We start from the raw sequence: 57,671 nt of genomic DNA on the forward strand, positions 1-57,671 counted from the left end.
GAAGCCCCCGAAACAGACCTCAATGCCAGCCGCACCCAGGGCAAGATGGTCCTCAAGGCCGAAAAGAAAGAGAAAGACGAGGATGAGGAGGAGGATGAGTAATCGGGCTCATCTCCCGGTTCTCACGTTCACCTAGAGTGAGTTTTCATCTCGCCTTACGCCGTTGTTCCCAATTGAAACGACTGGGAACAGCGGTAGCTGCGTGCCAGGTTACTTCTCCAGAGGAAACGAACCCACGCCACCTGCTTTCACACGTCACGCCACCGGATGATTTCGTGCCTGGCTTGCATCGCGCGGGACGAAAACACGACGTAGGTCTTTAGATTAACAAGCGAAAATATAAAGAATGCTGCGCCATTTCCCCCAGGCTAATGCCACCTATTCTCACGGAATACGTGATTATTTTATAGCCGCCTTAACTTTTTTTTGCGTGGCCGTCAGTTTGGTGATGGACGCCAGCGGGAGCCTGGAGCAACAAAATTTCATGGGACTCATCGCCTGGACATTCTTGCTCGGTCTGTTGTTCGGCGAAAATAAAGAAGTACGGATGCAGGTCATCATTGCGGTTGCTTTTGCCACGCTTGGTGAGCATTTTGCATCCATCTACATGCAGGGATATACCTATCGTTTTGGGAACGTACCCGCCTATGTGCCGCCCGGCCATGGAATGGTTTATTTAACGGCTGTCGCGCTCGCGCGTTCGGGTTTCTTTTTGAAGTATGCCAGAAAAATCGCTACGTTTGTCGTGGTGGTCTGCGGCGCGTGGTCAATCTGGGGGATCAGCGGTTATCCTGAACAGGGCGATCAGGTGGGTGCGTTACTGTTTTGTGTTTTTCTCATTTACCTGTTTAAAGGGCGTTCACCGATGGTTTATCTCGCCGCCTTCTTTATTACCACATGGCTGGAGCTGATCGGTACGGCGGCTGGAACCTGGAAATGGGCAACAATAGAACCTGTTCTTGGCTTGTCTCAGGGAAATCCTCCCAGCGGCGTTGCAGCCTGGTACTGCCTGGTCGATGCGGTAGCCATTGGCGGGGCTGCGCCATTGCTAAAGGCTTTGAAAAAAAGCACCGAATGGTTTAAAGCCGAGAAGCCATCAAAAAATATCCATCAGGGCGCGAGAAATGACTAGGTGTATTTCCCAAGTTGGCACAAGCTGCTGTTCTGGCAACATTTCCTAATGTCCTGTATCATGCCGATTCATGGTCGTCTGGCATAACTGTCCGGTCACAGCCGCGACCAGCCGCATATTCCTTTTGTTTACACAATCCTCGTTATTAATTGTTCTGCCTAGACCGGTCCCAACAGGCGTTGGTAGGCGGTTTGGGAGTCACAGATATGTCGTTCGACCAACTCAATCTATCAGCTGAAATTCTGCATGCTATTGCAGATCAAGGCTATACAGAACCCACCCCGATTCAGGCACAGGCGATCCCGCCAATACTTGAAGGCAAGGATATCATGGGGGGTGCGCAAACCGGTACCGGCAAGACCGCCGGTTTTACCTTGCCCATGCTTCACCGCTTGCAGTCCCATGCAAACACCAGCGTCTCTCCTGCCAGACATCCCATTCGTGCGCTAATTCTGGTCCCCACGCGGGAACTCGCGGCCCAGGTTTATGAGAGCGTCAAAACCTATGGCAAATATCTGCCGTTAAAATGTGCTGTGGTCTACGGGGGTATCAATATGGACCCCCAGGTCAAGGAATTGCGGGCTGGCGTAGAGATCCTGGTCGCGACGCCGGGACGCCTGCTGGATCACATCGAGCAGAAAACCATGAGTCTTTCCAAAGTCGAAATCCTGATACTGGATGAAGCTGACCGCATGCTGGACATGGGCTTCATGCCTGATATAAAGCGCATTCTCGCGCTGATACCGCAACACCGCCAAAGTCTGATGTTCTCCGCCACGTTTTCCGATGAAATCAAGAGACTGGCGGACAAGTTGCTGAAACAACCGGTGTTGATTGAAGTGGCGCGGCGCAACTCCATCACCGAGCTGGTAACCCACGTGGTATATCCGGTGGAGCGTGACCGCAAGCGCGAGTTACTGGCGCATCTGATCAAGTCACATGACCTGCAACAGGTGCTGGTATTTGTCCGTACCAAGCACGGTGCCAGCCGACTGGCTCAGCAGTTGGAACGTGACGGGATCACCGCAACAGCGATTCACGGCGACAAGAGCCAACCCCAACGCACCCAGGCGCTGGCGGAATTCAAACAGGGCGTGGTACGCGTACTGGTCGCAACCGACGTGGCCGCGCGCGGACTGGACATCGAAGACCTGCCGCACGTGGTCAATTTCGAATTGCCTACGACGCCGGAAGATTATATCCACCGGATTGGCCGCACTGGCCGGGCCGGAACCAAGGGGGATGCGATTTCTCTAGTATGCGAAGACGAGAACGAATTGCTTGGAGGTATCGAGAAGCTTCTGAAATTCAAGTTGAATGTCAGGACAATCGCCGGGTTCGAGCCGGAAATGCGGAATCGCACCGCGGACCAGGAAAGTAGTCGTGGGAGGCGCAACCGAGACGAACGTGCCAAGCCTGAGCAGAAGAAACCTTCCGAATCTCGTGCGGCGCAGTTCGATGAAACGCCGCAGGCCTCCCAATCCCAGGTCAAGCGTCCGAGGCAACGTGGAGAGCATGGCCGCTCGCAAGGGGGGCGCAAAACGCCGGAGGACCCTTTGTTCAGTCAGCCGTATACGCCTTCGGCCCCGTCCTCTAATAACAAGTCGGCCTCTTCCGTCAATCCCGCAACATCCTCATCTGCGATAGAGAGGAGCCATGGGCACGCCCGGCCGGGGCAGCAAAAAAAGCCGCTCGCCGCGCTATTCATGCCGCGCTCGCCAAGAAAACCCCAGCAGGAGGAGTAGCAGTATGGATGGGCGGAGACGCTGGCAGTATCCACTGCCACATCCCCGCGTCAGATATGCCTAAACGCCTTACAAAAATCTATACCCGCACCGGCGATGACGGCACCACGGGGTTGGGCGACGGCACGCGATCCGTCAAGGAAAGCCTGCGTATTGAAGCTATTGGTACCGTGGACGAGCTCAATAGTTGTATCGGCGTTCTGCTTGCAGAAAATCTAGAGGACGGAGTGCGCCTCAAACTGGAAAATATCCAGCATGATTTGTTTGACCTGGGTGGCGACTTAAGTATTCCCGGCCGCGTCAGCATGAGTGAAGCACAAGTCAGCCGTTTGGAAAAAGAACTCGATGAATACAACACCAGGCTTACCCCGCTCAGGGAATTCATACTCCCCGGCGGCGCTCGTGCCGCTGCACTCTGTCATGTGGCGCGCGCAGTATGCCGGCGCGCGGAAAGGTGCGTCGTCAAACTATCTCGAACCGAAACAATGATACCGTTTCACCTCCAATATCTTAACCGCCTGTCCGACCTCTTGTTTGTGCTGTGCCGGATCCTGAATCGTCAGCAAGGTATGGAGGATGTGCTCTGGCAGCCTGGAAAGAACCGTGATTTCGATTCCGCCTAGAAGCTAACCAGCAAATTTCGCTGGACAGACCCTAACACTACTGAATTGCGCGCGATAGCAGCATTGATCAACAGAGCGGAAACCAATTTATATTCCGTCAAATATCCTGCCTAGCCATTCTTTCTTTTTGCCAGATTCTCTGTGTCAGATCCTTTTTGGCGGAAGCTATCGAGTATCAGTAACATGGCTCCGAGGAAAATCGCGGAATCCGCCACATTAAAAGCAGGCCAGTGGTAGCCGCCCGCATGGAAATCCAGAAAATCGACGACATGGCCCAAGGTGATGCGATCCCACAAATTGCCCAGCGCACCGCCCAATATCAGCCCCAGTGCAATACAAAACAGCCGTTCGGCTGCGTGTTTGCGTAGCAGATAAACGATCAGTATTGATGCTCCGGCCGCGATCGCACTAAAAAACCAGCGTTGCCAACCGGCAGCGTCGCTCAAGAAGCTGAATGCAGCGCCCGCATTATATGCCAGCACCAAATTGAAAAAACTTGTCAATGCAATCTGCTGCCCGTGAAACAGCGCGGACTCGACCCAGCGCTTGGTAATAAAATCCAGCACCAGCACGAACAATGCCAAGCCCAGGCTGACTGGAAGCTTCATCGTATCCAATCCTCCGCCGCGCACACCGCCATCTCAGGCATACCGCCGGGGCTCGCCGGAGCCAAAAAGATTGGAGATGCATCGACCACATATCGTCGGATGACCGGGATTGATTCCAACATCCTGGCGATAATGCCAGCAGCGCTCGCATTTGGGATGCGCGCATGGCGTTACAGAAATCTTTTCTTCCCCGGAGTTCTCTGGTCGCGCCACGCGTGCTTCGGAGGTGACGAGTATCAACCGAAGTTCGTTACCCAATGAATCGAGCAGCAGGAAATCTTCTCCGCTGGCGCGAATCTCCACTGCGGCAGCAAGCGAAGAACCGATTTGCCCAAGGGCGCGGGAATCTTCCAGACGCCTTTGCACCTGCGAGCGCAGTTCGCGAAGTCTGGTCCAGCGCCTTACCAATATTTCTTCGTCCAGCTGTGGTGGAAATTTATGCCAGGTGTGCAACAAAACGCTATCACCGGTATCGCCCGCCAGATGCTCCCATACTTCTTCCGCGGTGAAACTGAGTATTGGAGCAAACAAGCGGACCAGGCTATGCGCGACGTGATGCAGCGCGCTTTGTGCCGAGCGTCGGGGGAGACCTTTGGCGGCGGCGGTATAAAGCCGGTCCTTGAGAACATCCAGATAGAATCCGCCCAGATCTTCGGAACAAAAATTATGCAGCTTGTGCACAATCAGGTGAAAATCATAGCGTTCGTAATTTTGCGTAAGATCATCCTGGAGTATTCTTATGAACGCCACCATGTAGCGGTCGATTTCCAGCCATTGATCTACTGCCACCATATCCGCGGCGGGATCGAAGTCGGCCAGGTTGGCGAGAAGAAAACGCAGCGTATTTCGTATGCGTCGGTAGCTCTCCACCACGCGTTTCAGGATTTCGTCCGAAATGGAAAGTTCGCCGGAATAATCGGTGGAAGCCACCCATAGCCGCAAAATATCCGCTCCCGACGTATCCATCACCTTTTGTGGTGCAATCACATTCCCCTTGGACTTACTCATCTTGTGACCATGACCATCCACCACGAAACCGTGGGTGAGCAAGGCGCCATAAGGTGCACGGCCGTTAATGGCGCAACCGGTGAGGAGCGAGGACTGGAACCATCCGCGGTGCTGGTCGGAGCCCTCCAGATAAAGGTCCGCTGGATACTTGAGCCGAGCGTCGAATTTTAGAACCGTATCATGAGTGGTTCCGGAATCGAACCAAACATCCAGGGTATCCGGAAGCTTCCTGTAGTCTTTCGCTTCTTCATTCAGCAGCTCCCCGGCATCCAGGTTAAACCATGCTTCGATTCCCTGCTGTTCCACGCGCCGTGCCACCTGTTCCAGCAACTCATCCGTACGGGGATGCAAGGCGCCTGTCTCCTTATGCACAAAGAATGCCATCGGCACTCCCCAGTCTCGTTGGCGCGAGACGCACCAGTCGGGCCGGTTCCTGATCATTGCTTCGAGGCGGGCCTTACCCCATACCGGGTAGAAAAGAGTGGTATCAACGGCATCCGCGGCGGATTCACGAAGTGTTTTCCCCTGCTGAGAACCCGCTGTCCAATTGCCCTTGCTCATACCGATGAACCACTGCGGCGTGGACCGGAAAATGATCGGGGTTCTATGCCGCCAGCAGTGCGGGTAGCTATGTTGAATCTTTTCCATATGCAGCAGGTGCTCGCTACGCCGCAGCGTGTCGATCACCACATCGTTGGCTTTCCATACAAACAAGCCGCCGACAACGGGCGCAGCCGCGATGAACTTGCCGTCGTCATCTACCGGGCTGTCATTGGGAAGGCCGTATTTCTGACCGATGAAATAGTCGTCCAGCCCGTGCGCTGGTGCGGTGTGCACCAGGCCTGTCCCAGCCTCCAGGGTCACATGCTCTCCGCAGATAACAGGAACCTGCTGTCCATTGAAGGGGTGATCCAACCGGATTCCCTCCAATGCCGAACCTTTACACATGGCAAGGGTTTCACCATGTAATCCATAACGCTCAAGACACGCTTGCTTGAGCTCGTCAGCCAGTATGAGCAATCCGCGAGACGTCTCCACCAGCGCGTAATCAAAACCGGGATGTACGGATACCGCCTGATTAGCAGGTAGCGTCCACGGCGTGGTGGTCCATATTACCGCATACGCCTTGACGTCTTTCGGCATGGTTATACCAAAAGGCTTCGCTAGCGGATGATGGACTGGATTACTCTCGCCTTGGGAGCGGGGACGGTTTACCTCGAAGCCGACATCAATCGCGGATGAAGTCTTGTCTTCATATTCGACTTCCGCTTCCGCCAGCGCGGAGCCACAATCGATACACCAGTTGACCGGTTTCTGTCCCTGGTAAAGATAGCCGCTTTGGTGCACCTTTCCGAGCGCGCGAATGATACCCGCCTCGGTCCGATAATTCATGGTGAGATAGGGATTATCCCAATCGCCTAGTACGCCGAGACGAATGAAATCGGCTTTTTGCCGTACCACCTGTTGCTGCGCAAAAGCGCGGCACAGCTCGCGCACTTTATCCGCCGCCAGATTCTTGCCGTATTTTTTTTCGATCTGATGTTCGATCGGCAGGCCGTGGCAATCCCAGCCCGGTACATAAGGGGCGTCAAAACCTGCCAGCGTTTTGGCCTTGATGATAATATCCTTTAGGATTTTATTGACTGCATGGCCGATGTGGATATCGCCGTTGGCATACGGCGGGCCGTCATGCAGTACAAATTTAGGACGACCTTTGCAAGCCTCACGGATAGCCCGGTAAAGATTTTTTTCCTGCCAGGCTTTGAGCATGAGAGGCTCGCGCTTGGCGAGATCGCCGCGCATGGGAAAAGGCGTATCGGGCAGGTTGAGCGTTTTTTTATAATCGGTCATGGAATATAAGTAACATCAGATCGATCTGGGCAGACGGTTTTTTCCAATATCGGCAGAAAATGCGGAGGAGTGCGAGGAAAAAAAATTCTTTGCATTCTCTACGTCTCGCCCAATTTGCCTGGTGAGCGTTTCCAAGTCAGGATATTTTTCTTCGTTCCGGAGCTTATGCAAAAAAAACACGCGCAAGTGGCAGCCGTAGATTTCGCGATCAAAATCAAATAAGTGCACTTCCAGAACAGGTTTCCCATTCTCATGTATGGTCGGGCGCACTCCCAGGCTGGCTACGCCCCGCGCCGAGCTGGGCGAGGACAACTTTGCAATACCATGCGCTTCCACCGCGAAGATTCCCGACAGCGGAGGCCGATTGTGTTTCAACTGAATATTGGCGGTTGGAAAGCCGATCTTCTTCCCGAGCTTGTCACCATTCACTACCCGCCCGCTGATACTATAGGAGCGCCCCAGCAAGCACTTGACAAGGCCAAGATCGGCCCTGGCCAAGGCTTCCCGAACCGCCGTACTCGAAACTCGCAACCCGTTCACGATGTAGCCCGGCATTTCCTCCACTTCGAAACCATGCCCTGCGGAATATTTCTTTAGCATGGAAAAATCGCCAGCGCGGCGCGCGCCAAAACGGAAATCATCGCCCACCAGCAGCCACCTGACGGCAAGCCCATGCTGCAGAACGCGGACAATGAAATCTTCCGCGCTGATTCTGGCGAAATCGAAATTGAAACGGCATATTTGCACGCGTTCCACGCCTGCCGCCGCCAGTAGCTCCAGTTTTTCCCGCAAGCTGGTAAGCCGCGTCGGCGCCTGATCCGGCGCGAAAAACTCGCGTGGATGCGGCTCGAAAATCATGACGCAAGTACTAAGGCCGAGCCGGGCGGCAGCTTCCTTTAGCCGGGCGAGCATCGCCTGATGACCCAGATGCACTCCGTCGAAATTGCCTATGGTGAGCGCAACGGGAGCTTCGGGTTGAACGGGGATGCCGCGAGAAACACGCATGCGCATAACTGCTAAAATGCTGAATTGTAGCTTGTTTCGGGCGAAAGGGTCTAGACTGTACTGTTTTAAGTTACATGCCCGTACGGTTTCAACAGGATGCACAGGGTAAAAACACACCGTCTGTAATATTTAGTCAAGGCAATAAATGTGGTCGATATGACGCCTCAATCTCACTCGCCGTGCAATCCATGTTCTGTTCCCTTCCAACCCTACAGCGCGAACTGTCGCGTGTTCCCATGGGTTTTGCGCTGTGCTAGAATTGCGCACGGCAAAAAACAGGATTGATCGCTTGGCGGAGTCGGCGCAGACCGGCCCGCCCTAAACCTAAAATCCTTATATACCGAAAAAGTACGTGAATCTGTTTCAGATGGCCAAGTAGCTCAGTCGGTAGAGCAGAGGACTGAAAATCCTTGTGTCGGTGGTTCGATTCCGCCCTTGGCCACCATAATCAAATCCTCACCACCCGTAGGCAACTCCGTGAACGGTGTGTGTGATGGCGGTGTGACGAAGTGTGTGAAACATGACTTCATCGGGGTCCAGTCCGGTAGTAGCTGAAACTACGCGGCAGAACGCCATACATCCTTCCAGAAATTTCACTAGTTGTCCCGGAATGGGTTGCTAACGCGAGCCGCCCTTTGCATTCGGAATATATATCGTTCGACGCTCCGCATAGCCAATTTTCATTCCGCTCCCTCTACAAAGTAGTTTTCTCCTGAAACTCATCGGTATCCTGACTTATCGGGATATTTCAAGGAGTTTTGGGAGGCATAAACACGCCAAAAATGGGTATTTTTCCTTCCCGTTACGCATCTCCGATAAACGACGTTTTCGAGAATAATTAAGCGGGAGTGAGCCATACCATCAGAAGAGAGATCGCGCGTTGTTCCGTGGCGAAAGAGAGTAGTTTTGCAAACCATATTAGCCCAAGCGTTATGTTTATGGGTACCACGAGTAGAATAAGGCCTTCACTAATACTCATCCTATAGGACTGCCAATGTCAATCACCCTTACAGTGGAGTTTGATCAAGAAGATGAAGAAAACTTTGGGAATGATGACAAAGTAATTGCTGGATGCAGCTGAAGCGGTTCTATATGCCTCAGACTGGACGATTTAAACGATGCGAATCATTGAAACGACAATTTATTTTCTTGAACCCGGATTTCAGCGTCGAGACGCTTGGGTTATTCGAAAAAGAAGCGCTTTCATAGAATCCATTCTCCTCAACTTACCAGTGCCCCAGATCGTTCTTGCCCAAAACCGACGTTTTTTGCACCGGCACATGCCCAGGTTTTGATTTACAGTTATTCCTGGTTCAAAATCGTATTAAATGCCAGCCGGCACGATTTCAAATGCAGGTTGCTACAGCTTATATGGGTGATACTAAGCACCATATTTCCGGGCATATGGCCATAAAGCGTACGGGCTATTCAAAGTTTCCCTTCATGAGAACACGTAGAATTGTTTTCAATATTCACCTTTATATTGGTCTCGCTGTCGGCCTGTTTCTGGTTCTGATCGGGCTAACCGGAAGCATGGTCGTTTTTCGGGAAGAGATCGAGAAACTCATGCACCCGGAATTGCTGGAAACGGCGGTACGCGGTGAGCGGGTTCCTGTGCAGACAGTATTGAATGCCGTCAAGCGGTCGTATCCAGAAGACAAGATAGTTTTTATCCGGATGCCGCGTATGCCGCAGGAAACCTATTTGCTCAAGATGAATAGCGCTCATGATTTGTTCGTGTATGCGGATCCTTACAGTGGCGAAGTCCTCGGCGCGCATAGACAGGAAGATACTTTTATAGGATGGGTTGCCCTTGTCCATACCGAACTTCTGATGGGTGAGTACGGAAAAACTGTCCTTGGCGTCACTGCATTACTTCTGATCTGCATGAGCATCACAGGTCCCTTCCTGTGGTGGCCACCTAATGGCAAGATTTCCCGAGGCCTTAAAATCGATTGGCGGGGTCCTCGGAAAAAGCTTGTTTTTGATATGCACCGCGCATTTGGAATCTATTCCGTACTTTTTCTTCTAATCGTTGCACTCACTGGTGTCTCGCTGGTGTTCAATAAAACCGTAGCCGAAATTACAAATTTTTTGACAGCCAGTGCGCCAAGACCTCCACCTCCTCCCTCCAGTTCTCCTGGAGAAACCGGAGCAATGCCTTCAATCGATGACTTGCGGCATAGGGCAGATCGCATTCTATCTGGTCCCACCACTTGGATCACTTTCCCTCAGACATCGGAGGCATCGCTTGTGATCCGGAAAAAGATGCCCGGGGAATTCAATCCAAATGGAAAAAGTTTTATCTATTTCGATCAGTATACGGGTGAAGTGTTACTAGTCGAAGACGCCTCGTCTGCCCCTGTGGGCACGCGCATCTACAATACTTTTTACCCCCTCCATATAGGTACTTTAGGCGGATTGCCCACCCGTATCTTTCAGGTGATCGTTGGTTTCTTACCGCTCCTCCTGTTTGTCACAGGCTATGTCATGTGGAGAAATCGGCGCAAGGCGAGAGCGTATAAAAACACTTCCAAAAATTGGACGAGAAATACTAGTCCGTTACGCAAGGAGAAGTAACTTGGAGCGAGAATAATGGATTCAGGAGATTACACGGCGGAACTTGGCCTACCTGCACGATCCCGGGTGAATCTGCCATTCATCCGGACTCTATGGAGAAGGTGCAGTTTCGTTACCCGTTGTCTGCCTTTTCATGAGAATGATTATGATTTACAATAACGCTCGCATCAGCCAGCCATTGCCAGCCAGTTCTCTTTCAGAGAAAACAGAAAAAGGGAGACATTGTGCTGTTCAAGATTACTTCTGCTCTCCGCTCTTTGCGGGCCCCTGTACCAATACGCTTCAAGCCGCTGGCTTTTACCATATGCATGGCAGCCTTCGCCGGCCTATTGACCGCCGGATTTATCGATCATGTTCATGCCCAAACTCCGGCACAGGCAAAACCAAAGGAAAAACCACAGGAAAAACAAGAGGCCGCCGAAAACGTGACGACACTCCCTGAGGTGAAAGTCAGTGCGGAACGCCCTGATGCGCTTCCGCAACCCTATGCCGGCGGACACGTTGCGCGCGGTGGACGGCTCGGATTGCTCGGCAATACGGATCTCATGAAGGCGCCTTTCAGCATCAGCAGCTATACGTCCCAGATGGTACGGGACCAGCACGCAATCACGGCGGCCGACGTCTTGTCCAGAGATTCTTCAGTCCGCTCTACGGGCCAGAGGGGCGGTGTCGTCGATTCTTTCTATATTCGTGGCTTTCCGATTGGCGAAGGCAATGTGGGAGAACTCGCCTTCGACGGACAGTACGGAGTAGCGCCCAACTACCGGGTATTTACCGATTACGCCGAGCGCGTCGAGGTGATCAAGGGACCTGCCGCCCTGCTGTACGGCATGTCCCCGAACAGCGGGGTAGGCGGCGTCATCAATATCGTTCCAAAGCGCGCGTCTCCAACCGACCTGACCCGGCTCACGGGCAACTACCTGTCGAACGCGCAAGGAGGCGGCCACCTCGATGTCAGCAGACGGTTTGGTGCGGATCGCCAGTTCGGCATTCGGCTCAACGGCAGCCATCATCAGGGTAATACGATGCTGGACAACCAGTTCCGCCAGGCAGATGTCGGTGCCGTGGCGCTCGACTATCAGGGCGAAAGGTTTCGGGCGACGTTTGACGCCCTTGGGCAGTATGAGCGGTTCAAGGCTCCATCGCGCCCGTTCCTGGTTGCCCCGGGCCTCGACGTGCCCTCCGCACCCGATGGCAGGCGTAACGTAACCCAGCCTTGGGGCCGGTCGACGATCGAGGACGTGTCGCTCCTGGCCAAGGCGGAATACGACATCTCGAACTCGCTGACACTGTTCGGCAGTGTCGGCGGCTCCCAATCGTGGGTGGATCGGCTCTCGGATCAGACGCCTACGATCCAGAATGCCGCCGGCGATACCAATTCAACGCCGATGCACTTCAGGTTCGGCGTCAATCGTTCCAGCGCAGACGGTGGGTTGCGTGCCCGCTTCAATACCGGCCCCATTCGCCACACCATGACACTTCAGGGCAGCGGTTATCGGGATCGTCTGGATCGAGGTTCCACTACTGGTACGGCAGTGTTGTCGAACATGTATTCCCCAATCGATCGCCCCGCTCAAGACTTGGCCAAGCCTGGCCTGTTGAAAGCCTCGGAGACAGAATTCTACGGAGGCGCATTAACCGATGTCCTGTCTATCGCCGACGAACGCGTGCTGCTTACGCTCGGCGTGCGCTTGCAGCAGATCAGCTCGGACAACTTCGGTCCAACGGGTGCCGTCACTTCTTCCTATGACAAGGGCGCCGTCACCCCGCTGGCCGGTCTGGTCGTCAGGCCCTGGAAAAACGTCTCGGTCTACGCCAACCGCATGGAAGGGCTAAGCAAGGGCGACATTGCGCCACAGATCGCGGCCAATGCCGGCCAGATCTTCGCACCCTACAAAACCGAACAAGTCGAAGTCGGCGTCAAGATTGATCATGGCCGCCTGATCACTACACTTAGTCTCTTCGAGATCAAAAGGCCTAGCGGCCAGCTCACGGGTAATATCTTTGCCGTGGATAGTGAGCAGCGCAACCGCGGCCTGGAACTCTCCCTATTCGGCGAACCCCTATCAGGTCTTCGGCTGCTGGGCGGCGCGACGCTGTTCGATGCCGAATTGACGAAGACCAGCAGCGCGGCCACGGTGGGCAACAAGCCGGTCGGTGTGCCGACATTGCAAGCCAATCTGAGCACCGAATGGGATGTGCGGTGGCTGCCCGGATTCACCCTGACCGGACATCTTATCCATACCGGCAAACGATATATCGACCAGGCGAATACGCAAAGCGTGCCTTCCTGGACGACATTTGACTTTGGCGCGCGCTACAGTACCAAGGTGGCTGGAAAATCGACCACCGTCCGGGCCAATCTACTTAATGCATTCGATACCAACCACTGGTCAGGCGTGGCCTCTTTCGGCACTTTATCGCTAGGCCTTCCGCGTACCGTACTAGTATCGGCCACGGTCGACTTTTGAAGTTTTGAATAGGTACATGCATGCACGACAATCACCTATCAGAGAATGAAGCCGAGCACATACGTGGCGCGATTCCCATCGGGCTACCGCCCATTCTCAACCAAAGCATAGCGGACATCGTCTATCATAATTTTTGAAAGAAAGCCTTAAGCGAACTACAGTTTTATCACTTTCTGAGAGGATCTTGCTTGTGCTAAGCATTCTTCTTAGAACTGCGCGGTATCCAGACTCCACCGATGAGTTGCATGCTCTAATTTTTCGTCCTGACCATAAAAATAGTCTCCTGAGCACTGATTTTTCAACGTGCCATGAAAATGACTTTCCGACCAAGATTGTAAAGATTAATCGCTGCGTTGGCCCCAAAACGTATCTCGATGATTGTCTGACTGAGCCCTTGCCACCAATTCATTGCTTTATCTCGTCTAAAAAATCTCACAAAGCCCGCTAGAATCATAACGACTAGCAGGTTTTTGTTTTACCCCATTCATTCCCGTCCATTGCAATCAACTTACTATTTTACGTATATTTCAGCTGCTGATACCAGCATCATATCGTTCCGGTTTAGAGCGTCCCTTTTCGTTATTGCTTGGATAACTGGTTTTGGCCCAGCAGCGCAATACCTCAGCCACGCTCCATGCCTGGGAAATACAACCCCTTGGCATAAACGGCTCTCTTGCATCGCAAATTTCGCTTATCGAGCCTATGCAAGCTTCATTGAGATGAGGAATAAATCCTTCCAGGAATTTTCGTGCGGTTTCCTTGCTATCCGGATTTAGGGCGAGGTAAGCATCGATAAAAGGTCCGATCAGCCATGGCCAAACGGTACCTTGATGGTACGCTGCGTCCCTCGCGCGCAAATCGCCGAAATATTTGGGTTTATAGTCGGGATGATCCGGGGATAAGGATCGCAAGCCTACGGGAGTTAAAAGCATTTGCTGCACAATCTCTATAACTGGCTGCCAGTATTTTTTATCAAGAACGGGATATTTAAGGGAAAAGGAAATGAGCTGATTTGGACGGCAAGCGCTGTCATCACCGTTTTCGCCATCTATGACATCATAAAGATAATTGCCGCCTCCAAACCAGAACCGTTCGTTGAATGATTTGCGCAACTTCTCGGCATGCTCTTTATATTTTCTCGCCGTGCTGGTCTCTCTTTCCGCCTCCAGCCACTCGGCAAGAAGACAAAGAGCATTGTAAAAAAGGCCATTGATTTCAACTGCTTTCCCACGTCGAGGTGTTACCACCCAATCATCAACCTTAGCGTCCATCCAGGTAAGTTGATAACCTTCTTCCCCCTGAATGATGAGGCCATCGCTGGCATCGACGTGGATACCGAACCAGGTACCTTGAATATGATGTTCGATAATGCTAATAAGCGATGGTAGCAAAAACCGCAGGGTTATACGGTCATCCGTATAGGCAAGATAACGGTCCAGCGCATGGAAGTACCACAAGGTCGCGTCGGCTGTATGGTAAACGCCCTCATCCGCCCCTTCAGGTATAAAGTTTGGTATAAGGCCATTGCGGACGTAACGGTTGAAGGTGCGCAAGATTCCCCGCGCATCAGAATAGCGTCCCGTTGTCAAGGTCAGCCCTTCAAGGGCGATCATGGTGTCACGGCCCCAATCCGTAAACCAGTGATAACCGGCAATCACTGCCCGTACCTTATCGTCCATGGCGTGCGCCTGTACTTTGTCTCGCAAGCGTCCTCTTGGTTCGAAAAGAAACTGGTCCGCCGCCAGTACGAGTTCCGCGACTATGCCGCTCTGCACCGAGGATTCGGCGTGCTCGATCAGGCCGGATCTGCGCTGGCGCTCAAAAGCCAGGGCTTCGGAAGGACTCATTGCCTCGATGTTGGCCCAGCTCTCAGTCGATAATATAAGCGTAATTTCCTGGCCTGGCGTTATCGGCATTTGGAAAAACCCGGGCGTCCATGATACATGCCGCGCTTCATAACCGCGCTCGGCATCCTTTCTAAAAAAAGTATCACGGTTCATGCCGCCTTCGGTCACAAAATAAGCCCGCTCATATCGCAATGACATGCGCAGCCGGGGAAGGTTTTCACCGGCCGAGACTTCATACCGGTCATTCTGCATATGTAAGGCAAAAGGCAAGGCTTGCGGATTGTAATCCGATTCCTGTGGAGGCCTGAACGAAACAAAAGGCCTTAACTCAAGCTGCACTGCCTTAGGAGCGGATAAAATCCTATAGTTAACATAAACAGTGTTCTGCCGGTGAAGCATGAAGATAGTCCGTTCGATTTCGACGTCTTCGACCTTGTAATGCCAAATGGGAATTCCATATTCCAGACGAAATTCGTGCAGCTGCCCTTCTCCCGGAACATCGATGGTTCCCGGTTCCGTTTCCTCACCGGTAATTGAAATAATCTTGCCAGACGAAAACCGGAGTTGTTCGGACAGATTCTTGACGATCATAATGCGTCCAAGAGGCTCAGCTTCCGCCGAAACCAGGATTCCATGATAGCGCCAGGTATTGACGTTCCCTATCGTGCCGGACGCATAGCCGCTAAGCCCATTGGTAACCAGCCATTCCCGACTTAAAAGAAGGTCGGTGATACTGGTTTTCTCATCTACATTGGAAAGCTTGAAAACGCATTGAGGGACTTCATTCATTTGGTCTCTTCCGATTTTTTAATGTCAGGTTTGACTTCACTAGAATCGGTAGGTCTCATCCATATGGCTGCATGACCCGGTATATACCAGTTTCGCGTACTGTCCGGACAGGCGGCTCCTGTGCCGCCATATTTAGGATGCTCGCTGGACCAGGCAATCGTCCATAATTTACCTGCCATTGGTCCAAGTAAAGGTTCTGGCGCGGGGCGCAGGCTTAGGTCACGTCCGAAATTAACCAAAAGCAACCGGTCTTCATCTTTGCCAAAATAACGTAGGACAAAACATTCCGGTCCCAGCACCGCGCCGTCTATTCGTTCTGGATGGATAACTAAATGGTCTTCACGGCGTAGAGCGAGCAAATCTTTATAAAGTTGATAAATTTCATGGTATTGATGGCGTTCTTTTAAATCCAGTTTTGAATTTATGAAGGTTTGTGGATCACCAGGATCGGGCAGCCGGGCAAGCATTTCCTCGGTTCTCAGGCTGGGAAACTGCTGCAAAAATTCAGCGCGCCCTTTTGCAACTGTTTGCGCCAGTTCACTATCATGATCCGCAAAATAAAAGAAAGGCTTTGAGGAACCGAATTCCTGCCCTTGGAACAACATCGGTGTTTGCGGCAGCAACAAAAGAAGGGCGGACATTGCGCGGTAATGTGCTGGGCCGGTTACGTTATTAATGCGGTAGCCGCGCCCTGAATTTGCCACCTGATCATGGTTTTCAATGAAGTGAACGAAGCGGAAGCGAGCTATATCAAATGCCGGGGTTCCGCGTCTTTGCTCCTGCCATTCATATCTTTGGCCTTGGTAAAGAAATCCATATTTGGCGGCTGAAATAAATTCCTGCGGGGATCCCTTGTAGTCCGTATAGTAGGCCTCGCTCCTCCCGGTTAATGTAACAACAGCGGTATGGTGGAAATCGTCATTCCACACTGATGTAACGCCATAGCCGCCGGGTTCAAAAAAAATGGAATTCTGCGGCTCATTTTCCGCCACGAAATACAGATTCCGGTTCGGATTACGCGATTTGGCCTGCTCAATCATTTCTTGAATGATATATTTTTCTGATGAATCTTTGATGTTCTGGGTGGCGTCGAAGCGCAGACCGTCAAAGTGAAACTTTTCGATCCAGTACAGGATGTTCTGGATAAAATATTCCCGCACCGGCCCCGAATGTTCACCGTCGAAATTAATACCAGCACCCCAGTCGGTTTTATAACCTTTGGAAAAATAATTTTCGGAGAATAGGTGCAGAAAATTTCCGCTGGGGCCGAGATGGTTGCAAACCACGTCCAGTATTACGGCCAGCCCTGCTTCATGCGCCTTATTGATAAAAGATTTTAAATCGTCTGGCGTCCCATAAAGATGACAAGGCGCGAATAGATTGACGCCATCATATCCCCAGCCGAAGCGCCCGGCAAAATCGGCAATCGGCATCACTTCGATCGTCGTTATGCCAAGATCCTTTAATTCCCATAGTTCTTCAGCTGCGGCAAGCCAGGTACCATCTTCGACAAAAGTTCCAATGTGAAGCTCATAAATGACATGCTCATCTTCAGGTATGCCTGTCCAGTTCTGATCAGTCCATGGGAAAGATTTATGGTCGATTATCTGCGATGGACCAAAAGGCCCTTGCGGCTGGAAATAAGATGCAGGATCGGGATACAAATTGCCGTCATTATCTAATTGGTATCGGTAAAGGCTGCCGGCTTTGGAGGCTGGGACAATACCGGAGAAGAAACCATCTTCGTCTTTTTTCAAGGCATAGGAAGAAGTTTTAATGCCTTTGCCGTTTTCCAACACCAGAGTTACCGCATGTCTCTCCGGCGCCCAGACACGAAAATGAACATTTCCACCAATTAAGTTTGTTCCAATCATTGTAATTGCCTATTAGGGAACATTGAATTCAGTTTGTGAAATTAAAATAACCCCATGATCTTGATTTTTATTGGTTCCCTTAATCCAGGCCGGCTGTGCGCATTGATAAATTTCCAGCCTTGATTTTACGGCTTGAAACTAAGTAGTCGTCCCTGAAATACCTGTTAAACCAATACCGGCAAACCCGCATAGATATTAGCATTTAGGGGTATACAACAGCTGAGGAAATTGCCGGAATTTGGATATTTATCCCTGGTTTCTGGTGCTTTGACGATGCCGAAGAAGCAAGAATTGAGTGCTTTATGAAGACCTGTTCCGCATACGTCGTTGGCGCAGACACAGCACTCACAGCCATGCTACCCAAAGAAGCGTACGTGGATCGGGGTTACCGGGTCACCGCATCTATCAAGATGCATTCAAAGTATGGATCGCCGGCCCCAAACGGAATGTCACTGCCATAGGCAAGAAACTCAAGCGCGCAATGCCGTAGAGCCGGTGATTTGACAAATGAAAACTGATGGGCGGCTGAAGGTCCTCACCTAGATAGGTTTCTCCAGCAGATTCGCAACTCGGGAATGCTTTTGCTCGGCCAGAGTTTATTTGTTCATGACCTAAGCGCCGTAGCTTTTTATATAGAAACAGAGATGCTTCCCTCAAGACCTTGCGCTCGCAATCCCTGATTTCGCCTATCTCTTCGTCAGTCAGGATATAAAGCGGCATAGATGAGCCAGGACCTGTAATACTGCTCGTATAAAGCCTTGGCTGGATAAACCAACTTTCCGTCCTATCTCAAGAAACTCCCCGAAAAGCCCGCGTCCTGCGGATTCTTTCCTTAGATAGTTCCCTCCTTGCCAAGGTTACCGCATCTGAATGCACAAACGTCCCTAACGGGCCGATCGAGGCCGGCAGTAGGATAATCTATGTTTCTCAACCCATCCTCCAGGCCATAGAGAAACTGCTTCCCTAACAGGCACAGCGGCGCCACATGGATAGACGAATATATTGCTTAAATTATAGAGTTGAGATGCCAATCAAGCATTGATCTGCAGGAGTGTATCAGCGGTTAAACGGTTTATTGCGAAGCGGTGACGGATAGTGCAATGGTGCTATAAGCCATAGGACTATTACAAATTTGTTTTTTCTGGGGGATGATGAATCAATCGGTTTTAGAGAGCATTTCAGTGTGCGCCAAAGGAAGCATTGCTCGACATACCGATTAATTTCGAGATGTACATTTAACCCATGGAGGAAACAAATGAACATGCGATTAAAATCACTCATCGTTGCTTTAGCGTTCGGAGGATCGATTACTACTGCATCCGCCGCCGGCGTTATTACCGATATAACGGCTAGCGGGGAAGGCTTGGGATCGTTTAGCGTGCTGGCTAACACCACTGATCCCAATGTCCTGGATCTTACCAAAACCTTTGATAGCGTTAATCCGATTGTCCTGACTTTTACGGTTGAGCATATAGACGGGGGTCCAGGCAACCCTTATACCGTGACTGAGGCGGTCACCAACAACACTGGCCAGCCTTGGATCGACTTTCACTACAGTATTCAAGAACCAGCCCAAGGCCAAGGGGTCGTATTTACCGACTTTAACAATTCGACACTTACCGGCTTCACGCTTGATTCACCTCCGTCGAGTGGTCCGCGCAACCTCAACTTTACCGGAAATCTAGCGGATGGCGATACGGCCAATGCAACCTTTAATCTAAGCCCATTTGATCCAGGTGCGGGGAATACAGCCACTTTTACTCTGACACAGATTCCGACCATTCCCGAACCGGAAACTTATGCCATGCTATTGGCAGGACTCGGTTTGATGGGGGCCGTGGCAAGACGCAGAAATAGCAAAGGAAACGCTTAACTCGATTCGCGTTAATCCGGCAGTCGACAATCCCGTCTTGGCGGCGGGATTGTCGGACGGGGAACGCCCGCGGAGTTTCAGTGATCTTGTTTACGGCCCTGCGCGACTTTTGACGCGGCTTGCATGCGATTGGAAACATCAAGTGTTTTGAAGATATGCTGCAAGTGATTTTTCACGGTAAAGACACTGATATCTAAAATGCTGGCAATCTCGGGATTTGTTTTGCCCATCTTGACCCAATTCATGATTTCTATTTCACGCTTGCTCAAGTCCCAGCACGCCGGTGGGCTTGTTAATGGAGTCGCATTAGATGCGGGATGGGTAAGGGGTGTAACCCGGCACAATGCCGTGTCCAGATAAGGCAGCAGAATTTGCATTGCGCCGAGCGACTCATGCAGCTTTCTTTCCGAGCTGAAGATCACGTAGAGGCAGTCATGGCTTGACCGCTCATCGGTAAGTCCGTGTACCAGCAAAGACCGCATGTTTTGCAATGCCTTGCCGAGAGGACACTGGAGGCCCCCCTCTTCCAGCAGGAAACCGGACTCACCGACCCCTAGCGTATAGGGTGATTTTCCAAGATCCATCCAGCGATTAAACAGTCCCTGCAATAGCGGCGAGAGCGTCTGCGGGTTGGAGAATTCGGTTCTGACTCCGGCTAGTGGTGACACAATGTCGTAACAAATCAGGTTTGCCGTGAAATCGCCCCACGCGGCAATCAGGATCTCGTGCGGCAAAAAGTGCTGTATCTCTCCCTGCAACCACGCCAGCAGTTCGTTATGACGGCGTATCCCTATTCCTTCCGTGATTACGCGATAGTAACGGTGGAGATGTTCGGCAGGTAAGGTGGAGAGCTGATCCATTTTATCAGTCATGCTTAACGTCTGTATTCAGGCAATATCCAACACAGGCTGTAGCAATTTTCATTCCAGAATTACTACTGTCTTATAAACAGCAGCTTAGTCATGACTGGAAAATGGACTTGAAAAATGTGTCAATAATTGCGACAGCGGTGGCGCATGTTTCGCGCCACAGGTTCCGCTTAAAAGTTCTCCAGTCTTTGAGATGGGAATGGCGATACAACTCGCGGCAAGCTATCCTGGTGCTACTAAAAAACCCGTAATGATTTCTCAAGTAGCGGCAAGCGACGAAAATCACCCTTGCTATTCCTGTAGAGCTCCTCATATTTTTCTGTAAACCTGAAACTCTTCTACGTAGAAACCATTCTAATTTATGGTATTCAAACGCTTGTAATACTATAATCAGCAAATTTTCAGATTCTTCACCTGTGCTTACATTGTCGTCCATGCAGTTATTTGCCTTTGGCATTAACCACCAGACCGCGCCACTGGACGTGCGCGAGCAGGTTGCGTTTCCGGAAGATGCAATGGAACACGCATTGCACGATCTCGTGGGCCACCGTCCGGTAAGGGAGGCGGCGATCGTTTCGACCTGCAATCGCACCGAGGTTTATTGCAGTACCGAGAAGCCGGAGGCGGCAATGCACTGGCTGGCGGATTTCCATCACTTGCAGGCGCGTGAGCTGGAACCGTATCTCTACCAGTTGCCTCGCGAAAAAGCGGTGAAGCATGCCTTCCGGGTGGCCAGCGGGCTGGATTCCATGGTATTGGGTGAGCCGCAGATACTCGGGCAATTAAAGAGCGCGGTGAAGTCCGCAGAACACGCCGGCACGCTCGGCATGCTATTGCATAAATTATTCCAGCGTACTTTCTTTGTGGCCAAGGAAGTCCGCAGCTCCACGGAGATCGGGGCGAATTCGGTTTCCATGGCTGCGGCCGCTACGCGGCTGGCTGAACGGATTTTCGGGGACATCGGCGAGCAGCGCGTATTGTTCATCGGAGCGGGCGAGATGATCGAATTATGCGCCAGCCATTTCTCCGCCCGCCATCCGAAGCGTATTACCGTCGCGAATCGCACTAGCGAGCGTGCACAGATTCTGGCGCATCGTTTCAATGCGCAGGCCATCACCTTGAACGAGCTTCCCGAGCAATTGGCATTGCACGATATTGTGGTAACTTGCACGTCGAGCACGTTGCCCATACTTGGCAAAGGCATGGTAGAGCGTGCGATCAAGGCGCGCAAGCATCGCCCGATTTTTATGGTGGATCTGGCTGTGCCGAGAGATGTGGAGCCGGAAGTGGCGGAGCTGGATGATGTATTTCTCTATTCCGTCGACGATCTTGCCGATATTGTCAAAGAAGGGCTCGATTCTCGCCACGGCGCGGTAGCGCAGGCCGAAGCGATCATCGACTCGAACGTGGTGAATTTCATGCACTGGCTTGAGTCGCGCGAACTGGTCCCAACCATACGGGCATTGCGCGACCAGGCCGAACGGTATCGGCGCCATGAGCTGGAGCGAGCCAAGAAACTCCTGGCCAAGGGCGAGGACCCGCAAAAGATCATAGAATCCTTGAGTAATGGCCTGACCAATAAATTTCTCCATATTCCCTCCTACGCCCTCAATCATGCCGCAGCGGATGAACGTGACGATCTGGTCGATCTGATCAACCGGCTGTACCACCTCCACCGCCCAGAATGAACAAAAGTATCGCTGCCAAGCTCACGCAACTTAGCGTGCGCCTGGAGGAATTGAATCATCTATTGAGTAGCGAAACCATCACCGCTAATCTGGATAACTACCGCAAGCTTTCGCGCGAACGTGCAGAGATCGCGCCAGTGGTGGAGCTTTACGGCGCGTATTTGCAAAGCGAGCGCGACATCCATACGGCGCAGGAAATGTGTGCCGACGCCGAGATGCGCGAGTTTGCCGACGCTGAAATACGCGATGGCAAAGAGAAGCTCACGCAAATCGGCGCGGAACTGCAAAAACAGTTGCTGCCCAGGGACCCCAATGACGAGCGCAATATTTTTCTGGAAATCCGCGCTGGAACAGGCGGAGATGAGTCTACGTTATTTGCGGGCGACTTGTTTCGCATGTATGCCCGTTTCGCAGAGCGCCAACACTGGCAGGTGGAAATAATCTCTCAAAGCCCATCCGAAGCTGGTGGTTACAAGGAAATCATCGCCAAGATCATTGGCAACGGCGCCTACTCCAAGCTAAAGTTTGAATCAGGCGGCCACCGGGTGCAGCGCGTGCCTGCAACCGAAACCCAGGGGCGTATTCACACTTCCGCCTGTACCGTTGCAGTGATGCCTGAGGCGGACGAGATCATGGACGTGGTGCTGAATCCGGCAGAGTTAAGGATCGACACTTACCGCGCCTCCGGCGCCGGCGGTCAACATATCAACAAGACCGATTCCGCGGTGCGCATCACCCATCTGCCTACCAATATCGTGGTCGAGTGCCAGGACGGGCGCTCGCAGCACAAAAACAAGGCCCAGGCGATGAGTGTGCTGGCTGCGCGAATTCGCGATAAGCAAACGCAAGAGCAACAGAGCAAGCAGGCTGCTACCCGCAAGTCATTGATCGGCAGCGGCGATCGCTCTGGACGCATTCGCACCTATAATTTTCCTCAGGGCAGAATAACCGATCACCGCATCAACCTGACGCTTTACAAGATAGAGCAGATCATGGATGGAGACCTGAACGAATTGTGTTCCGCCCTGGTATCCGAGCATCAGGCGGAGCAGTTGGCGGCGATGGCGGAGTAAGAAACATGCTTTATTCCAGTGCATGCGTAGCAATGCTTACTCGTGTCTGAGCTGTAGTTTCAGGTTGAAGCACCGATATCCCATAATGCAGCAAATCACGATATTGCAAGCGCTAAGTCAAGCCCGTGGGGACATTGGCGATACCGATGCGCGGTTGTTATTACAGACCGTACTTAATGTGAACCATGCCCATCTTATTGCTCATTCCGATCAGGAACTGGTTCCGGCAGAAGCGCAATACTTGCATCAGTTGATTGCACGGCGCGCACAAGGCGAGCCGGTTGCCTATCTTATGGGGAAACGCGAGTTTTACGGTTTGAGTTTTAAGGTAACACCCGCGGTACTCATTCCTCGCCCGGAAACCGAGCTCCTGGTGGATCTGGCGTTGGAGAGAATGCCACTGGATCATTCCAGCAAAATTCTTGACCTCGGGACCGGTAGCGGCGCCATCGCAATATCCATCGCCAACCATCGTCCACTCGCGAATATCACTGCGGTGGACGCGTCCGCCGATGCTGTGGCTGTGGCCAAAATAAACGCCAGGCAGCTTAATGTAAATAATATCCGCATTATCGAGGGCGACTGGTTCGGCGGACTTGCAGGCAAAAGATTCGATCTCATCGTTTCCAATCCACCCTATATTGCCGGTAGCGATCCTCATCTTGCTCAAGGCGACTTGCGTTTCGAGCCACAGACGGCGTTGACAACGGGCGGCGATAGTCTCGACTGTATTCGCTGCATTATCGCTTCCGCCGCCGCGCATCTCGTTGCAGGCGGCACGTTGTTGCTGGAACATGGCTATGATCAGGCGGAAGCATGTAGGCAATTGCTGGATAAAGCGGGTTTTTGCGAGGTGTTTTCCCGCCCCGATCTGGCAGGCATCATGAGAGCCAGCGGCGGGGTTTGGGAGTTTCCTCGGGAAACTGCTAGAATATAAAGTCGGATGTATATTGAAAGGACGAATCAATCTCTTGAAAGCGGCTTAATTTTTCCACAAGCTGATTTTTTGGGTTGGTCAAATGACGAGGAGCCAGACATGAATACGCAAGAAACCATCAAGCAGCAAGTAACCGCTCATCCCGTGGTACTTTATATGAAAGGCACGCCGCAAGCCCCCCAGTGCGGTTTCTCCGCCCATGCGGTCAAAGTGCTCAATGCGTGTGGGGTAAGTGATATTTTCGCGGTGGATGTCCTCTCCGAACCGGAAATCCGGCAAGGCATCAAGGAGTACTCAAACTGGCCGACTATCCCCCAGCTCTACGTCAACGGCGAGTTTGTGGGCGGTTCTGACATCGTTACGGAAATGTACCAGAGCGGTGAGCTACAAAAGTTGCTTCAGAAGTGAATGGAAGAGGTAAAGAGATAGATTATCTGATGTTTGGTTGATGGAGAACCGATAAGCCGGCCGATAAAGTAATAGCCGGCTTCTTTATTGGAAGAACGAACCGTGCAAGGGGACTAAGGGGTGATAGCAGTCGCGATTGCCCAATAACGAATAAATTTTCCCGCACCCATGAATACCATCGCCGATATCCAGTTGATTCGAAGCCATCCCGCCGCAACACACAGCAAATCGCCGATCAGCGGCACCCATGCCAGCAGTAGTATCGGACTTCCATAATTCCGCACCCACTCCAGGCCGCGCATATTGCCCCCGGCTTTTTTCAGAAGCGTTTTTTCATCGGGCAAAAAGCGCCCGATAACGTACGAACTCATGCCGCCCAGTACATTTCCTACTGAGGCGACTCCCAGGGCGGACCAATAAAGTTGGGGATAAGCTGTCAAAACGCCAAATAGTACTGCTTCCGAGCCGCCGGGGAGTAAGGTGGCGGCAAGAAAACTACTGGTAAAGAGCGCCAGCAGGCTCGCCTGCTCATCCATAAAAGCTTCTAAAAAACAAATGAGAGTCCCAGTGTAGCCGCGAACCTGCCGCAAGTGGAGGCGTTAACGGATTGTTGTTTTTACGAGCGCGGTCATTAATCGTATGACCAGCATTTAATCATCAAAATTTGACTTAACGATATTATTTCGCGATGATATGCTGACCGATTACCCATCTCTGTTCAAGAGGAAAATCATGACAACCACCGATGTATCACTGAAGCAAAAGGTCAACGCCATCATTGACGCGAAGCACCTGCTCAAGCATCCTTTTTATGTTGCCTGGACGGAAGGCAAGCTATCCAAAGACCAGTTACGGCATTATGCCGAACAATACTTTCATAATGTACTGGCCGAGCCGACATATTTAAGTGCGGTGCACTTCAATACGCCGCACCTTCATACGGAGACCAATAGCGGCGACATCAGCGTGCGCCAGGAAGTATTGAAGAATCTGATCAGCGAAGAGCATGGCGAAAAGAACCATCCTGCCTTGTGGAAGACGTTTGCCCTGGCGCTGGGAGCAAGCGACAAAAGCCTGGCCGGCGCGACAGCTTTGCCTGCCACCGCCAGGCTGGTATCGACGTTTCGGGACATCTGCCTGAACCAGCCATTCTATGCGGGTCTTGCGGCAATGCACGCATTTGAATCGCAAGTACCGGCGGTTGCTGCCGTAAAGATTGACGGTCTGGCCAGGTTCTATGGAATGAACGACCCGGACAGTTACGAATTCTTTACCGTGCACCAGGAAGCCGACGTGCATCACTCGCAGGCGGAATGGGCATTGATTGCGCGTTTTGCCGATACTCCGGAGAAGCAGGCTGAAGTACTGGCGGCAACGACGCGGGCATGTGAAGCGCTGTGGGGGTTTCTCGATGGCATCTACGAGAATTATTGCTCAGACCTCGCCCGCGAGGATCAGGCCGCTGTTACTATGCACTAACCGGTGTGTGTGTTCTGATGAGCAAACGATGCGTCGCTTGCTCATCAGATGATCTTTCAAGCTGGTATTTCCCCGTTTCTTTTTCTTCTCTCCTCTTTGCCGGAAGCTTTCATTCCAATGGCACAATTCCATCAAGCGTAGCAAAACAGGTATTTCTTGCAGTCGTCAAAAAATCGCGCAGATAAGGACGAGATGCCGTTTCCTTGAGCGTCGAGGCATACAGGTCGCTCCATAGTCCATTGGAGCCGATGCGGCGGGCAATTACATAGTCGTGATCAACGTAGTTTTTGATCCCCCAGCTAGGGAGCGCTGCAACACCGCGGCGGCTGGCTACCAGTTGCAGAATGGCAACAGTCAGTTCCGCCGTACGTCGCTGTGGATGAATGCCGGCGGGCTTCAGCACGTTAAGAATCAGATCAATACGATCTTCCGGCACCGGATAGGTAATAAGCGTCGTGTCGGCGAAGTCCGCAGCATGCAATATACGTTTTGTGCGCAAGGGATCCTCCGGTGCCAGCACTGCGAGAATCTCAAAACGAAATAACGGATGGTGGATAATATCGCGCTGCCGTTTATGCTCCGATCCGATCACCACGTCCGCGCCTCCTTCCTCTAGAAGTTTGACGGGATCGCTATGGAACCCGGAAACCAGATCCAGTTCCACGTCCGGCCAATGCAACCGGAACTCATCCATGAGTGGCATTAGCCAATCAAAACAAGTGTGGCATTCCAACGCGATGCGCAAACTCCCCGATGCTTGCTGCGAGACTTTAGCCAGATCCCGTTCGGTTGCCTGAATTTCCTGCAGCACTTTTTCGGCAAGTGACACCAAGTGTTTCCCGGCATCGGTGAGTTCGATGGATTGCCCCCTTCGTTGAATGACCGACAAACCATAATGGCTTTGCAAGCTCTTGATCTGGTGTGACAATGCGGACTGGGTAAGATGCACGCGCTTTGCAGCACGCGAGACGCTGCCGGTTTCGTGCAATGCTGCAAGGGTGCGGAGATGGCGCAGTTCAAGCATATTTATGAATTTAATTCATTGGTTTTTTATAAAATTTCATTTGATTCATAGTGTAGTCTGCCACACAATCTTTCCTTTTAGCAACTGAATCAGCAACTGAGAATAGCGGAGGACACATGGCATTGACACACAACCTGGGCTTCCCGCGCATCGGCGCGCGAAGAGAGCTGAAACTGGCGCTTGAGGCGTACTGGCGTGGCGATATCAACGAAGAGCGACTGCAAACTACGGCGGCGGAATTGCGGAAGCAACATTGGATTTTGCAACGCGAAGCAGGCATTGACCTGATCCCGGTTGGCGATTTCGCGCTTTACGATCAAATGCTGAACATGACGGCACTGCTCGGTGCAGGGCCCGCAAGGTTTAACGCAGACAGTGGTGAAGTTGACCTGGATTTGTATTTTGCCATGGCGCGTGGAACTCCAGGTCAGCCGGCGATGGAGATGACCAAATGGTTCGATACCAACTATCACTACATCGTCCCGGAATTCGACGCGCGCACCGAATTCCGTATCGCTTCGTCGCAGCTCTTCCGGGAAGTAGCCGAAGCCAAGGCGCTTGGTATTTCACCCAAGGTTGTACTGATCGGGCCGCTTACCTATTTATATCTCGGTAAAGAGACGGAGCCGGGTTTCAATCGTCTTGACTTGTTAACGCGCCTGTTGCCCGTTTATCGCGAGATTTTGGCCCGGCTCGCATCCCTTGGCGTGGAATGGGTACAAATCGACGAACCATTGCTGGCGCTTGATCTGGATAACGACTGGCTCAGCAGGCTGGATCACGCCTATGCTGCCCTGGATGCAACTGGAACGAAACGGCCGAAATTGCTGCTGGCGACGTATTTTGAAGCGGTGGATAACCATGCCGCACGATTGAAAAAACTGCCGGTGGACGGTTTGCATATTGATTTATGCCGCGCACCGCATCAGCTCGATATTTTTCTCGACAATTATCCGGCTGGCAAAGTGCTGTCATTGGGTGTCATTGATGGGCGCAACGTATGGCGCGCAGACCTGGCGCAGGCGTTCTCCATTCTGTCGCGAGCACAGGCAATCGTGGGTGAAAGATTGTGGATTGCGCCAAGCTGTTCGCTTTTGCATTGTCCGGTGGATCTTGAACTGGAAACCCGGCTGGATGGCGAGATTAAAAACTGGCTCGCATTTTCCGCACAGAAATTGAAGGAAGTATCGACCCTCGGACGCGGCCTGGACCAGGGGGAAAATGCGATACGGGAAAGTCTGGATGCCGCTGCCGAGGCACGACAAGAGCGCCGCGACTCACCACGCATACACAGCCCTGTGATGCAGGAGCGCTTGCAAAGCCTGACGCATAACGATAGCGGGCGTGCCAGTCCATTCCCGGTGCGGCAGTTACTGCAACGGCGGCGGTTTCAACTTCCCCTTTTGCCGACTACGACCATCGGCTCGTTTCCTCAGACGCCGGAGATTCGCCAAGCGCGCGCCGCGTTCAGGAAAGGAGAGCTCGGTAACCTGCAGTATCTGGAAGCGATGCGCAACGAAATCCGGTTTGCGATAAAAAAACAGGAGGAGATCGGGTTGGACGTACTCGTGCATGGAGAACCCGAGCGCAACGACATGGTGGAATATTTCGGCGAGCAATTGTGGGGCTATGCCTTTACCGAGAATGGATGGGTACAAAGCTATGGTTCCCGTTGCGTAAAGCCGCCGATTCTCTATGGCGATATCTATCGTCCCGAACCCATGACTGTCGACTGGATTCAATATGCGCAAAGTCAGACCGAGAAGCCGGTGAAGGGGATGTTGACCGGACCTATAACCATGCTGATGTGGTCATTTGTGCGTGACGATCAAGCGCGTTCCCTCACGGCGTTGCAACTTGCGCTTGCTATCCGCGATGAAGTCGCCGATCTGGAGCGGGCCGGCATTGGTATTATTCAGATAGATGAGCCGGCGTTTCGGGAAGGACTGCCGCTCAAAAAGGCCGACTGGAACGGATATTTCCAGTGGGCGGTGGAAGCCTTCCGGGTAGCCAGCTCCGGGGTAAAAGACGATACGCAGATACATACCCACATGTGTTACTCTGAATTTAACGATATCCTGCCAGCGATCGCCGATATGGGAGCGGATGTCATTACGATTGAAACTTCGCGCTCACGGATGGAGTTGCTGGACGGATTCGGTCATTTCAAATATCCCAATGAAATCGGACCGGGGGTATACGATATTCATTCGCCACGGATTCCGGATACCGCGGAAATGCTCGAATTACTGGAGAAAGCCTGCCTGGTGATCAATCCAAAACAGCTATGGGTTAACCCCGATTGTGGCTTGAAGACGCGGGGCTGGACAGAAACTGTCACGGCGTTGGAGCGCATGGTGGAAGCTGCGCGACTGTTGCGTGCCCGCCTGGATATTTCGCAAGCTGAAACCTGCTGACCGATTACCCATCTCTGTTCAAGAGGAAAATCATGACAACCACCGATGTATCACTGAAGCAAAAGGTCAACGCCATCATTGACGCGAAGCACCTGCTCAAGCATCCTTTTTATGTTGCCTGGACGGAAGGCAAGCTATCCAAAGACCAGTTACGGCATTATGCCGAACAATACTTTCATAATGTACTGGCCGAGCCGACATATTTAAGTGCGGTGCACTTCAATACGCCGCACCTTCATACGGAGACCAATAGCGGCGACATCAGCGTGCGCCAGGAAGTATTGAAGAATCTGATCAGCGAAGAGCATGGCGAAAAGAACCATCCTGCCTTGTGGAAGACGTTTGCCCTGGCGCTGGGAGCAAGCGACAAAAGCCTGGCCGGCGCGACAGCTTTGCCTGCCACCGCCAGGCTGGTATCGACGTTTCGGGACATCTGCCTGAACCAGCCATTCTATGCGGGTCTTGCGGCAATGCACGCATTTGAATCGCAAGTACCGGCGGTTGCTGCCGTAAAGATTGACGGTCTGGCCAGGTTCTATGGAATGAACGACCCGGACAGTTACGAATTCTTTACCGTGCACCAGGAAGCCGACGTGCATCACTCGCAGGCGGAATGGGCATTGATTGCGCGTTTTGCCGATACTCCGGAGAAGCAGGCTGAAGTACTGGCGGCAACGACGCGGGCATGTGAAGCGCTGTGGGGGTTTCTCGATGGCATCTACGAGAATTATTGCTCAGACCTCGCCCGCGAGGATCAGGCCGCTGTTACGGTTCACTGAGTATTCGCTTGGCATGAATTTGACCATTGCTATGGAGACGTTACTATCTCGCATGAGCTGTTTAGCCCGTTGTCTGCAATGCGTTTAACAACTCTGTTTCCAAGTGGAGCAGCGTTCTCGTTTGCTTGAGTATTTCTCCCGTGACCAGAAATGTATCCTCGGCACGTTCGCCCAGGGTGCTTATCCTGGCACTGTGAACGTTTACGCCGAAACGCACCAGTACCTGCGCAATGCGGGACAGCAATCCTGGCTGATCGCCGGCAACAATTGACAGAACATGATATGTACCTTTTTCATCGGGTTCGATATCGACTTCCGGGGTAATCGGAAAATGCTTGAGATGACGGCTGACCCGCCCCTGTAGCGGTGGTTTTAGGGGCACTTGCTGTTCCAGTTGCTGTGTCAGTTCATGCTCTACAAGATTGATCGCGTCGCGGTGATGCTCGACAACGTTGAAAGGGTTCAGCACCAGGAAGCTATCGAGCGCGTAGCCGTCGCCGGTAGTATGAATTTTGGCTTCGACGATGTTGTAATCCATGCCGTCGAAGAAACCGCAAATACGCGCGAACAGATCCTTTTGATCGGGAGCGTAGACCAGTACCTGAATGCCTGTTCCAGCCGGTGCGATGCGCGCTTTTACCACTGGCGTCGGTGACTTTACCCGGTGGCTCAAATGACGCGTATGCCAGGCGATTTCCTGTGGCTCATGCAGCAGCAGATAAGCGGGATCGAGCGACGACCAGAGCTGTTCATGGGCATCGGGGGGAATACCAGCGCGTTGCAGCAATTCCAGCGCCTTGTTTCTGTGATTTTCCAGCATATCGTCCGCATGAATTGGCGCGCCGCATAGATACCCCCGCGTTGTCCAGAACAAATCTTCCAGCAGCTTGCCCTTCCATGCATTCCATACTTTTGGACTGGTGCCTCGAATATCAGCGACGGTGAGCAGGTAAAGCGCAATAAGCCGACGCTCGTTTCCGATACGCGAGGAAAATTCTCTAATTACGTCCGCATCGGATATATCTTTCTTTTGTGCCGTGATCGACATTACCAAATGATTCTCCACCAGCCACGCAACCAGTTCCCTATCTGCCGGTAACATTGCATGTTGCCGGCAGAAGTGCGTCGCGTCTGCTTTACCAAGCCTCGAATGGTCCCCTTTGCGTCCTTTGGCAATATCGTGGAAAAGGCCTGCGAGATAGAGCACTTCAGGGCGTTCGAAGTCACCCATGAGCCGACTGCATAATGGATACTCGTGAGCATATTCCGGCGCCATGAAGCGGCGCAGATTTCTCACTACCATCAGGATATGTTCATCCACTGTATAAACATGGAACAGGTCATGTTGCATCTGGCCGACGATGCGCCCGAAAGCCGGGATATAGCGCCCCAGGATGCCGTAGCGGTTCATCAAGCGCAGTTCGCGGGTAAGCCCGCGTGGCTGACGCAGGATTTTCATGAACAATGCATGATTGCGCGGATTGTGCCGGAACTTCGCGTTGATTTGCGGCGTGGCCCGCCACATCGCTCTCAGAGTCCCTGCACTACGGGCCTTTAATTCAGGGTGCTGCTGTAGCAGCAGCGTACTTTCCAGAATCGCGCTAGGGTTCCGCCTGAAAATGTTTTCGTCGCTTGCTTCCAGCAATTCCCCGCGCTTCTGAAATCGCTCGTTGATAGCAACCGGAGCCGCCATCTTGCCAGGAAAAATTTCCGCACGGAGTGTGAGTAACAAGATGGTGTTAATCTGTGTCACCGCCTTGGCGGCGCGGTAGTAGCGCTGCATCAGCATTTCACCGGCAAGACGCGGTGGTTTGCCGGAGATATTGAACTCTTCGGCGAGGGAAGTCTGATAATCGAATAGCAGCCGATCTTCACGTCTTCCTGCGAGATAGTGCAGCCCGATGCGCAGGTCTTGCAGGATGGTTTGATGACGCTGTGCGAGGCGGGCTTCCTGCCGAGTGATGAATCCACCCTTGGCGAGCCCTGACCAGGATTTTCCCAGGCCGGCAGCGCGGCTCACCCACAGGATATTCTGCAAATCTCGAAGACCACCGGGGCTTTCCTTCAAGTTGGGCTCAAGATTGTAGGTGGCATCATGATATCGGCCGTGACGCTGTTGTTGCTCCAGTTGCTTGGCAATGAAAAATGCACGAGGCTCTAGCGCAGCCCGCATGGCATGGGAGAATTCGCAGAACAATTGACGGTGTCCCGCAAGTTGACGCGCTTCCAGCAGACTGGTTTGCACCGTAATATCCTTCTCCGCCTCTTCCGCACATTCGGCGAGTGTACGGACGCTGTGCCCAACCTCCAGCCCAATATCCCACAGCGATCCTACCCAGTGTTCCAGACGGGTTTTGACAGGATCGTCTACTGCATCGGCACCGCTTTTGCCACCAGGAAGGAGTACCAGCAGATCAATATCGGAATAAGGAAAAAGCTGTCCGCGCCCGTAGCCCCCTACCGCCAGTAACGCGATGGAATTCGGCATTGCCATTTCCCGCCACACTTGGCGCAGGATGGCATCCACGAGCTCACAATGGTCACGCAGCAAGGCTGCGCCATTTTTATTCCTGCAATAGCGTTGATGTAACAACTCGCGCCCTTGAAGCAGGGCCGTCTTGCCCGTTTCGGGGCTAAACCTGAATCCGGCGGTTGATCGCCCATCTCTCCGGTTAACGCCATGGCTCGTAGAAACCCTTTGCATTACTTGGCTTTTCCTTTCTGATAAGCTCGATAGAGGGCGCGTTCAGATTAAAGAGCACTTCGCGGCAGTCCTGTATCGTAGCGCTTCATGGCGATCAGGAACGAAAGGCGGGCTTGGGGGGTGCACCGGCTGACAGGGTCAGCACTTCGTATCCGTTATCGGTGACCAGCACCGTGTGCTCCCATTGCGCCGATAAGCTGTGATCCTTGGTAACGATGGTCCACCCATCGGCCATTTGGCGTATGGCAGCCTTCCCCGCATTGATCATCGGCTCGACCGTGAAAATCATCCCGGTTTTGAGTTGGAGCCCGGTGCCGGCACGGCCATAGTGGAGTACCTGTGGTTCCTCGTGAAATTTTGCGCCAATGCCGTGGCCGCAAAATTCCCGCACTACGCTGCACCCATGACTTTCGGCGAATTGCTGGATGGCTTGGCCGATATCCCCTAATCGTTTGCCTGGTTTGATTTCCTCAATACCGCGCCACATGGATTCGTATGTAATTTCACACAGGCGCCTTGCCTGGATTCCCGGCTCCCCAACGTAGTACATGCGGCTGGTATCGCCGTGATACGCATTTTTAATGACAGTTACATCAATGTTGACAATATCGCCGGACTTCAGTTTTTTCTCACCCGGCACGCCATGGCACACCTGGTGGTTAACGGAAGTGCAGATGGATTTTGGATAAGGCGGATATCCGGGTGGCGCGTAATTGAGCGGAGCTGGAACGGTATCCTGCACATTGACCATATAATCGTGGCACAGTGCATCCAGCTCATTCGTGGTGATGCCAGGCTTGACGAAGGGAGTAATGTAATCCAGCACCTCCGATGCCAGTTTACCCGCTATCCGCATTTTCTCTATTTCCTGGGAGGATTTCACCGATACGGTCATAATCCTGAATCCGGCAGTTGGCCCTGTAGTGAACTCACGATATAGGGGAAGGTCAAGTGGTACAGAAAGTCTTTATTGATCATGGTACCGAGCTGAAAAATGAATGAAGAATGAGCGGTCAACTGCCGGATTTGGAGAAAGCTTATGATAAACTGGATAAACATATGATGGAGTTTGCCGTATCGCATTGCAAGACCGGCATGGAAGACGGTGTGTATTGCCGCGTTTGGCCATGAACAAGTAGCTCGGAGCACCTTTCATTTCGATTCTTCAAATTCGGCTGCATGCTCGCAGGTCGTCGTATTCAGCTCACTGCCGGGGAATTCCCGTTTCAGCTCCATCATTTTTCTTGTGACATCCTCTGACGGCGCGGGTACGACAAATTTCACCTGTTCCACGTTACGTGCGCCGATAATCGCTGACCTTACGCCTTTACTTCTCAGTGACGTCAGCAAATTCCGCGCCTCGTCTATCTCCTGAAAAAACCCCATTGAAATGGCATTATCCCATTTGCCGCCGTCTTGAACTTGGGAATGATCGGTTATCCCTAATCTTTTAAGCTCCCCGATTTTCTGTTCCGCGCGGGATTTACTTCCGAGCGGCGGGATATGCACCCAATAAACCGGAACTTTACCCATTGCTTGCCGGGTTACCTGGTTGCCCAGTTGCTGTGCGGCGATCACGGCCTCGACACGCTCCATATCCGCATCAAGAAAAGTCCCCCATTCCAGACACGTCGCCGGCGCAGGCAACGGCTTAACTTTTTCTGACCGAAGTTCCAATTGCGGCGGTGTGCCGGCACCTGGTCCCGGCCTCGACAGCATATAAGCCGCAAACGCGGCGTTGGTAAGCAGCAACAGAAAAAATAATGTTCTCATTTGTTGGTGGTTTATTGTTGTTAACCAGCCCTCTCCTTGTTAAAATGCAATATTCATAGTACGAATATCATTTTTCCGGGGTTCAAGGAATGCAAGGCATGAAGCTAGTTTCGAACGTGGTAGCATTTGCCGCACTGGTTCTATCTCACCAAATTTTTGCCGATACGGCCACCGAGACCGGGAAAGCGCCGGGTGACGCAGCCAAGGGTCAGGAAATTGCAACTCAGGTTTGCGCGGCTTGTCACAACGCCGACGGCAACAGCTCCATTCCCGCGAATCCAAGCCTGGCCGGACAGCATGCCGAGTATATCATCAAGCAACTGAAGAATTTCAAGTCGCAAGACGGCAAGCCCGCGGAACGCGAGAGCCCGATTATGGCCGCAATGGTCGCGCCGCTTTCGCCGGATGATATGAAGAATCTCGCCGCGTATTATGCCCAGCAGACTCCCAAACCTGGAGTAGCCAAGGACAAACTGCTGGCGGAACAGGGTGAAAAGATATATCGCGGCGGCAACCTCGAAACCAGCGTCCCCGCGTGTTCTGGTTGTCATTCCCCCAATGGCGCCGGCATTCCAACCAGCTATCCGCGCCTTGCAGGGCAACATTCGGAATACGTGGCAGCACAACTGCGAGCGTTCCGGACTGAACAGCGCACCAAAGATGCCAACAACGAGATGCATATAATCGCTACACGCATGAGCGAGAGGGAAATGCAGGCGGTATCGGAGTTTATTTCCGGTTTGCGTTAAACGCTAGTCTGAAGCCGAGTTAAACAGCCCCAAACGGCCGGCTGGTAGCCAGGCTGGTTTTTACTTCCATGTGTCAAATACTTTTTCAGCCGCAGCCAACGTCTTGCTGATTTCGGCGTCGCCGTGTGCCGCGGAAACAAACCCGGCTTCGAATGCTGACGGAGCGAAGTAAACGCCCTCCTCAAGCATGGCGTGAAAAAAGCGGTTAAAGGCTTCCTTGTCGCAACTCATCACCTCAGTATAGCTTGCGGGTAGATTCTCCCGAAAATAGAGGCCGAACATGCCGCCCACCGCCTGTGCGCAAAAAATGACACCGTGTTTTTTGGCGGCCAGGGTGAGACCTTCAGTAAGTTGCCCCGTTGTGGCGGCGAGTTTTTCATAAAACCCCGGCATCTGCACCAGCCTCAGTGTGGCCAGTCCGGCAGCCACCGCGACAGGATTGCCGGAAAGCGTACCCGCTTGGTACACGGGCCCCAGGGGGGCCAGGCACTGCATAATGTCACGCCTGCCGCCAAAAGCCGCCATTGGCATGCCGCCGCCGATCACCTTGCCGAGAGTGGTAAGGTCGGGTTTTATGCCGTAGAGCCCTTGGGCACATCCCTGTCCCACCCGAAAGCCTGTCATCACCTCATCAAAGATCAGTACGCTGCCATATTGCGTGCACAATTCGCGCAGGGCCGGCAGGAAACCGGTTTGCGGTGTTACCAGGTTCATGTTGCCCGCCACCGGTTCGACGATGACCGCGGCAATTTCTTCGCCAAACTGGCCGAATGCCTGTTTCACACCGGAGAGATCGTTGTAATCCAGCACCACGGTGCTTGCAGTGGTTCCTTCAGGGACTCCGGCGGAACTGGGATGGCCGAAAGTCAGTGCCCCGGAACCCGCCTTCACCAGCAAGGCATCGTCGTGCCCATGATAACAACCCTCGAATTTAATAATGCGGTTTCTACCGGTGTAGCCTCGCGCCAGACGAATGGCGCTCATGGTCGCTTCAGTCCCCGAGCTCACCAGCCTCACCTGCTCAATTGAAGGCACCAGCCGGCACAACAGCTCCGCTATTTCGAGCTCCGCCTCAGTAGGTGCGCCAAAAGTCAATCCATTTTGCGCCGCTGCCTGCACTGCCTTGATTACGTCTGGATGAGCGTGGCCAAGAATTAAAGGCCCCCATGAACCAACGTAATCAATGTAGGTTTTATCGTCTGCGTCCCACACATAGGGTCCTTTTCCGCGCCGGAAAAATATGGGGGTACCTCCGACTGACTTGAAGGCGCGTACCGGCGAATTAACGCCGCCGGGAATATATTGTTGGGACAGTTCAAATAACTGCTGATTACGTGAGGTCATTTGATAGCTCATAATTATGAGGAATGGAATATTTGGCTGGTTTGAATAGCCGGGAAAATTTCTCAGCCGCGGACCGGACATCCCTTGCACTATACAAAGCGTTGCTTGCTGCCACCGCGTCTGCGCCCAGATGGATCAGCTCCACCGCATTGTTGGGAGTGACGCCGCCGATAGCGACAACAGCAGTATGCAGTTTTCGCTTTGCGTCGCGCAGCAAATTGAGGGGTGCTCCTGCTGCGCCGGGTTTGGTGACCGAAGCAAAAAACGCGCCGAATGCAACATAATCCGCGCCTTGCCGCTCGGCGTCCACCGCAAGCTCCAGTCGATCGTAACAGGAAGCCCCGATAATCTTTCCAGCTCCCAGCCTGCGCCGCGCTTCGGTGACAGGAGCATCTTCCTGCCCCAAATGCACGCCGTCAGCACCGATCTCAACGGCAAGGTCAAGATGATCGTTGACAATGAGGGGCACGTTGAATTTCCGGCAAAGAGGGGCGATTAAACGTGCCTGCTCCAGGCGCAGAGCACTATTCGCTATTTTGTTGCGATACTGAACCAGCCGCGCTCCTCCCATCAGCGCCTGCCGGGTCATCGTAGCCAGATTGGAACTATCATCCATATCCGGTGTGATGGCGTATAAGCCGTTAATTCGCAGTGGCGTCATTCGCCTTATCTCCATCCGCGGCGGGTTCCTCGCGGGCCCAGAACAACCGGTCCGGCAGGTATTGCCCCATTCCCGGACGAAAACCGGATTTCAGCGACTGCCAGGTATACTCCTGGGCTTCATATACCCCCTCGGCGAGGGACAAGCCGTTGGCAAGAGTCGCGGCGATAGCCGACGCGAGCGTGCATCCCGACCCATGGTAAGAGCCTGCCAACCGCTGCCACGAATCCGTGCGTATGAGGCCATCGGTTCCATACAGGTTATTAATGACCTGTGAAGTATTCTCATGGGTTCCGGTGATGAGTACGTACTGGCAGCCCATATGCAGAAGCCGGACTGCGCACTGGCTCAACGGCGGCGTTCCATCGTCATCTTCATCATCCTGCGCGAGGCGCCGGGCTTCCATGCTGTTGGGAGTGACGATGGTGGCCTGAGGAAGTAGCAGTTCGCGCATCGCTGCCACCATATCTTCGCTGGCGAGTTCGTCACCGCGGCCTGAGGCAAGCACCGGGTCCAGCACGAGGGGGATATTAGGATAATCGGAAATTACCTCGGCGATGGCTGTGATAATTTCAACGCTGCCCAGCATCCCGATCTTGAAAACATGTACCGGCATGTCCTCCAGGACCGCGCGAGCCTGGTCCGCCACCCATTCCGGGTCCAAGGCCATGACGTCATCCACGCCGGCGGTGTCCTGCACAGTAATGGCTGTAATCACTGGCAGGGGATGGCAACCCATGCTGGCAAGCGTGAGAATATCAGCCTGAATGCCGGCGCCACCGCTTGAGTCGCTGGCAGCGAAAGAAAGTACTATAGGGGGTGGCTGAGACATGGACGAATACCGTAAAATGGCATTTTAACCCAAATTACTCCTATCATGCCCACTACCGAAAGTCGCGTTTACCGTTGTTACATGTGCCTCATTTGCGGCTTCATATACGACGAAGCTGAAGGATCGCCGGAAGAAGGCATCCCTGCCGGCACAAGGTGGGAAGACGTGCCGATGAACTGGACTTGCCCGGAATGTGCCGCGCGCAAGGAAGATTTTGAGATGGTAGAAATTTAAATGCGTATTCTACATACCATGCTGCGAGTCGGCGACCTGGAAAAATCCATTGCTTTTTACACCGATGTGCTCGGGATGAAGCTGCTGCGTCGAAGGGATTACCCGGAGGGTAAATTCACCCTGGCTTTTGTCGGTTACCAGGAGGAAACAGATGGCGCGGTCCTGGAATTAACCCATAACTGGGATGTAAAAAAATACGATTTGGGCACTGGCTATGGGCATATTGCCATAGAAGTGGAAAATGCCTACCAGACGTGCGCGGATGTAAAAGAGCGCGGCGGCAAAGTGACACGTGAAGCGGGGCCAATGAAACATGGCGCCACTGTGATTGCATTCGTGGAAGACCCTGACGGTTACAAGATCGAGTTCATACAGAAAAAAACGGTATAGCCGTGAAAGGGGGGCTGAAACCGGTCCTTATCCTTGGAAAAAATCCAGCTTCCTCTGCGGCTAGCTCTCCAATTTGCCGGGCCGCACCAGCCGCACTTCCCGTTGCGGAAAAGGAATGTCGATGCCGTTTTTCTGAAATTGAGACCAGAATTCAAGATTCAGGGCGGAACGTAGCCGCAGTGCTCCGCCTTCCGGATCCTCTACCCAGACAATCAATTCCAGCTTGATTCCATCGTCGGCAAACTCCCTCAGGATCACCACCGGTTCCGGATCAACCAATATTTGTTGCTGTTTTTTCGCAACCTCCAGCATGATGTTCATCGCGATTTCAATAGGACTGGCGTAACTGATCTGAATTGGCAAAACCAGACGTATCCGGTGATCGGAATAGGTCTGACTGACCACTGTCGAGGTAATAAAGGTATCGTTGGGAATCAGGGCTTCGGTGCCGTCGTCACTCTTGAGGACGACGTATCGCGTGGTGAGCGAAGTGACCTCGCCTTTGCGGTTATCCACCGTCACGACATCGCCGATGTGCAGAGAGCGATCCAGGAGAATGATAAAGCCGCTTATGTAGTTGCTGGCAATCTTCTGTAGACCCAATCCCAGCCCGACGCCAAGTGCGCCCCCGAATACGGACAGGACGGTGATGTCCACGCCAACCATTGGCAAGGCGACCAGCACGCCTAAAAAAATCAGAAGCGTGCGGATAAGTTTCGAGAGTATTACCCGCTGGTTGATATCCATCGCCTTGGCGTCCATGATACGAGCTTCAAGCGAGCTGGCGAGCCACAGTGCTACCAGCATACTGAGCGTGAATGCGAGGATCCCTTGCACGATCAGCAATACTGAGAGGCGTTGCTTGCCGACATGGAAGGAAATATCATCGAGAAGCGTTAGAATCTCCGGCAACAGACCTGTTATGTGGAGTACCAGCCCGATCCAAACTGTCCACCCGATGAATCGCTCCCATGGGTGCAGCCACTCCTGGCTGGAAAAAACCCTGCGCAGCATATAGACGGTCACGCGAATCAGCGCGAGCGCAAACAACAACGGGACAACGATGTTGAGAAGATGCGTCGAATACCAGTGATCCAGGGCCCACCTGGCTGGGATCACCAGGGCAAGCGCAAAGAAGGGGAAGATAAGCCGGCTCATGCTGTTCACGCTGATATTTAGCGGCCCGCTGCCGCCTACCTGCGATGCGATACGTTGCCTGAATTGCCATTGCAGCAGCCATGCTAGCCCAAGACTTGCAAACAGCACGGCAAGCTGCCACAGGACACTCACTTCCTGCGCATCTGTGATCAGATTACGGAGGAGGCTCTGGAATTCGTTATTGGATTGCATGAGGTTTGCTGGAACTGAGCATGCGCTGGAATAAATTCTCGCAGGGCCGGACAAGCTTGCCACACCGTGTCGTGGCAAAGCCGCAAGTTGCGTCTATCGGTAAGGCTGTGAGTGTTCGTAGTGGTGGCGCCAGTTTTTCAGGTAAAGATCGGTGAGCGCCAGATTGCCGCGTATCAACAGCACATTCTCCGCATTCTTGTACTGCGCGGCGTGGGTAAAGTTGAAACTACCCGTAATCAGCGTTGCTCCGGGGCTATCGGCGTCAATCACAATGACTTTGTTGTGGGCACCGGTGTGATCGGAATCAATAAAAACCGGCACGCCGCCGGCTACCAGTTTCGCGATCACGCTAGTGGGAATTCGATGGGTCTGTTCCTTATCCGCAACCACTTTTACGTCCACTCCACGCTGTTTGGCTGCGATCAATGCTTCAGCAATTTTGCGGTGGGTAAAGCTGAATGCTTGCACCAGCACCTGCCGGCGTGCATCATGAATAGCATCCGCGATAAGCTTGCCGGCATCATTTCCTGGAGTGAAGGCAACCTGCACTGTGCCGGTAGCGGGAAGAATAAGGGCCGCGCTGCCCTCATGATGATGAGGTGGCTCAAAGGCTGCTGCAGACGCGGCAAAAAGGACGGCCAGACAGCCGGCAATGAAAGTGCCGCGATCGAGCAGTATCATGCTGCTTCCTTCTTTGCCAGTTCCACTGCGGCGGCAAAAAAACCGTCCGTGCCATGCGAACCGGGGGATAATTGCAGGTATACGCCGGTGTCGAGCGAAATTTTTTGCTGCGTCAAAAGCTCGGCACAATTCAGCACGTTGAACCGGGAGTGGCTAGCGAGAAAACGTTCGACAATTTCCTGGTTCTCCTCCGGCAAAAAGCTGCAGGTGGCATAGATCAATCTGCCGCCGGGTTTTAGGAGGTTTGCCGCAGACGACAGAATCGCCGCTTGCTTGCGCTTGAGTTCTTCGATGCTCCGGGGGGATTGCCGCCATTTCAAATCCGGGTTACGTCGCAGTGTTCCCAGGCCGCTGCATGGAGCATCCACCAGCGCCCGGTCGATCTTCCCCGTCAGGCGTTTTACCTTGATGTCATTTTCATTGGCGATACGCTGCGGATACAGGTTGGATAAACCGGAGCGCTTGAGGCGCGGCTTGAGATTATTCAGGCGTTTCTCGGAAATATCGAAAGCATAGATGCGCCCTTGCGAGCGCATCAGCGCACCTAGCATCAGCGTTTTGCCCCCAGCCCCCGCACAGAAATCAACCACCATGTCGCTGCGCCTTGGGGCGAGCAAATAGCCCAGCAGTTGGCTGCCCTCGTCCTGTACTTCCACTTTGCCGGTGAGGAACAGTTCGTGGCGGTTGATCGCGGGCTTGCCGGTGAGACGGATGCCGATAGGCGAGTACGGCGTAGTATTGCATTCAATTCCGTCTTTGCTGAGTAACGCAAGTACCTCGTCGCGATTTGCAAGCAGCGTATTCACGCGCAAATCAAGCGAAGCAGGCTGTTGCAGCGAACGTCCGAGAGCGAGGATATCGGCATCCGGCATGAAGCTTCCCAGCTTTTCCACCAGCCACTCGGGGAGTTCAGCCTGGATAGCAAGTGGCTCAGAGTTCGGTGTTGCCGCCTTGATTCCCGAAAGCCATTTCGCCTCGGCCTCGCTGACGAGCGGTACCAGCTCGCGCAAATTCATACCCTGAAATTTCGCCAGGTAGGCGAGTAGCAGGGGACGGGGCATAGTGCCGGCAACACACTCAAGAAAAAACCGGTGACGCAGAATGCCAAATATGCTTTCTGCAATAAACGCCCGGTCGTTTGCCCCGAGCATTGGATTTTCGCGAAAAAAATGCCGCAGTATCGAGTCAGCGGGGTGTTCCAGCGGAAGCACGGCACGCAGCGCGGCGGTTGCCATGTCTAGGTGAGCAGGGGTGAGACGCATCTATTGTAGGCACTATGGAAGTAGGGCAAGGAGGTGTGGCGGCACACTGCACATCCCAAGCCGCGGGAGGACGATCACTCTTGCTATTCTTGGTTTAGATTATTGCAGGCGTCCCTGTTTTAAGCTGTTTGCTGGTTCTCCGTAGCTTATTTTCGTTACCATCTGATCTGTCACAATACCCATTTTCTCGGTCGCAACGATGCGTACCGGGAGCATATGGTGATCCACGGCCAGCCAGATTTTTCTGTCGCGCTCCCCATCCGTTTCCGTCTGCTTTGTCAGGACGACAGTTTCGAGCTTGCCCATCGGGGTATCCAGTGTTTCCTTGCCAACGGTGTAGCGAACGGGCTCGAGCTGTTTTCCATCTGTTACATGCAGATTTAAGACTTGGTCAGAGATAGGGGATAATATGAAGCTATATAACAGGCTCAGCTTATCCTGAGCGTTGGCAGGTAAGGTTTTTTGCTCTTCCCCGCGTTTGTGCTGAAGGATCAGTAACTTCTTGCCCCAATCAAAAATGGCTACTTTGGGTAATTTCTTGCCGTGCTGATCGGAAAAGCGGGTAGGACGTAGTGTTCCCTCCGCAGTAATGATTCCCTCGCTATCACGCACCACCGGGTGCGGTTGGGTCAGCGCTAGCATGCCTTTGGCGCGCGCTTCGCTGCTAATGGCGTAGCTGCGCGCACCGCTTTCCCGCCTGATTTCCAGCGTATCGTTCACCTCACCTTCCAACGCGCCGGATGTGATCGAATAGCTGATATCGACGCGAGCAGGAATATCGGCGGTGAAGGCGGGAACGCTCAGCCCCCAAAATAAAGCAACGAATAAAAATTTCATTTGTATAGTCCCGGTGAATATAAAACTGCATCATTGGCTATGGCATCACTCACTTCAACACGGTTATCGAAGAGTTTCAGCCTGCCTTCCATGAACCATCGCACGGCTTCGGGGTAAATGCGGTGTTCCTGTTGCAACACCCGGCCGGCAAGGGTTTCCTCGGTATCGCCTGGCAAGACCTGGATCGCGGATTGAATAATAATCGGGCCATGGTCCACCCGCGCATTAACAAAATGCACCGTGCAACCATGTATTTTCACACCTTCCCGCAGTGCCCGGCTATGCGTGTCGAGCCCCGGAAAAGCGGGCAATAGCGAAGGATGAACATTCATTAGCTTTCCACGATAACGGTTAACAAAGCCATCCCCCAGAATGCGCATAAAACCAGCCAGTGCTACCAAGTCCGGCTCGTAAGCGTCGATTGTTTCCGCCAAGGCGGCATCAAATGCCTCGCGGCCCGAGTAAGCGCGTTGATCCACGACTTTCGTTGCAAACCCCTGCGCTGCTGCGATTTCCAGTCCCGCCGCATCTGGCCTGTTACTGATCACCGCCGCTATCCTGACCGGAAGTTTTGCCTCAATCAGCGCTTGCATGTTGCTCCCGCGCCCGGAGATGAGGATAACCAGAGATTTCATCATGTCAGCAGAGCGGACATCCATCACCCTGCCAATTACTCAATGATCGTTTGCGCTTCATTCGCGTGGCGTGGTCGTATTATGCCAATGCGCCACGCAGTTTCACCTGTGGATTTCAATAATTTTATCGCGGGTTCAGCGTGTTCCGGTGCTGTGATCAATGCCATGCCGATGCCGCAATTGAATACGCGATGCATTTCGCTATCGCTTACATTGCCTTGTTGCTGCAGCCAGCCAAAAAGCGGAGGCATATCCCACTTCCCTTTCTGCAGTACCGCGGCAACACCTTCCGGCAAGACGCGGGGGATATTTTCCACCAGTCCCCCGCCGGTAATGTGAGCCATTCCTTTGACCGGCACATGCTTCATCAGTTCGAGCACCGGTTTTACGTAAACACGGGTCGGCGCCATGATTACGTCCATCAACGTTTCACCGTTGAAATCGGCTGACAAGTCCGTATTATTCTTTTCGATGATCTTGCGGATTAGCGAGTAACCGTTGGAATGGGCGCCACTGGAAGCAAGTCCAATTACCGTATCGCCTTCCCGGATGGTTAAACCGGTGATAAGCTGGTCTTTCTCCACCACGCCCACGGCAAAACCCGCGAGGTCGTATTCGCCCTCCGGGTACATGCCAGGCATTTCAGCCGTTTCGCCGCCAATCAAGGCACATCCCGCCTGTTCACAACCTGCTGCGATACCCTTGACGACGCGCGTGGCGATACCCACATCCAGCTTGCCGCAGGCGAAATAGTCAAGGAAGAACAACGGTTCCGCCCCTTGCACCAGAATATCGTTGACGCTCATCGCCACCAGATCTATGCCCACGGTGTCGTGTTTGGCCAGCTGGAATGCGAGTTTCAACTTGGTACCCACGCCATCGGTACCTGATACCAGCACCGGGTTGCGGTAGTTCCGGGAGATTTCGAACAGTGCTCCAAAGCCGCCTATGCCTGCGAGCACTTCCGGACGCATGGTACACTTCGCATAGGGTTTGATGTTTTCCACCAAACGGTCGCCGGCATCAATGTCCACGCCTGCATCGCGGTAGGAGAGTTGAGTAGCGCTCGGATTCTCGGGTTTGGATGACGTCAAGTTGAGTTCTCGCTCTGTTGCAGATAGCATGCCAACTTTCAAGAATCGCGATTTTACCGTAAATGGCTCACGAACACTCCTTTGATCTGCGCCATTCGCCAGAGCGCCTGCGGCGCGTCTGGCTGCATCAAATGCGTACGCCATACACGGGCAGCAGTCGCTCGCAATGAAGCAGCTCGTGCTGGATATTGTCCCGTCGCCGCCGCCTGCACTGACCAATTTCGTGCCGGGACGCAACGCTGAACTGTTGCAAACCTTGGATAACATTCTTGCGGGAGCGGAACGAGAGCATTTTGTTTACCTGTGGGGCAGGACAGGATGCGGCAGAAGTCACTTGCTGCAAGGGGTGGCGGGGTTATGCATGCGCAACAAAATGCGCGCCGCGTATATCGCGTGTGACGCGAATACCGATTTTGTTGCGAACGGCGAAGCCGATTGCGTAGCGGTGGATGATGTTGACCGTCTCAACGCTGAGGCGCAAATTGGCTTGTTTAACCTCTATAACCGTATTCGCGACGAAGGCCACGCGCTCCTCCTGGTAAGCGGTCCCGCCGCACCGGCGCAATTGAAGTTGAAAGTACGTGAAGACCTGGTCACCCGCCTGGGATGGGGGCTGGTATACCAGGTGCATGAATTGACCGACGAGGAAAAAATAAAAGCCATGAAAAGCCACGCCGCCAATCGCGGCCTCGATCTGCCGCAGGAGGTATGCGGCTATCTGCTTCGGCATGGGCGCCGCGACCTGCCGTCCCTGATGGCGACACTCGACGCACTCGACAGCTACTCGCTGGCAAACCAGCGTAAGGTCACGGTCCCGTTAGTGCGCGAATTGCTGCAGATAACGTCATGAAGCTGGCCCTGTTCGACCTCGATAATACCCTTCTGGCCGGTGATAGCGATTTCGAGTGGGCGCAATTCCTCATCGAGCAGCGCGTGCTCGACCGGGAGGTGTATGAGGCACGCAATGTGGAGTTCTATGAGCAATACAAAGCCGGCACGCTCGACATACACGAGTTTCTGGATTTTCAATTGAAGCCGCTGTCACGCCATCCCCGCAGCCAGCTTGATGCATGGCACAGTGAATTCATGGAAAAGAGAATTCTGCCGCGGATAGCGCCAGGCGCGCGGGAATTAATCAACCGACATTTGCTGGGAGATGATCTGTGCATCATCATCACTGCCACGAATCGCTTTGTTACCGCACCGATCGCGCGTGCATTGGGCATCAGCAACCTGATCGCCACCGAGCCGGAACATAAGGATGGTGAATTTACCGGCCAGGTTTTGGGGGTGCCCTGTTTCAGAGAAGGCAAGATAACCCGGCTGGAAAACTGGATGGATGAGCACAACCTGACTTGGCTGTCGTTTCTGGAAAGCTGGTTTTATAGCGATTCGCTGAATGATCTGCCGCTGCTCAAAAAAGTCACCCACCCCGTCGCGGTAGATCCCGATGCGACACTCAAGGGTTATGCGGAAAAAAATGCCTGGCCCATCATCAGCCTGCGGTAACGCTGGGGGAAGGTTCTGTTATGGGTTGATGAGGTTGGCAACAGCTGCCCAGGCGACCAGTATGTTTTCCTCTAGTAATTTGCGGCCAGAGATGTTGATTGTTCGCGTTCCGGCGTGATTTCCGCCAAGCATCCCTCGCTGTTGCTGATTGTGTTTTTGACGTTCGCATTTGGCAGCCTGTTTGCCGGATTGCTGTTCGGCAGCGTGGATATTCCTTTTTCCGGCGTTGCCCACGCGTTGTTGTCGCCAGCCGATAGCATCCCTCATCAGATTGTCTGGCAGCTTCGCATCCCGCGCGTATTGGCTGCATTTGCCTGCGGTGGTCTGTTGGCCCTGGCGGGGGCGCTATTGCAGATTTTATTGCGCAATCCGCTGGCCGATCCCTATATCCTGGGGGTCTCCGGCGGGGCGGCGGTTGGTGCGCTCGTTGCAATGCTGCTGGGGTGGGGCCTCTTATTGACCAATCTGACATCGCTGGCGGGCGCATTGGCAGCGATCGCCATCGTATTCGGGTTGAGTTTTCGCGCAGGCGACTGGAATCTCTACCGGCTGCTCCTGACAGGCGTAGTGTTGTCAGCCGGCTGTACCGCACTGACCACCTTAATCCTGACCCTGGCACCGGCCAGCGATGTAAAAGGCATGCTGTTCTGGTTGATGGGCGACGTTTCCCGCGCCGAAGAGTTGTGGCCTGCGTGGACAACGCTGATTGTTGTCGCGGCATTGAGCATGCTTTTTTCCGGTAGCCTCAATGTTCTAAGCCTGGGTCAAATGAAGGCAAGAACGCTTGGCGTGGCAGTCCTGCCATTGCAGGTCGGGATTTACTTTGGCGCGTCGCTGGCAACAGTCGCGGCGCTAATGCTGGCGGGCGCCATCGGTTTCGTCGGGCTGATTGTTCCCCACGCAGTTCGCCTGCTGGGAGTCAGCGACGTTCGTTGGCTGCTGCCCTTGTCGGTGCTGTTGGGCGGCGGCTTTCTTACATTGGCGGATACCCTGGCGCGTACCTTGTGGGCGCCCCAGCAATTGCCTGTCGGGGTACTGACCGCCTTGCTGGGTGTGCCGATGCTGTTGCTGCTGCTATCGAAAAAACGCTGATCGCAATATCCGGTGTGGTTAGCGGGAGAGATTGCCCTCAGGAGATAATAGGTTCAGCCACGCTTGTTTATGCGGCATAATTCACCCTTTTCGGTTTTGCCGCAATGAACGCTGCCGAATTATCCGCCTGGTTTCCCGCGCCGTCTTCCTTGTCGCCGCGCGCTCGCGGCTGGTTGCAGAACCGTGGCTCTCTGACTCAGCTCATTCAGCGGCGCTGCTGCGGCGATTTCCGCGTTAATCCGGTGTTCCAGTCACTGTCAAAGGCATGCCAGGATGAACTTGCCGTGATGAACTTGCGCCGAGACGAACTTGCGATGGTACGGGAAGTGTATTTGTATTGCGGCAATACGCCAGTGGTATTTGCGCATTCCGTGGTGGCAGCGAAGGATCTCCGGGGTGCATGGCGCGGCTTGGGCGGCCTGGGCAGCAGGTCGCTGGGCACCGTATTGTTTACGAATCCCGTGATCAAGCGTACCCCGCTTCGATTCAAGAAGCTGAATTCAGCGCACCCGCTTTTCCGCCGCGCCTGTCAGAATTTGCCGGAAAAACCACCTGGCTTGTGGGCACGTCGTTCCCTGTTCAGCTTGCGGGGGCAATCGATACTGGTCACCGAAATATTCCTGCCTTCCATCCTGGAGTTGACATCGTGACGCTGACACACTTGGGGCAGCGCCTCGGCCATTACGAAAAGCTGATGCGTCTTGACAAGCCAATCGGCATCCTGCTGCTGCTGTGGCCGACACTATGGGGCCTATGGCTTGCGGCGGAGGGTGTGCCCAGCGTGAATATTCTGCTGATATTCGTGCTGGGCACGGTGCTGATGCGTTCCGCAGGCTGCGTCGTCAATGACTATGCCGATCGCAATATCGATCCACACGTCGAGCGCACCAAAAATCGCCCGTTGGCCACCGGCAAGCTGAGTTCCAGGGAAGCGCTGTTGCTGGCAGCCGGATTGAGCCTCTGTGCGTTCCTGCTGATACTGCCGCTTAACCGCCTGACGCTGGAGCTGTCGGTGCTTGCACTATTCCTTGCGGCGAGCTATCCGTTCACCAAGCGCTTCTTCGCCATGCCGCAGGCCTATCTCGGCATTGCTTTCAGCTTTGGTATTCCAATGGCCTTTGCCGCGCAGACCGGTGAGGTGCCGTTCATTGCGTGGATACTGATGGCGGCGAATCTGCTGTGGGTCATTGCATACGATACCGAGTATGCGATGGTGGACAAGGTTGACGACCTCAAGATCGGCATCAAGACTTCCGCCATTACTTTCGGCCGTTTCGATGTCATGGGCGTGATGCTATGCCATGTCTTTTTTCTGGGCACTATGATAATGGTGGGGCTAATCCAGAAACTGGGCATTATGTATTATGCGGGCCTGGCGGTTGCGCTGGGGCTGATGGTTTATCAATACCGCCTCATTCACGATCGTGACCGAGGACGCTGCTTCAAGGCTTTTTTGCATAATAATTGGGTAGGCGCAGCGGTGTTTGCCGGAATTGCATTGGATTATCTGATAGGCAATTTCCAATGAAATATAGAGACCTGCGCGATTTTATTGCCCAGTTGGAAAATCAGGGCGAGCTGAAACGCATCACGGCCGAGATCGATCCTCATCTGGAAATGACCGAAATCTGCGATCGGGTGCTGAAAGCTGGCGGTCCGGCTGTTCTGTTTGAAAAACCGAAGGGCCATACCATCCCCGTACTGGGGAATTTGTTCGGTACCCCGCGACGCGTGGCGATGGGCATGGGGCAGGAGTCGGTCGAGGCACTACGGGAAGTAGGAAAACTTCTCGCTTATCTGAAAGAACCCGATCCCCCCAAAGGGCTGAGAGATGCCTGGGAAAAATTGCCGGTGCTGAAGCAGGTGCTCAACATGGCGCCCAAGGTACTTTCGAGTGCGCCGTGCCAGGAGGTTGTATGGGAAGGAAACGACGTGGACCTCGGCAGGCTCCCGATCCAGACCTGCTGGCCGGAGGATGCAGGGCCATTGATCACCTGGGGATTGACCGTCACTCGCGGTCCGCACAAAACGCGACAGAATCTGGGCATTTACCGGCAACAGGTGATCGGACCCAATAAACTGATCATGCGCTGGCTGGCCCACCGCGGCGGAGCGCTCGATTTTCGCGATTTCTGCCTGGCTAATCCGGGGCAGCCTTACCCCCTGGCGGTTGCGTTGGGGGCGGACCCGGCGACGATACTCGGCGCGGTGACGCCGGTGCCGGACAGCTTGAGCGAATACCAGTTCGCCGGATTGCTGCGCGGCGCAAAAACCGAAATCGTCAAATGCCTGAGCCATGATTTGCAGGTTCCGGGCAGTGCCGAAATCGTCCTGGAAGGCTATATTCATCCCGGCGAAACCGCGCTTGAAGGCCCTTTCGGCGATCACACCGGCTATTACAACGAGCAGGAGACTTTCCCGGTATTTACGGTGGAGCGCATCACCATGCGGCGCAACCCGATCTATCATTCCACCTACACTGGCAAGCCGCCCGACGAACCGGCAATCCTTGGCGTGGCGCTGAATGAAGTATTCGTCCCCTTGCTGCAAAAGCAGTTTTCCGAAATTATCGATTTTTACCTTCCGCCGGAAGGCTGTTCCTATCGCATGGCAGTGGTAAGCATGAAAAAGCAGTACGCGGGCCATGCCAAGCGCGTCATGTTCGGCGTATGGAGCTTCCTGCGTCAATTCATGTATACCAAGTTCATCATCGTGACCGACGACGACGTAAACATCCGCGACTGGAAGGAAGTCATCTGGGCCATTACCACGCGCGTCGATCCCGCACGTGACACTCTCATCGTGGAAAATACGCCAATCGACTATCTCGATTTCGCAAGCCCGGTCTCCGGCTTGGGCGGGAAAATGGGGCTGGATGCTACCAATAAGTGGCCGGGAGAGACTAATCGGGAATGGGGTACGCCGATTGTGATGGATGCGGCGGTGAAAGCGCGGGTGGACGAGATTTGGAAGGGTCTAGGACTGTGAAGTGAATTCTTTATTCGAGTAACGACGACGGGTGACCGGCATAAAGAATAGATTAACCAATTTCTTCAGAATTTATTGTATGTCTAATTTAATACCACTCGACAAGGTCATTCTATGGCTCATAAGGTAAACCTCGATGCACTTATACCGCGCGATGACTTTGAAATGGGGGAACCAACTGTTACCGCCGGTATACAGAAACATACAATTTCCATAAACGATCTAAAGAAGGGGGAGTTTTTTTATTCTTATTTAAGAAAACCTGATTTTCAAAGAGAGACTAGTGAATGGGATGCTCAAAAACTAAGCAATTTAATACTCAGTTTTCTGAATAACGATTTAATCCCTGCAATTATTTTATGGAAGAATGGTGCAAGTTTAACGTTTGTTATCGATGGCTCACATAGACTTAGCGCATTGGCGGCTTGGATCAATGACGATTATGGTGATGGCAAGATTTCAAAGGATTTTTTCGATGCGCGTATACCTGATGAGCAGCAAGAAATCGCAAATAAGACACGCAAGTTAGTAAATAGTAAAATAGGCTTATTTTCCGACTATCAATTGGCAAATACTAATCCCGAAAAAGTAAAAGCAGAAATAGTATCGCGGGCAAAGCAGTTGGGGGCGTTATCTGTACAGCTTCAATGGGTTAACGGGGATGCGAGAAAGGCTGAGGAATCATTCTTTACGATTAATCAACAAGCATCGCCGATTAATCAAACGGAGCTTCGAATTTTACGAGCAAGAAAAACTCCTCAGGGAATTGCGGCGCGCGCGATATTTAGAGCAGGACAAGGGCATAAATACTGGTCGGCCTTTCCTGAGGACGCTCGGCTAAAGGTTTTAGAGGCCTCAAAAGAAATACACGAACTTTTATTTGTGCCAAAACTTAAGACGCCAATAAAAACTTTAGACATTCCGATCGGAGGAAAAGTTAATTCTGCCAATGCATTGGCACTTGTTTTAGATTTTATATATATTGTAAACGGTATAAAAATTGAAAAAGAATCGGTTAGTGACGAAATTCGGGACGATATTGATGATAGTAAAAGAACGCTAATGCTATTGAAGCAATGTATCGAAATTGCGAAACGCATCAATAGTGTCCATCCGGGTTCTCTGGGATTACACCCTGCGATTTATTTTTACTCCAGAGATGGAGGTCATAAGGTGGCTACGTTTTACGCAATTTCATCTCTGATGCTTGAAATTGGAAAGAAAAATTTGTGGAACACGTTTATCGAGATCCGAAGTAAACTCGAATCCTTTCTTTTATCAAATGATGAGCTAATACAACAGATTGTTAGAAAGCATCGCGGTGCGTTTGCCAGTCATGAATATATAAAAGATTTTTTATTGATGATAATAAATGAGCTAAAAACAAAAGGAATAGATAAAGCTCTAGAATCCGTAATTGCAACTCAAACCTTTTCCTATTTGAAATTGGGTACTGGTAGCCCGCAACATGAGGCTTCGCAACAAGAGTTCACGCGAGCAGTTAAGTCTAAAACCTTTCTTGCTCAGGCCCTAGCTGGTGCAGTGAAATGTTCAATTTGTGATGGTTATCTTCATACGAATTCAACCACTGTTGATCATATCGCTAGAAAAAGAGATGGTGGGAGAGGAGGTGCGGAAAATGCACAACTTGCTCATCCTTATTGCAACAGCACATATAAAAATTAAATTGGGTGGGCGGGGTTAGATAAGAAGTTTAGATTAAGACGATGATAGCGTGTGTACGGGGCCGAGCAGAAAGAGGATGCTCGCATCCTCTGTGAATATTGTAGGAGCATAATTCCAAACCCGCTATCAGTTTTCTACTTAATGAAAATCCCGGCTCTCAACCCTGAGATTGCCCAGCAAATGACTATGGTCCACCAGGCGCTTGGCAATCACATGTTTGACTTCACTTTCGCATTGCCATACGCCATAAACCGTTAAAAGCTTTGAGTTCACTAGCTCGCGGCGCTGTTTCAGGACAAGCTGGTTCCACATCACAACGTTTATTATCCCGGTCTCATCTTCCAGCGTCACGAACACGACGCCACTTGCAGTTCCAGGGCGCTGCCGGCAGGTCACAATGCCGGTTGTCCGTACCAATCGTCCGCTTGGATAGTTATCCAGCTCTATTGCCGAATGCAAATTCATCCTGGCCAGTTTTGGCCGCAGCAGGGCAAGGGGATGCCGCCGCAGGGTGAGTTCCATGCTGGCGTAATCGGCGCTAATTTCCTCTGCTTCGGACGCAGAGGCAATATCCGGCAATGTCTCCCTTACCGGAGCGTCTCGCATCAAGTCCGATTGCTTAATATGGGACGCGGCCGCCCATAAGGCTTCCCGCCGGTGGCCTGATAAGGTGCGCAATGCATCGGCGCTAGCGAGAGCGCGTATTTCAGAAGTGTTGATTGATGCGCGCTTTGCCAGATCGGCTGGACTTTCAAAAGCAGCCATTTCCCTCGCCTTAACGATACGCTTGGCGGCTTTCAGGCCGATTCCTTTCACCCTGTTCAGGCCCAGCCGGACAGAGGGTTGAAAAGTCCCATTCATCTGTTCTTCAAGCGTGCAATCATGCTCGCTGACAGTCACGTCCACCGGGCTGACCTGAACACCATGGCGCTTCGCGTCTTGAATCAGCTGTGAAGCGCCATAAAAACCCATCGGCAAGCTGTTGAGCATCGCGCACAGGAATGCGGCGGGCTCGTGGCATTTAAGCCAGGATGATACGTAAACCAGCAGCGCAAAGCTGGCAGCATGAGACTCTGGAAATCCATATTCGCCAAAACCCTCGATCTGCCGGAAGATGCGCTCGGCAAATTCATGCTTGTAACCACGGCTGACCATGCCGTCGATTAAACGCATGTGGAAGGAGCCGAAGCCACCCTTTCTTTTCCAGGCGGCCATGGAGCGCCGCAACTGATCCGCTTCACCTGGGCTGAAGCCAGCGGCAAGTATTGCCAATTGCATCACTTGTTCCTGGAAGATCGGTACGCCGAGCGTGCGCTCCAAGGCGGTTCTGACTTCCTCGCCTGAGTAGTCCACGGGCTCCAGCCCTTGTCTGCGGCGCAGATAAGGATGCACCATGTCGCCCTGAATCGGCCCCGGGCGTACGATGGCAACTTCTACTACCAGATCGTAGAAGGTCCGGGGCCTTAAGCGTGGCAGCATTGACATCTGCGCGCGGGATTCGATCTGGAAGACACCGATGGTGTCGGCTTTGCAGATCATGTCGTAAGTTGCTGTATCTTCTCTCGGAATATCCTGCATCCGCAATGGCACTCCACGCCGGGCGGAAACCAGATCGAGCGTGCGGCGGATCGCCGATAGCATGCCCAGCGCGAGCACATCGATTTTCATCAGCCCAATGGCTGCCAGATCATCCTTGTCCCACTGGATGATGCGGCGGTCCGGCATGGCGGCGTTTTCGATGGGTACGATGCGGGACAGCTTCTCGCGCGAGATGACGAAGCCGCCGACATGCTGGGACAAATGACGCGGAAACCCATATAAGACTGGAATCAATTGAATCAGCTTGTGAATAACAGGGCTGTCGGGATCGAAGCCGTTCTCGGTCAGGCGACTGCGGATATCGGAGGCTTTATCCCACCAGGCCAAGGAACCGGATAGGCGTTTCGTGCGCTCAATATCGAGCCCCAACGCCTTGCCGATATCCTGAATTGCCGAACGAGTACGATAGGTGATGACCGTCGCGGCGATGGCGGCGCGGTCCTGGCCGTATTTCCGGTAGATATACTGGATAACTTCTTCCCGGCGCTGGTGCTCGAAATCGACATCGATATCGGGTGGCTCGTTCCGTTCCCTGGAGATAAAACGCTCGAACAACAAATTGCTGTGCTCCGGGTCGATCTCAGTAATGCCGAGGCAATAGCAGACCGCGGAATTGGCTGCCGAGCCACGCCCCTGGCAAAGAATATCCTTCGATCGGGCAAACCTTACAATGTCGAACACCGTTAAAAAATAGGGCTCATACGCAAGCTCGGCAATCAGTTGTAACTCACGCTCGATCTGATCCCTGACCTTGACCGAGATCTCGTTGGGAAAGCGCCATGCCATCCCCTCCTCGACCATCCGCCGCAGGTAATCCCCATACGTTTCATTGGTTCTGGCATCCGTCCCTGTCAATTCTTCAGGATATTCATAGCGCAGCTCATCAAGCGAAAAAGTACAACGCGTTGCAACTGAAACCGTTTCCTGCAAGAGTTTCGGTGGATAAATTTGCGCCAACTGCAACCTGGTACGTAGATGCTGCTCCGCATTGGGCTGCAATGCATGGCCGCATTCGCAAAGCGCCTTGCCGATGCGAATGGCGGTCATCGTATCTTGCAGGGGTTTACGGGTACGTTCATGCATATTCACGTCGCCCGCGGCCACAAGCGGCATTCCGGTGATATCCGCAGCCTGGCGTATTCGCGCAAGCAACAAATCCTCGCTGGCATGCAGCAATAGCTCGACCGCAGTCCAGCAGCGTCCCGGAAACAGCGATAGTGCCCAGCGCATGTCATCTGCCAAACAACTGCCTGCCTGAGTAGAGGAAGGGATCAACAAGACCAGGCAATCCGGCAGCAGGGATAAATGCGGGGCATCGGTACAGGCCTCGAAATCCGCGCGGCATATACGATAAGTCCCTTTCTCCGCGCGTTGCCTTGCCAGCGTGATGAGTTCGCATAAATTCCCGTAGCCATTTCGATTCATGGCCAGGCAGACCAGGCGTAATCCATCCTCCAGGACGAACTGGCTGCCGATCAAAAGATGCAGGCCCGTTTTTTTGGCTTCGGAATGCGCCCGCACGACACCTGCCATGGAACATTCGTCCGTGATAGCCAATGCGGTGTAGCCCAAGTTTGCCGCGCATTCAACCAGTTCTTCCGGCATGGAAGCTCCCTTCAGGAAACTGAAGCTGGAGCAGCAATGAAGCTCGGCGTAGGGAGGAGGTGAAGGCAAGGCCATGATCTATCCAAAAAGCCCCTGCAAGTACCAGCCCGCATTTTTTGCCGCCGGATTCTGCTCGCGGTAAATCCATAACAATTGGCCAAGCGCATTCTCCGCAATAAAATAATCGCGTGCGATTGGCGCATCGTCCCACCAGCCCGCTTCGATTCGCTCCGGTCCCGCAATCAATTTCAATGGTGAACCATAGACTGGTTGATGGCGTTGCACCCTCAGTTCCAGCGGTGTTTCCCTTAACCAGGCAGGACGGGTCAAAGGATGAGTTGATTCCAGTGGAATCGCTTTCCGGCATGAAAGATTATTCATTCCCGGAGGCTGACAGCTCTGGCTGTATTCGGGACGATGGTCAGGAATAACATTCAAACGCGTGATGGCTTGTGGTCCCAGGCGGGAAGAAAGTTTCTCAATAAACCGGTTTAATGAAGTTGTTTCTGATTGCGAGGTGGGGAATAGCTCTAAATTGGAATCTGGTCCTGCTGTTACTTTGTCCGCCGTCAGTTCCAGTTCACAGACCGGGGCTACTATTTCCGTACGCCCCAGCCATTCACGCAGCAAAATCATCAAATGCCGCGGGTCGTCGCTTTGCTCGGAAAGCCGTATCTTTATTGGCGTGGATTTGTGCGGCTGCCTGGGAGAGTATTCGTGATGCAAAACGAATGAGAACTCCAGGACTGCCGCATAACGCAAAGCCAGCCAGCCGCACATTTGCTCGATCATTCGCTGCACGGCAACTGACAGCAATTCGACATTTTCAACTTGCGCCATTAATGCCGTCTTTTGCTGAAAATATTCCGGCATCTCGAGCCACCGTTGCGGGTCTGGGGAGTTGCCGTAGGCATGATCCAGTTCAATCAGCAAATCCGGGCCAAACCGGCGTGCCACCCCGCTGCGAGGTAGTCGCTGTAGATCAGCCAATGTTTTGCAGCCTATGCCGCGAATGGCTTCAAGATGCGGCTGGGCTGATTCCAGCAAACCGGCGGGCAAGGAATCGAGCAATAACCGGAGTCTGGCGCCGGCGCCATTGACGACGGTGCGCAACGGCGCGGATCGCGCAAGCAGCCATGCCCCCGTGGCGGTGGGAGCAATCCCTACACAGAGCTGCAAGCCCTGCGCAGCCACTGCCTGATTAAGTAATCGACATAATTTTTTCAGGCCGCCAAACAACTTCAGGCTTCCTGAAACCTCGGCGATCAGTCCGCTGCCTTGCATAACGATATAGGGCGTGAAGCGTAGCGCGGCATACGCAGCTTCCTGCAATGCTTTCGTTTCTTCATTCGGATCATGTTCCACCAATATCAAGTCGGGGAAAAGGGACAAGGCGCTGGCTAGCGGTTGGCGAGCCATTACTCCCCGCCGCTGTGCCGGTTGATTGGCTTGCTGGATATAAATCTGATTGCCTTGACGAACAGTTACCGCCATTGCGGGAATCAATGTGGCGGGAAACCGGCGTTCAATCCAGTCAAGTGATAACGTCGGGCAATGAAGAGCGATCCACAACATTGGCTAAGGCGGGTGCGGGGGTAATGGGGTTAAAGAAGGGCTCTATTTGAGGCAGGGGAATGTAAAGGGGTAAGTCAATCGAGGCGCCCCTGCGCTTCAGTAAACGCACAGAAAGCGTATGCCGCTTCGCTGGAGCGAGCAATATTCTTAGCGGAGCTGCGGAGGGTTCAGATTGCGCGCTCGCCGGCCGGAACAAAAAAATCAGGCTGGCGGCAGTCCGCGCGATGATTTGCAGTTTGCGCAGCGCTTGCGGGCTTGCTGCGGGCAACCAGCAGATGATGATGCCAAAAGCGGCACTCTTGATGCCTTGTTCAATCACCCATAATCGCTCTGCGGATTTGGAAACCTTGGCCACCAGAATGCGCCGGCTATCAATATCTAAATTCTCCCATGCATGCATGTAAGGAAGATGAGGCGGATCAACCAGCAGGATATTCCTGCCATCCTGGGTGATATGCTTGAGTGGTTGGCTCAGTAATCTTATTTCCCCCAGTCCTTCCGCTGGCAACAACAATTCCGTCAGGCTGTGCGTAGACCATCCCCCTCCAGGCAACGCTTTATCCAGTTCATCGAAGCCACTGGAAACAATTTGATCAGGCGAAGACCCTAATGCGTCGCCTCGCCATATTCTGTCTCTGAATTGCGTTTCGATTTGTAGAAGCGATAGCGAGGCCAGGGATGAGGAAGCAAGCGTTGGCATGGCGAAAGACTTTTCATCAGTCAACGATTGAAATTGAGGCGATGCCCGGAAGTACGCGTTTTTCGGATGAGGCCAACATACAGCCCGTAGATTTCCAGTCCCTGCTCGGGCCGGATGGGCGGATAGTCACTGCTGCGGCCATGGTTGCGCGCTTCGAGGTAATAACCTCTTTTATCTCTGGCCAGGACTTTGAGAGTGAATTCATTATCCACAATTGCCAATACAACTTGACCGATTGAAGGTGAGTTACTGCGTTCGATAATCACCATATCGCCCTCAAGTATTCCCGCA

At 53.0% G+C, this 57,671-nt stretch carries 48 protein-coding genes and 1 tRNA gene (1 of these 49 running past the window's edge); 25 read left to right on the forward strand and 24 right to left on the reverse strand.

Annotated elements, in window-relative coordinates; translation table 11 throughout:
- The first annotated feature begins 346 nt into the window (after window positions 1-346).
- From BLP45_RS08910 to BLP45_RS08920, 3 genes are all read left to right on the forward strand, one after another.
- A complete protein-coding gene (locus tag BLP45_RS08910) occupies window positions 347-1,132 on the forward strand; it encodes a hypothetical protein (protein ID WP_090371841.1) in 786 nt (261 codons plus the stop codon).
- Between the two features lie 206 nt (window positions 1,133-1,338).
- Window positions 1,339-2,877: a DEAD/DEAH box helicase gene (locus BLP45_RS08915; protein ID WP_090371843.1), complete on the forward strand. Its 1,539-nt coding sequence runs from the start codon at window positions 1,339-1,341 to the stop codon at window positions 2,875-2,877.
- A 56-nt stretch (window positions 2,878-2,933) separates the two neighbouring features.
- Window positions 2,934-3,500 (forward strand): cob(I)yrinic acid a,c-diamide adenosyltransferase, encoded by a 567-nt coding sequence (locus BLP45_RS08920; protein WP_090372041.1) that lies wholly within the window; start codon window positions 2,934-2,936, stop codon window positions 3,498-3,500.
- Between the two features lie 110 nt (window positions 3,501-3,610).
- On the opposite strand, the gene lspA is transcribed toward BLP45_RS08920, so the two are convergent.
- The 3 genes from lspA to BLP45_RS08935 are packed head-to-tail and all read right to left on the reverse strand — an operon-like array spanning window position 3,611 to window position 7,972.
- Window positions 3,611-4,108 carry a signal peptidase II gene (gene lspA, locus BLP45_RS08925; RefSeq protein WP_090371844.1) on the reverse strand — a complete coding sequence of 166 codons (498 nt, stop codon included), beginning with the start codon at window positions 4,106-4,108 and terminating at the stop codon, window positions 3,611-3,613.
- 33 nt (window positions 4,109-4,141) lie between these two features.
- Window positions 4,142-6,967: an isoleucine--tRNA ligase gene (gene ileS / locus BLP45_RS08930; protein WP_090371846.1), complete on the reverse strand. Its 2,826-nt coding sequence runs from the start codon at window positions 6,965-6,967 to the stop codon at window positions 4,142-4,144.
- Between the two features lie 15 nt (window positions 6,968-6,982).
- The gene (locus tag BLP45_RS08935; RefSeq protein ID WP_090372043.1) at window positions 6,983-7,972 is read right to left on the reverse strand and encodes a bifunctional riboflavin kinase/FAD synthetase; all 990 of its coding nucleotides are present in this window, start codon (window positions 7,970-7,972) and stop codon (window positions 6,983-6,985) included.
- A 369-nt stretch (window positions 7,973-8,341) separates the two neighbouring features.
- Between BLP45_RS08935 and BLP45_RS08940 the strand changes: the two genes are divergently transcribed.
- From BLP45_RS08940 to BLP45_RS08950, 3 genes are all read left to right on the forward strand, one after another.
- Window positions 8,342-8,417, forward strand: a tRNA-Phe gene (locus tag BLP45_RS08940).
- A gap of 803 nt (window positions 8,418-9,220) precedes the next feature.
- On the forward strand, window positions 9,221-10,552 hold the full coding sequence (locus BLP45_RS08945; RefSeq protein ID WP_256327761.1) for a PepSY-associated TM helix domain-containing protein: 1,332 nt from the start codon (window positions 9,221-9,223) through the stop codon (window positions 10,550-10,552).
- Between the two features lie 224 nt (window positions 10,553-10,776).
- The gene (locus tag BLP45_RS08950) at window positions 10,777-13,023 is read left to right on the forward strand and encodes a TonB-dependent receptor (protein ID WP_256327762.1); all 2,247 of its coding nucleotides are present in this window, start codon (window positions 10,777-10,779) and stop codon (window positions 13,021-13,023) included.
- Between the two features lie 527 nt (window positions 13,024-13,550).
- On the opposite strand, the gene BLP45_RS08955 is transcribed toward BLP45_RS08950, so the two are convergent.
- Both BLP45_RS08955 and treZ read right to left on the reverse strand, forming a co-directional pair.
- Entirely contained in the window at window positions 13,551-15,659 is a 2,109-nt protein-coding gene (locus BLP45_RS08955) for an amylo-alpha-1,6-glucosidase (protein ID WP_090371848.1), read from the reverse strand.
- Window positions 15,656-17,533 carry a malto-oligosyltrehalose trehalohydrolase gene (treZ, locus tag BLP45_RS08960; protein ID WP_090371849.1) on the reverse strand — a complete coding sequence of 626 codons (1,878 nt, stop codon included), beginning with the start codon at window positions 17,531-17,533 and terminating at the stop codon, window positions 15,656-15,658. The genes BLP45_RS08955 and treZ overlap by 4 nt, the downstream gene beginning before the upstream one ends.
- Window positions 17,534-18,788: 1,255 nt before the next feature.
- On the opposite strand from treZ, the gene BLP45_RS08970 reads away from it, so the two are divergent.
- The gene (locus tag BLP45_RS08970; RefSeq protein ID WP_090371852.1) at window positions 18,789-19,406 is read left to right on the forward strand and encodes a PEP-CTERM sorting domain-containing protein; all 618 of its coding nucleotides are present in this window, start codon (window positions 18,789-18,791) and stop codon (window positions 19,404-19,406) included.
- A 77-nt stretch (window positions 19,407-19,483) separates the two neighbouring features.
- Here BLP45_RS08970 and epsA read toward each other — a convergent pair whose 3' ends face one another.
- A complete protein-coding gene (epsA, locus tag BLP45_RS08975; protein ID WP_090371854.1) occupies window positions 19,484-20,278 on the reverse strand; it encodes an XrtB/PEP-CTERM-associated transcriptional regulator EpsA in 795 nt (264 codons plus the stop codon).
- Window positions 20,279-20,709: 431 nt separating this feature from the next.
- Between epsA and hemA the strand changes: the two genes are divergently transcribed.
- From hemA to grxD, 4 genes are all read left to right on the forward strand, one after another.
- Window positions 20,710-21,963 carry a glutamyl-tRNA reductase gene (gene hemA, locus BLP45_RS08980; RefSeq protein ID WP_090372048.1) on the forward strand — a complete coding sequence of 418 codons (1,254 nt, stop codon included), beginning with the start codon at window positions 20,710-20,712 and terminating at the stop codon, window positions 21,961-21,963.
- Window positions 21,960-23,036, forward strand: coding sequence for a peptide chain release factor 1 (prfA, locus tag BLP45_RS08985; RefSeq protein WP_090371856.1), 1,077 nt, complete (start codon window positions 21,960-21,962; stop codon window positions 23,034-23,036). Before hemA ends, prfA begins: the two co-directional genes overlap by 4 nt.
- A gap of 85 nt (window positions 23,037-23,121) precedes the next feature.
- Window positions 23,122-23,973, forward strand: a complete 852-nt coding sequence (prmC, locus tag BLP45_RS08990) for a peptide chain release factor N(5)-glutamine methyltransferase (protein WP_090371858.1) — start codon at window positions 23,122-23,124, stop codon at window positions 23,971-23,973.
- A 99-nt stretch (window positions 23,974-24,072) separates the two neighbouring features.
- A complete protein-coding gene (gene grxD / locus BLP45_RS08995) occupies window positions 24,073-24,381 on the forward strand; it encodes a Grx4 family monothiol glutaredoxin (protein WP_090372050.1) in 309 nt (102 codons plus the stop codon).
- Window positions 24,382-24,494: 113 nt separating this feature from the next.
- Here the strand turns inward: grxD and BLP45_RS09000 are convergent, their stop codons facing one another.
- On the reverse strand, window positions 24,495-24,917 hold the full coding sequence (locus tag BLP45_RS09000; RefSeq protein WP_090371860.1) for a YqaA family protein: 423 nt from the start codon (window positions 24,915-24,917) through the stop codon (window positions 24,495-24,497).
- A gap of 196 nt (window positions 24,918-25,113) precedes the next feature.
- Here BLP45_RS09000 and BLP45_RS09005 point away from each other — a divergent pair, with 196 nt between their 5' ends.
- Entirely contained in the window at window positions 25,114-25,860 is a 747-nt protein-coding gene (locus BLP45_RS09005; protein WP_090371862.1) for a 4-aminobenzoate synthase, read from the forward strand.
- Window positions 25,861-25,969: 109 nt separating this feature from the next.
- Here BLP45_RS09005 and BLP45_RS09010 read toward each other — a convergent pair whose 3' ends face one another.
- Window positions 25,970-26,884: a LysR family transcriptional regulator gene (locus BLP45_RS09010; protein WP_090371864.1), complete on the reverse strand. Its 915-nt coding sequence runs from the start codon at window positions 26,882-26,884 to the stop codon at window positions 25,970-25,972.
- A gap of 116 nt (window positions 26,885-27,000) precedes the next feature.
- On the opposite strand from BLP45_RS09010, the gene metE reads away from it, so the two are divergent.
- Window positions 27,001-29,301, forward strand: coding sequence for a 5-methyltetrahydropteroyltriglutamate--homocysteine S-methyltransferase (gene metE, locus BLP45_RS09015; protein WP_090371865.1), 2,301 nt, complete (start codon window positions 27,001-27,003; stop codon window positions 29,299-29,301).
- A 32-nt stretch (window positions 29,302-29,333) separates the two neighbouring features.
- On the forward strand, window positions 29,334-30,080 hold the full coding sequence (locus BLP45_RS09020; protein ID WP_090371867.1) for a 4-aminobenzoate synthase: 747 nt from the start codon (window positions 29,334-29,336) through the stop codon (window positions 30,078-30,080).
- A 61-nt stretch (window positions 30,081-30,141) separates the two neighbouring features.
- Here the strand turns inward: BLP45_RS09020 and BLP45_RS09025 are convergent, their stop codons facing one another.
- Together BLP45_RS09025 and map are read right to left on the reverse strand one after the other, a co-directional pair.
- Window positions 30,142-32,784, reverse strand: a complete 2,643-nt coding sequence (locus BLP45_RS09025; protein WP_090371869.1) for a [protein-PII] uridylyltransferase — start codon at window positions 32,782-32,784, stop codon at window positions 30,142-30,144.
- 94 nt (window positions 32,785-32,878) lie between these two features.
- The gene (gene map, locus BLP45_RS09030) at window positions 32,879-33,679 is read right to left on the reverse strand and encodes a type I methionyl aminopeptidase (RefSeq protein ID WP_090371870.1); all 801 of its coding nucleotides are present in this window, start codon (window positions 33,677-33,679) and stop codon (window positions 32,879-32,881) included.
- A gap of 110 nt (window positions 33,680-33,789) precedes the next feature.
- On the opposite strand from map, the gene BLP45_RS14940 reads away from it, so the two are divergent.
- Window positions 33,790-33,915: a hypothetical protein gene (locus BLP45_RS14940; protein ID WP_256327763.1), complete on the forward strand. Its 126-nt coding sequence runs from the start codon at window positions 33,790-33,792 to the stop codon at window positions 33,913-33,915.
- Window positions 33,916-33,936: 21 nt separating this feature from the next.
- Here the strand turns inward: BLP45_RS14940 and BLP45_RS09035 are convergent, their stop codons facing one another.
- A complete protein-coding gene (locus tag BLP45_RS09035) occupies window positions 33,937-34,557 on the reverse strand; it encodes an SPOR domain-containing protein (protein ID WP_090371872.1) in 621 nt (206 codons plus the stop codon).
- 89 nt (window positions 34,558-34,646) lie between these two features.
- Here BLP45_RS09035 and BLP45_RS09040 point away from each other — a divergent pair, with 89 nt between their 5' ends.
- Window positions 34,647-35,306, forward strand: a complete 660-nt coding sequence (locus BLP45_RS09040) for a c-type cytochrome (protein WP_090371874.1) — start codon at window positions 34,647-34,649, stop codon at window positions 35,304-35,306.
- Window positions 35,307-35,366: 60 nt separating this feature from the next.
- On the opposite strand, the gene hemL is transcribed toward BLP45_RS09040, so the two are convergent.
- The 3 genes from hemL to thiD are packed head-to-tail and all read right to left on the reverse strand — an operon-like array spanning window position 35,367 to window position 38,143.
- Window positions 35,367-36,650, reverse strand: coding sequence for a glutamate-1-semialdehyde 2,1-aminomutase (gene hemL / locus BLP45_RS09045; protein WP_090371876.1), 1,284 nt, complete (start codon window positions 36,648-36,650; stop codon window positions 35,367-35,369).
- Complete coding sequence (gene thiE, locus BLP45_RS09050) at window positions 36,637-37,311, reverse strand: thiamine phosphate synthase (protein ID WP_090371877.1); 675 nt, start codon at window positions 37,309-37,311, stop codon at window positions 36,637-36,639. Before thiE ends, hemL begins: the two co-directional genes overlap by 14 nt.
- Window positions 37,292-38,143, reverse strand: coding sequence for a bifunctional hydroxymethylpyrimidine kinase/phosphomethylpyrimidine kinase (thiD, locus tag BLP45_RS09055; RefSeq protein WP_090371879.1), 852 nt, complete (start codon window positions 38,141-38,143; stop codon window positions 37,292-37,294). Before thiD ends, thiE begins: the two co-directional genes overlap by 20 nt.
- Before the next feature lie 45 nt (window positions 38,144-38,188).
- Between thiD and BLP45_RS09060 the strand changes: the two genes are divergently transcribed.
- On the forward strand, window positions 38,189-38,377 hold the full coding sequence (locus BLP45_RS09060; protein WP_090371881.1) for a rubredoxin: 189 nt from the start codon (window positions 38,189-38,191) through the stop codon (window positions 38,375-38,377).
- Window positions 38,378-38,767 (forward strand): lactoylglutathione lyase, encoded by a 390-nt coding sequence (gene gloA, locus BLP45_RS09065; RefSeq protein WP_090371882.1) that lies wholly within the window; start codon window positions 38,378-38,380, stop codon window positions 38,765-38,767.
- A 60-nt stretch (window positions 38,768-38,827) separates the two neighbouring features.
- On the opposite strand, the gene BLP45_RS09070 is transcribed toward gloA, so the two are convergent.
- The 6 genes from BLP45_RS09070 to purM all read right to left on the reverse strand — a co-directional run bounded on the left by BLP45_RS09070 (window position 38,828) and on the right by purM (window position 44,626).
- Window positions 38,828-40,117, reverse strand: coding sequence for a mechanosensitive ion channel family protein (locus tag BLP45_RS09070; protein WP_090371884.1), 1,290 nt, complete (start codon window positions 40,115-40,117; stop codon window positions 38,828-38,830).
- A gap of 93 nt (window positions 40,118-40,210) precedes the next feature.
- Complete coding sequence (locus tag BLP45_RS09075; RefSeq protein ID WP_090371886.1) at window positions 40,211-40,798, reverse strand: phospholipase D family nuclease; 588 nt, start codon at window positions 40,796-40,798, stop codon at window positions 40,211-40,213.
- The gene (locus tag BLP45_RS09080; RefSeq protein WP_090371888.1) at window positions 40,795-42,060 is read right to left on the reverse strand and encodes an RsmB/NOP family class I SAM-dependent RNA methyltransferase; all 1,266 of its coding nucleotides are present in this window, start codon (window positions 42,058-42,060) and stop codon (window positions 40,795-40,797) included. Before BLP45_RS09080 ends, BLP45_RS09075 begins: the two co-directional genes overlap by 4 nt.
- A gap of 99 nt (window positions 42,061-42,159) precedes the next feature.
- On the reverse strand, window positions 42,160-42,897 hold the full coding sequence (locus BLP45_RS09085) for a DUF3108 domain-containing protein (protein ID WP_090371890.1): 738 nt from the start codon (window positions 42,895-42,897) through the stop codon (window positions 42,160-42,162).
- Window positions 42,894-43,532 carry a phosphoribosylglycinamide formyltransferase gene (gene purN / locus BLP45_RS09090; RefSeq protein ID WP_090372052.1) on the reverse strand — a complete coding sequence of 213 codons (639 nt, stop codon included), beginning with the start codon at window positions 43,530-43,532 and terminating at the stop codon, window positions 42,894-42,896. The genes BLP45_RS09085 and purN overlap by 4 nt, the downstream gene beginning before the upstream one ends.
- A 35-nt stretch (window positions 43,533-43,567) precedes the next feature.
- The gene (gene purM / locus BLP45_RS09095) at window positions 43,568-44,626 is read right to left on the reverse strand and encodes a phosphoribosylformylglycinamidine cyclo-ligase (RefSeq protein ID WP_256327764.1); all 1,059 of its coding nucleotides are present in this window, start codon (window positions 44,624-44,626) and stop codon (window positions 43,568-43,570) included.
- Between the two features lie 166 nt (window positions 44,627-44,792).
- Between purM and hda the strand changes: the two genes are divergently transcribed.
- The 7 genes from hda (at window position 44,793) to BLP45_RS09130 (ending at window position 51,901) form a co-directional block, all read left to right on the forward strand.
- Complete coding sequence (hda, locus tag BLP45_RS09100) at window positions 44,793-45,476, forward strand: DnaA regulatory inactivator Hda (RefSeq protein ID WP_090371892.1); 684 nt, start codon at window positions 44,793-44,795, stop codon at window positions 45,474-45,476.
- Window positions 45,473-46,135, forward strand: a complete 663-nt coding sequence (locus tag BLP45_RS09105; protein ID WP_090371893.1) for a histidinol-phosphatase — start codon at window positions 45,473-45,475, stop codon at window positions 46,133-46,135. Before hda ends, BLP45_RS09105 begins: the two co-directional genes overlap by 4 nt.
- Window positions 46,136-46,249: 114 nt before the next feature.
- On the forward strand, window positions 46,250-47,227 hold the full coding sequence (locus BLP45_RS09110) for a FecCD family ABC transporter permease (RefSeq protein WP_256327765.1): 978 nt from the start codon (window positions 46,250-46,252) through the stop codon (window positions 47,225-47,227).
- Between the two features lie 104 nt (window positions 47,228-47,331).
- Entirely contained in the window at window positions 47,332-47,877 is a 546-nt protein-coding gene (locus BLP45_RS09115; RefSeq protein ID WP_090371895.1) for a chorismate--pyruvate lyase family protein, read from the forward strand.
- Window positions 47,874-48,755 (forward strand): 4-hydroxybenzoate octaprenyltransferase, encoded by an 882-nt coding sequence (gene ubiA / locus BLP45_RS09120; RefSeq protein ID WP_090371897.1) that lies wholly within the window; start codon window positions 47,874-47,876, stop codon window positions 48,753-48,755. The genes BLP45_RS09115 and ubiA overlap by 4 nt, the downstream gene beginning before the upstream one ends.
- On the forward strand, window positions 48,752-50,215 hold the full coding sequence (gene ubiD, locus BLP45_RS09125) for a 4-hydroxy-3-polyprenylbenzoate decarboxylase (protein ID WP_090371899.1): 1,464 nt from the start codon (window positions 48,752-48,754) through the stop codon (window positions 50,213-50,215). The genes ubiA and ubiD overlap by 4 nt, the downstream gene beginning before the upstream one ends.
- A gap of 114 nt (window positions 50,216-50,329) precedes the next feature.
- On the forward strand, window positions 50,330-51,901 hold the full coding sequence (locus BLP45_RS09130; RefSeq protein ID WP_090371901.1) for an HNH endonuclease family protein: 1,572 nt from the start codon (window positions 50,330-50,332) through the stop codon (window positions 51,899-51,901).
- A gap of 138 nt (window positions 51,902-52,039) precedes the next feature.
- Here the strand turns inward: BLP45_RS09130 and BLP45_RS09135 are convergent, their stop codons facing one another.
- The 4 genes in view from BLP45_RS09135 to BLP45_RS09150 are tightly spaced (at most 20 nt apart) and all read right to left on the reverse strand, a layout consistent with a single transcriptional unit that may run on beyond the window.
- Window positions 52,040-55,180 carry an error-prone DNA polymerase gene (locus tag BLP45_RS09135; RefSeq protein WP_090371903.1) on the reverse strand — a complete coding sequence of 1,047 codons (3,141 nt, stop codon included), beginning with the start codon at window positions 55,178-55,180 and terminating at the stop codon, window positions 52,040-52,042.
- Window positions 55,181-55,183: 3 nt separating this feature from the next.
- Window positions 55,184-56,680, reverse strand: a complete 1,497-nt coding sequence (locus tag BLP45_RS09140; RefSeq protein ID WP_090371906.1) for a Y-family DNA polymerase — start codon at window positions 56,678-56,680, stop codon at window positions 55,184-55,186.
- On the reverse strand, window positions 56,640-57,380 hold the full coding sequence (imuA, locus tag BLP45_RS09145) for a translesion DNA synthesis-associated protein ImuA (protein ID WP_143002427.1): 741 nt from the start codon (window positions 57,378-57,380) through the stop codon (window positions 56,640-56,642). The genes BLP45_RS09140 and imuA overlap by 41 nt, the downstream gene beginning before the upstream one ends.
- A 20-nt stretch (window positions 57,381-57,400) precedes the next feature.
- Window positions 57,401-57,671 carry the 3' end of a LexA family protein gene (locus tag BLP45_RS09150; RefSeq protein WP_090371907.1) on the reverse strand. The gene runs 353 nt beyond the window's last position, so the window shows 271 of its 624 coding nt (coding positions 354-624); its start codon lies off the right edge, out of view — the gene reads right to left on this strand; its stop codon occupies window positions 57,401-57,403.

The organism is Nitrosospira sp. Nl5 (assembly GCF_900102495.1).
Classification (GTDB): domain Bacteria; phylum Pseudomonadota; class Gammaproteobacteria; order Burkholderiales; family Nitrosomonadaceae; genus Nitrosospira.

Excerpts from the sequence above, each read along its gene's own strand:
- BLP45_RS08910 (WP_090371841.1), top strand. The coding sequence starts at position 347 with ATGCTGCGCCATTTCCCCCAGGCTAATGCCACCTATTCTCACGGAATA.
- BLP45_RS08915 (WP_090371843.1), top strand. The coding sequence starts at position 1,339 with ATGTCGTTCGACCAACTCAATCTATCAGCTGAAATTCTGCATGCTATT.
- BLP45_RS08920 (WP_090372041.1), top strand. The coding sequence starts at position 2,934 with ATGCCTAAACGCCTTACAAAAATCTATACCCGCACCGGCGATGACGGC.
- lspA (WP_090371844.1), bottom strand. The coding sequence starts at position 4,108 with ATGAAGCTTCCAGTCAGCCTGGGCTTGGCATTGTTCGTGCTGGTGCTG.
- ileS (WP_090371846.1), bottom strand. The coding sequence starts at position 6,967 with ATGACCGATTATAAAAAAACGCTCAACCTGCCCGATACGCCTTTTCCC.
- BLP45_RS08935 (WP_090372043.1), bottom strand. The coding sequence starts at position 7,972 with ATGCGTGTTTCTCGCGGCATCCCCGTTCAACCCGAAGCTCCCGTTGCG.
- BLP45_RS08955 (WP_090371848.1), bottom strand. The coding sequence starts at position 15,659 with ATGAATGAAGTCCCTCAATGCGTTTTCAAGCTTTCCAATGTAGATGAG.
- treZ (WP_090371849.1), bottom strand. The coding sequence starts at position 17,533 with ATGATTGGAACAAACTTAATTGGTGGAAATGTTCATTTTCGTGTCTGG.
- BLP45_RS08970 (WP_090371852.1), top strand. The coding sequence starts at position 18,789 with ATGAACATGCGATTAAAATCACTCATCGTTGCTTTAGCGTTCGGAGGA.
- epsA (WP_090371854.1), bottom strand. The coding sequence starts at position 20,278 with ATGACTGATAAAATGGATCAGCTCTCCACCTTACCTGCCGAACATCTC.
- hemA (WP_090372048.1), top strand. The coding sequence starts at position 20,710 with ATGCAGTTATTTGCCTTTGGCATTAACCACCAGACCGCGCCACTGGAC.
- prfA (WP_090371856.1), top strand. The coding sequence starts at position 21,960 with ATGAACAAAAGTATCGCTGCCAAGCTCACGCAACTTAGCGTGCGCCTG.
- prmC (WP_090371858.1), top strand. The coding sequence starts at position 23,122 with ATGCAGCAAATCACGATATTGCAAGCGCTAAGTCAAGCCCGTGGGGAC.
- grxD (WP_090372050.1), top strand. The coding sequence starts at position 24,073 with ATGAATACGCAAGAAACCATCAAGCAGCAAGTAACCGCTCATCCCGTG.
- BLP45_RS09000 (WP_090371860.1), bottom strand. The coding sequence starts at position 24,917 with ATGGATGAGCAGGCGAGCCTGCTGGCGCTCTTTACCAGTAGTTTTCTT.
- BLP45_RS09005 (WP_090371862.1), top strand. The coding sequence starts at position 25,114 with ATGACAACCACCGATGTATCACTGAAGCAAAAGGTCAACGCCATCATT.
- BLP45_RS09010 (WP_090371864.1), bottom strand. The coding sequence starts at position 26,884 with ATGCTTGAACTGCGCCATCTCCGCACCCTTGCAGCATTGCACGAAACC.
- metE (WP_090371865.1), top strand. The coding sequence starts at position 27,001 with ATGGCATTGACACACAACCTGGGCTTCCCGCGCATCGGCGCGCGAAGA.
- BLP45_RS09020 (WP_090371867.1), top strand. The coding sequence starts at position 29,334 with ATGACAACCACCGATGTATCACTGAAGCAAAAGGTCAACGCCATCATT.
- BLP45_RS09025 (WP_090371869.1), bottom strand. The coding sequence starts at position 32,784 with ATGCAAAGGGTTTCTACGAGCCATGGCGTTAACCGGAGAGATGGGCGA.
- map (WP_090371870.1), bottom strand. The coding sequence starts at position 33,679 with ATGACCGTATCGGTGAAATCCTCCCAGGAAATAGAGAAAATGCGGATA.
- BLP45_RS14940 (WP_256327763.1), top strand. The coding sequence starts at position 33,790 with ATGAGCGGTCAACTGCCGGATTTGGAGAAAGCTTATGATAAACTGGAT.
- BLP45_RS09035 (WP_090371872.1), bottom strand. The coding sequence starts at position 34,557 with ATGAGAACATTATTTTTTCTGTTGCTGCTTACCAACGCCGCGTTTGCG.
- BLP45_RS09040 (WP_090371874.1), top strand. The coding sequence starts at position 34,647 with ATGCAAGGCATGAAGCTAGTTTCGAACGTGGTAGCATTTGCCGCACTG.
- hemL (WP_090371876.1), bottom strand. The coding sequence starts at position 36,650 with ATGACCTCACGTAATCAGCAGTTATTTGAACTGTCCCAACAATATATT.
- thiE (WP_090371877.1), bottom strand. The coding sequence starts at position 37,311 with ATGACGCCACTGCGAATTAACGGCTTATACGCCATCACACCGGATATG.
- thiD (WP_090371879.1), bottom strand. The coding sequence starts at position 38,143 with ATGTCTCAGCCACCCCCTATAGTACTTTCTTTCGCTGCCAGCGACTCA.
- BLP45_RS09060 (WP_090371881.1), top strand. The coding sequence starts at position 38,189 with ATGCCCACTACCGAAAGTCGCGTTTACCGTTGTTACATGTGCCTCATT.
- gloA (WP_090371882.1), top strand. The coding sequence starts at position 38,378 with ATGCGTATTCTACATACCATGCTGCGAGTCGGCGACCTGGAAAAATCC.
- BLP45_RS09070 (WP_090371884.1), bottom strand. The coding sequence starts at position 40,117 with ATGCAATCCAATAACGAATTCCAGAGCCTCCTCCGTAATCTGATCACA.
- BLP45_RS09075 (WP_090371886.1), bottom strand. The coding sequence starts at position 40,798 with ATGATACTGCTCGATCGCGGCACTTTCATTGCCGGCTGTCTGGCCGTC.
- BLP45_RS09080 (WP_090371888.1), bottom strand. The coding sequence starts at position 42,060 with ATGCGTCTCACCCCTGCTCACCTAGACATGGCAACCGCCGCGCTGCGT.
- BLP45_RS09085 (WP_090371890.1), bottom strand. The coding sequence starts at position 42,897 with ATGAAATTTTTATTCGTTGCTTTATTTTGGGGGCTGAGCGTTCCCGCC.
- purN (WP_090372052.1), bottom strand. The coding sequence starts at position 43,532 with ATGAAATCTCTGGTTATCCTCATCTCCGGGCGCGGGAGCAACATGCAA.
- hda (WP_090371892.1), top strand. The coding sequence starts at position 44,793 with ATGAAGCAGCTCGTGCTGGATATTGTCCCGTCGCCGCCGCCTGCACTG.
- BLP45_RS09105 (WP_090371893.1), top strand. The coding sequence starts at position 45,473 with ATGAAGCTGGCCCTGTTCGACCTCGATAATACCCTTCTGGCCGGTGAT.
- BLP45_RS09115 (WP_090371895.1), top strand. The coding sequence starts at position 47,332 with ATGAACGCTGCCGAATTATCCGCCTGGTTTCCCGCGCCGTCTTCCTTG.
- ubiD (WP_090371899.1), top strand. The coding sequence starts at position 48,752 with ATGAAATATAGAGACCTGCGCGATTTTATTGCCCAGTTGGAAAATCAG.
- BLP45_RS09130 (WP_090371901.1), top strand. The coding sequence starts at position 50,330 with ATGGCTCATAAGGTAAACCTCGATGCACTTATACCGCGCGATGACTTT.
- BLP45_RS09135 (WP_090371903.1), bottom strand. The coding sequence starts at position 55,180 with ATGGCCTTGCCTTCACCTCCTCCCTACGCCGAGCTTCATTGCTGCTCC.
- BLP45_RS09140 (WP_090371906.1), bottom strand. The coding sequence starts at position 56,680 with ATGTTGTGGATCGCTCTTCATTGCCCGACGTTATCACTTGACTGGATT.
- imuA (WP_143002427.1), bottom strand. The coding sequence starts at position 57,380 with ATGCCAACGCTTGCTTCCTCATCCCTGGCCTCGCTATCGCTTCTACAA.